Origin of the sequence: Peribacillus sp. NPDC006672, assembly GCF_050274955.1 — a bacterium.
In the GTDB taxonomy this organism is placed as follows: Bacteria; Bacillota; Bacilli; order Bacillales; family DSM-1321; genus Peribacillus.
On record NZ_JBNNOR010000001.1, the window covers coordinates 517,273 to 573,905 of the forward strand.

Consider the following 56,633-nt stretch of genomic DNA (forward strand, 5'->3'; position numbering starts at 1 on the left):
TTAATGAAATGAGAAAGGGCGTTTTTAGTTATGGATACACTATTTTGGATAATAATTATCCTCATGTTCATAATGGGCTTTGTCGGTCTGATTTTTCCGATCATCCCAAGTGTTTTATTCATATTCGGCGGAATATTGTTATATGGACTATTTTATTCCTTTGAACCATTTGGCTGGTTTTTCTGGACTGTCCAAATTTTATTCGTCATCCTTTTATTCGCAGCTGATTATATAGCAAACATGGTTGGGGTTAAAAAATATGGCGGCACGAAAGCGGGGGTTTGGGGCAGTACGATTGGGCTTCTGGTCGGACCATTCGTGATTCCGTTCGTCGGAATTCTAATAGGTCCATTCATCGGGGCATTCCTGGCGGAAATCCTTGTCCATAAAAAAGACCCGATTACTGCTTCTAAAATCGGCCTTGGTTCCGTTGTAGGTTTTATAAGCAGTGTAATCACCAAAGGCATCATTCAACTTCTGATGATAGGATATTTTATATTCGTGGTATTCTCATAGGAAATAAAATCGAAAAATGAAAAACTGAGCATAAGGTTTGAAACGGTTACAAAAATTTGATACTCTATTGCTAGCGAGCTTCAGGTATCTTTCTAGACTTGAAGCCCTCAAAAAAACAGCTTACATAGGGAGGAATTTTATAATGGCTTTTGAACTTCCACAATTACCGTATGCATATGATGCATTAGAACCACACATCGACAAAGAAACAATGAACATTCACCACACTAAACATCACAACACATATGTGACAAACCTGAACAATGCCCTAGAAGGCAACCAAGAACTTTTAAGCAAAAGCGTTGAAGAAATTGTCGCTAACCTTGACGCAGTACCTGAAGCTGTACGCACAGCTGTACGCAACAATGGTGGCGGACATGCTAACCACACATTATTCTGGGAAATCCTTTCACCTAACGGCGGCGGACAACCAACTGGTGAATTAGCAGATGCTATCACTTCTAAATTCGGAAGCTTTGACAGCTTTAAAGAAGAGTTCGCTAAAGCGGCTACTACTCGTTTTGGATCTGGCTGGGCTTGGCTTGCTGTCAACAACGGCGAGTTGGAAGTAACAAGTACACCGAACCAAGACAATCCATTATCAGAAGGTAAAACTCCACTTCTTGGATTGGACGTTTGGGAACATGCTTACTACCTAAACTACCAAAACCGTCGTCCTGAATACATCAATTCTTTCTGGAATGTTGTAAACTGGGATGAAGTTGCAAAACGTTACAGCGCTGCAAAATAATTAGTGAAAAAAAAGACAGGAACTTCCTTTACCGGAAATCCTGTCTTTTTTTTGTTTTTTTATGGCGGGCAGTATCTATAAGGTAAACAGTGTAAGTGCAACTACTTCTCTGTCTTCGTCATCCTGTCTCGCCAGTCGAAGAGTTTTCTTTACACTGTTCTTGATCTAATTTTTGGAAGAGAATGCGGGCAGTACCTATAAGGTAACCAGTGTAAGTGCAACTACTTCTCTGTCTTCGCCATCCTGTCTCGCCAGTCGAAGAGTTTTCTTTACACTGTTCTTGATCTAATTTTTGGAAGAGAATGCGGGCAGTACCTATAAGGTAACCAGTGTAAGTGCAATTACTTCTCTGTCTTCGCCATCCTGTCTCGCCAGTCAAAGAGTTTTCTTTACACCGTTCTTGATCTAATTTGAGGGGGAGAATGCGGGCAGTATCTATAAGGTAAACAGTGTAAGTGCAACTACTTCTCTGTCTTCGTCATCTTGTCTCGCCAGTCGAAGAGTTTTCTTTACACTGTTCTTGATCTAATTTGAGGGGGAGAATGCGGGTAGTACCTATAAGGTAATCAGTGTAAGTGCAACTACTTCTCTGTCTTCGCCATCCTGTCTCGCCAGTCGAAGAGTTTTCTTTACACTGTTCAGAATACAGGAAAGGGAAAATGCGCCAAGGACCTTAGCGGTAAACAGTGTAAGTGCAACTACTTCTCTGTCTTCGTCATCCTGTCTCGCCAGTCGAAGAGTTTTCTTTACTTTTTTTACATAAATACCCTTGTTTTTTCAAACACTAGAGTGGAATTTAAAGGAGAGTTAAAACAATGGGTATTTTAGAGAGATGGTTGGGTGAAGCGGGGGGGAAGAAGGATCTGCACCTCCTTTTGTTTATTGGCGGTCTGTACAGCCTTAGCGTTGCTTTATCCAATACATTCGTTAATGTGTACTTGTGGAAACAATCCGGTCAAATTGTTGATATTGCCGTATATAATCTAACCGTGGTGCTTTTTCAACCGCTTACCTTTGTCTTTGCTGGCAGGCTGGCGAAAAAAGTGGATCGAATCATTGTTTTGCGTCTAGGTGTTATCTTTTTGGCCCTATTTTATTTAACTGTCCTTTTGGTCGGCACACGGGCAACGGATTTCCTTTGGCTGCTCGGTGCACTATTAGGAATAGGTTATGGGTTTTATTGGCTAGCGTATAATGTATTGACGTTTGAGATTACTGAACCGGAAACTAGAGATTTCTTCAATGGTTTTTTAGGGATTTTATCATCCCTTGGGGGGATGGTGGGGCCTATTCTTTCGGGGTTCATCATTTCGAGGCTTGAAAAATTCACGGGATATTCCATTGTATTCGGCTTGTCTTTGTTATTGTTTTCCGTTGCGGTGTTTCTTAGCTTTTCGTTAAAAAGACGTCCAGCCCATGGGAAATATTTTTTTCTTCGGATATTGAAAGAACGTAAAAAAAATCGTAATTGGCTATTGATCACTCGTGCACATTTTTTTCAAGGGATACGAGAGGGTACATTCATGTTCATCATTTCGATCACCGTTTTCATTCAGACGGGTAGTGAACTTGCCTTAGGGAGCTATGGTCTGTTAAATTCAGCCATATCATTCGTTGCGTATTTTTTTGCTTCTCGATATATAAAACAGCCGATGCGAAAGAAAGCGATTCTTATTGGAGGAATCCTGTTGTATGCAGGGGTCTTATTGATTGCAATTGATATCACATTCGGAAAGCTTCTCATCTATGGGGCGATTGTTGCTACCGCTTATCCTATTCTTTTGGTCCCATATATATCATTGACTTATGACATTATAGGCCGCGCTTGGAAAGCAGCAGAAATGAGGATTGAATATATCGTAGTCCGGGAACTGTTCGTACATTTTGGAAGGATTGTATCCATATCAGGATTCATTCTTTCAGTCATGTTTTTCGACCTAGAGCAAGTACTTCCGATTTATCTGTTAATCGTCGGGGCCGGGCATACGGCTATTTATTGGTTTGTACGGAAAATCGATATCATTGACCAAGATTGAAAAGAGGCCATAAAGGCCTCTTTTCAATATCCATGACTTACGGTTTAGGAATTATGAGCCGTAAGTCACATTTTGTCGAAAATTGGTCAGATGTTTAATATTTCTAGAACACTAAGGTAGAAAAAAATATAAATGTTCTATAGAATAGTAAAGGACTATTATGACTATGTAAAAAGGATGTGTGGCTTAGTGTGAATAACAAGAAAAAGAAAAAGACGCATGTGCCTTTCAGATTGAATATTCTTTTCTTTTTAGTGTTTGTTTTGTTTTCCGCTCTCATTTTACGCTTAGGTGTTGTGCAGATTGTGTATGGCGATGATTACCGGCGTGAGATTGAAAGAACAGAGGAAGTGACCGTGAATAATTCGGTGCCCCGTGGGAAAATGTATGACCGAAATTTAAAATTGATGGTAGACAACCAACCACTGGATGCAATTACATATACACGAAAGCAAGGTACGAAACCAGCAGAAATGTTGGAAACGGCTGAGAAACTCGCGAAGTTGATCGAAAAAGATACGAAAAAAGTGACTGAGCGCGATAAAAAGGATTTTTGGATTTTGAATAATCCAAAGCTGGCCGAGAAAAAGATTACTGATAAAGAGAGAAAAAAAGTCGAAGAGGGCGAGCTGGAAGAGAGTGATTTGTATAAGCTTCAGCTCGAAAGGATTACGGAGGAAGAATCAAAACTTTCGAAAAAGGATATGGAAACGCTTGCCATATACAGGGAATTTGCTAGCGGATATGCGCTTACTCCGCAGATTGTGAAAAACAAAAAAGTGACGAAGGAAGAATTCGCCAAAGTGAGCGAAAACCTTGATTCACTCCCTGGGGTCGATATATCAACGGATTGGGATCGTTTTTATACGTATAATAAAACCCTTAAATCGGTATTGGGTAAAGTTTCTTCGTCTGAAGAGGGATTGCCTAGTGAAAGTCTGAACTATTACCTGGCACGTGATTACAGCCGGAATGACCGAGTAGGTAAGAGTTATATTGAGGCACAATATGAGGATATTCTTCAAGGGCAGAAAGCAAAAGTAAGGAATGTGACCGATAAATCAGGAAATGTCGTCGATTCCGAAGTGATTACAGAAGGTTCGCGAGGAAAAGATCTTATATTGACGATTGATATGGATTTACAACTTGCAACAGAGGAAATCATTGAAAAGCAATTGATTGCCAAGAAGAAATTGGGTAACACCAAGTTCTTGGATAGAGCTTTTGTCGTTATGATGGACCCTAATACTGGGGAAGTTTTAACGATGGCTGGTAAGAAATATGAAAAGGATCCGAAAACAGGGAAATCTTCCATAGAGGACTTTGCATTAGGGAATATTACGACTTCCTATACGATGGGTTCTTCCGTAAAAGGTGCAACTGTTTTGACCGGTTATCAACAGGGGGCCATCCAGCCGGGTACTTACTTTTATGATACGAAGCTGAAATTCAAAGGTACCCCCCCTAAAGGCTCATATACTAACTTCGGAAACATAAATGATTTGACTGCCTTAAAAGTATCCTCGAACGTTTATATGTTTAGGACAGCGATTAATATTGCCGGTGCGAAATATGTGCCGAATGGGTCATTGAATATTAGTTCAAGCGCATTTTCAACCATGCGTAATTCATTTGCCCAGTTTGGCTTGGGTGTCCGTACGGGGATTGACCTCCCGAATGAAATGAGTGGATTCAAAGGTTCTGAAACGTCTCCAGGTAAGCTGCTTGACCTCGCAATCGGACAGTATGATACGTACACACCAATGCAGCTTGCTCAGTATGTTTCAGCCATTGCGAATGGTGGAAATCGCATGAAGCCGCATATGGTTAAAGAAGTCCGAGATCCTGTCGATAATAATGAGGAATTGGGGCCTGTTGCTGAAGACATTTCACCGACAGTCATAAATCGTCTGGATATGAAGGAAGAGTGGATAGAGCGTGTGCAGAGCGGTTTCGAGAAAGTAACGATGGAACCAGGCGGAACAGCCTATACGTATTTTGGTAAGAAACCATATACGGTAGCTGGTAAAACCGGAACGGCGCAAGCGTTCTATGATGGTCCGAACCGAACGGATTATAGCAAGCCTCAAGATACGATGAATATCACGTTGGTCGGCTATGCACCCGCTAAAAACCCGGAAGTTGCTTTTGCTGTTGTTGTCCCGTGGGCGTATCAGGGCCATTCGGGTCATAATATGAGTAAAGAAATTGGCCAAGAGATCATGGATACTTATTTCAACCTGAAAAAAGAGCGGGCTAAGAAGGAGAATACTGAAACCTCGACTGATTTGAAAGTGGAGAATGGTAAAGACGTTCAAAAAGACCAGGCTGAAGTTAGAAAAAGTCAGGAAAATGAATAAAAAGGCTAAAAACACGTTTTTGGGTAAAACCGAAAACGTGTTTTTTTTGGTTTTTAGGCAACGATGAGTTCAGTTCTGGCAACTTTACAATTCGTACACAATAATTTACTGAATATTTACATTTGCTTCAAACGGGGTTTACAGTCTAAAAGTATGATGTGTTTGTAGGACAAAATATTCATATAAAATTCTTAGGGGGATTTACAAATGAGACGTTTCAAGGGTATGGCAATGACTGTAATGATGGGTGGAGTAATTGCAGTTGCGGCGGGTTGTGGATCCGATGATACTAAGACAAGCAGCAGTGAAGGAAAAGGGTCAGGCCAACTGCAGGGAGAAGTGATTACGGATGGTTCCTCAACGGTCTTTCCAATCATGGAGGCAGTTGCAGAAGAATATATGGGTACACAACCTGATGTAAAAGTATCAGTTGGATCATCAGGAACAGGCGGAGGATTTAAGAAATTCATCGCTGGTGAAACGGATTTAAGCAATGCATCCCGCCCGGTCAAGGAAGAAGAAAGTACGATGCTTGATGAAAAGGGAGTTAAATATACAGAGTTGAAATTGGCATTTGACGGCATTTCAATCGTCGCCAATAAAGATAATGAATTCATCGATTCACTAACAGTTGAAGAACTTCAAAAACTGTGGGTTGATAATGGAAAGGTGAAGAAATGGTCTGATATACGTCCCGAATGGCCGAATGAAGAAATTAAATTCTACTCTCCGGGAACAGATTCAGGCACATATGATTATTTCAATGAAGTGATCCTTGAAGAAAAACCAATGGTGGAAAATGCTACGCTTTCAGAAGATGATAATGTTCTTGTAAAAGGTGTAGAAGGTGATAAAAATGCAATTGGATTCTTCGGTTTTGCCTACTATGCAGAAAATAAAGATAAGTTAAAGATCGTTTCCATCGACAACGGCAAAGGTGCTGTTGAGCCAACACATGAAACGATTAAAAGTGGGGAGTATGCCCCATTATCACGTCCGCTATACACATATGTAGCTAATAAGTCGGTAGCTGAAAAAGAACAAGTGGCAGATTATACTCAATTCGTCATTGAAAATGCTGGAGAGCTTGCTGAAGAAGTGGGGTATATCAGCCTACCGGAAGAAGAGTATAAGAAAGATCTTGATAAATTGAAAGAACTGGAAAAATAATCGATATTACAGGCTACTGAAATCCCGTCTTGACTCGTTTAAGGCGGGGGTAACAGCTTGTAAATCCAAATATTGCGTATCTGAAATGGAGGATGCAAGTTGGAACTGAGAAAAACAGAAAGCTATTCTGTACAGCAAATGATCCTGGAAAAGAAAAGGAAGAAAAAAGTAAATATAGAAAAAATCATACCTAAGTTATTGTTCTTTACTGCGGCAATTTCTGTTTTTACTACAATCGGGATTATCCTGACGCTTATATTTGAAACATTCATCTTTTTTGACAGAGTTTCCATCGTCGAATTTTTTACAGAGGCTAAATGGCTGCCATTTGCATCTACCCCTTCGTATGGGATTATGCCCCTTGTCGTTGGAACATTGAAGATAACAGTGATAGCGGCGGTGGTTGCAGTTCCAGTAGGGCTTGCAACAGCCATTTTCTTGAGTGAATATGCATCAGAGAATACACGGAGAATCATCAAGCCGATTTTAGAAGTTTTAGCTGGGATTCCTACTATCGTTTACGGCTTCTTTGCCTTAACTTTTGTAACACCGGTTTTGCGGGATCTATTTCCTTCCCTTGACATGTTCAATGCCTTAAGTCCTGGGATTGTTGTAGGTATCATGATCATGCCTATGATAGCCTCTTTGTCGGAAGATGCCCTTGTATCAGTGCCGAAGTCGATTCGCGAAGGTGCATATGCTTTAGGGGCAACGAAACTTGAAACGACAATTAAAGTGGTATTGCCAGCAGCCATTTCAGGAATTGTGGCATCCATCGTTCTTGCTTTATCCAGAGCGATAGGGGAGACCATGATTGTTAGTGTTGCAGGTGGCTCTACTCCAAATATGAGCATGGATGTCACTTCATCGATCCAAACGATGACCGCTTATATCGTACAGGTCAGTTCGGGGGATGCAGGGTATGGGACAACGATTTACTACAGCATATATGCGGTTGGAATGACACTGTTCGTCTTTACGCTTGTCATGAATTTACTGGCGCAGTTCATCTCTCGCAAGTTCAGGGAGGAATATTAAGACATGAAACTGATAAACAAAAGTCATGTTGCAAAAAAAATGCCCGTTAGGCTGGCTGTTAACACGATTTTTAAAGGATTATTCTTCTTGGCAACATTGGTTGGCCTCATTGTATTGGCCATCTTATTTTATCGGATATTCACTCAAGGAATTGGTCATCTGAATGGGGATTTCCTTCAGAATTTCGCTTCCAGGAAACCAGAAGATGCTGGTATAAAAGCAGCTCTAATCGGTTCAATATGGTTGATGGTAGTCGTGGCTCCAGTTTCCCTGCTGCTTGGTGTCGGAACGGCGATTTATTTAGAGGAATATGCCAGAAAGAATTGGATCACCACTTTTATCAAAGTGAATATTTCCAATCTGGCAGGTGTCCCATCAATTGTATTTGGACTGCTGGGCTTAACGGTTTTCGTGCGGGCGCTAGCCTTGGATCGGTCCATATTGGCAGCAGGATTGACTATGAGTCTTCTCGTTCTCCCGGTCATCATAGTAGCTGCCCAAGAGGCCATACGTGCCGTGCCTCGTGATTTAAGGGAAGCTTCTTTTGGAATGGGTGCAACAAAGTGGCAGACCATACTGAAAGTGGTCCTACCGGCTGCGATACCTGGCATTTTAACTGGTGGAATACTTGCTTTGTCGAGGGCAATCGGTGAAACGGCACCATTGGTGGTGGTTGGCATACCAATGTTCATCGCCTTTTTGCCTCAAACGGTCATGGATACATTTACAGTGCTGCCAATGCAAATTTATAATTGGACATCTCGTCCACAGGAGGAATTCCAGCAGGTTGCTGCAGCGGGAATCATCGTTTTGCTCATCCTGTTAATTTTCATGAATTCAATAGCGGTTTTAATTCGAAATAAATTCCAGAAAAGATATTGATGGGAGGAAGGAAGCATGAATATGACCTTAACGAAAGAAACAAAGTCACCGGCAATCGGGTTCGAAAATGTCGAATATGTGGACTTGCCGGAAAAGGTATATGAAACGTCCAATCTCAATTTATGGTACGGAGAAAACCATGCTTTGAAAAATATTAATCTTGATATGCATCAAAATGAAGTAACTGCCATCATCGGGCCTTCAGGATGTGGGAAATCCACCTACATCAAAACATTGAACCGAATGATTGAACTGGTCCCGGATGTTAAAACGACCGGTCAGATTAAATATAGGAACAGGAATATCCTCGATCAGTCCTATAAGGTGGAAGATTTAAGGACACAGGTGGGGATGGTCTTTCAAAAGCCTAATCCCTTTCCAAAATCAATTTATGAAAATGTTGTATACGGGCCAAAGATCCATGGTATCAAAAATAAAAAAATCCTTGATGAAATAGTTGAAAAGAGTTTAAAAGGTGCAGCCATTTGGGATGAAGTGAAAGACCGCCTTCATGAAAATGCATATGGACTTTCAGGTGGACAGCAACAGCGCCTTTGTATCGCCAGATGTTTGGCAATCGAGCCGGATGTCATTTTAATGGATGAACCGACTTCTGCTCTTGATCCGATTTCCACTTTGAAAATAGAAGAATTGGTCCAAGAACTGAAAAAGGAATTCAGCATCATCATCGTTACCCATAACATGCAGCAGGCAGCACGTATCTCTGATAGAACAGCCTTCTTCTTAAATGGGGAAGTCATCGAATATTCTGATACCAACACCATCTTCTCTAATCCGAATGATAAAAGAACAGAAGATTACATTACCGGACGCTTCGGTTAAAGAGAAAGGGAGATGCGATAATGATCGTTCGTGAAAATTTTGAGCTTCAATTGAAAGAATTACAGGAGAAAATCGTGAAGTTGGCTAATTTAGCTTCAGGGGCGATATCAAAATCATTTACCGCACTGGAAAACAAGAATGTTGAAGAGGCTCTTGAAGTTATTGATGATGATACAATAGCTGATTTGCTGGAAGAGGAAATTAATGACTTTGCGATTTTACTGATTGCTAAGCAACAGCCAGTTGCGATTGATTTGCGGCGTATCATCGCTGCCATAAAAATAGCTTCAGATATTGAAAGGATGGCGGACTTTGGCGTTAATATCGCTAAATCGGCCATCCGAATCGGTGACCAGCCATTTATTCTGCCTTTAACACCTTTAAAGCAGATGCATGATATTACCCTAAAGATGATTGAACTTTCGATAGAAGCATTTGAGAAGGAAGATGTTGCTCTTTCAAGGGAAATCATTGAAATGGATGATGAGGTAGATCGTTTTTATGGAGAAATGCTTCGAGGTCTCCTTCGGCTTTCAGATGAAAAAAACCTTCAGCAGATCACACAGCTTTCCTTAATTGCCCGATATTTAGAAAGAACGGCAGATCATACAACGAATATCGCAGAGAATATTTATTTCCTAGTAAGAGGGAGATATATCAGCAGGAATGAATGAACCCATCCCTAATTGAAATAAAGAGAGGCTTTTTCTCGGACATCGTCCATTTAAAAGTCTCTCTTATTCATTAATTTGTCAAAGTTTTGGCCAATTGTCTATATGTCATATTATTCGTAACCACAAACTCGCCGATTTGAACTTTTTTTGCGAAATCATGTTCATTCATATAAGCTTCAAATCCTGCAGCATCATCGATGACCTTTTCCTTGGAAAGCTTATTGGCAATTTCGGTTGTGGTCATATTCGCTTTCACTTCCATTGTATAGGAGACGATGGAGTGATCTTTTTTTGAAGCTCCTTTCTCCTTTATTTCTTTATCCGCATCCTTTGACTGATGGACAGTTCTTTTAGCTTCCTCGATAGGAAGTGATACGACAAATCCCTCATTCTCGAGCATTTCCTTAGCTGCCTCCGTAGTCGGAGTGGTATCTTCCATTAATCCGGTACCATAATAAAAGCCTGTAAAGATTGTTGTTGTAAGGATGATACCGGCGGAAAGGCCTTGCAGTCTTGCTTTATTCATCTTTATTCACCCCGCAATCTTTGTTGCTTGATCACTGAAATGGTTTGTTCCTTTGTTAACGAGGATTGTTTTGCGATTTGGTCCAAAGAAAGACCTTGGCTATATAAGGATAGAACCTGGCTTTTTAGAATTTCATGAATGGGTTCGATATCATTGGAAGTGACAGGTGATTTAGTCTTTAAAGGAGGAATCGGGTCATCCTGGATAATGAATTCCTCTTCAAGAATTTTCACTTTCTTCTTTAATTGGTAGATATCCTGCATATAGGTTATGGTCATCTGTTCTAAATCCTCTTCTAATTTGGCAACTTTATCTTTACTGATAAAGGAAATGATAAGAAGGATGATTGCTAATGAAAAAAGAAGGATGATAAGGGTTTCCATGTTTACACCTCAGAAGATAATTTTCGACATATACTTATATTTTACACATATTTTAAAAAAATTGGAGATTTTCATATTTTTATATCTTCGGATATGGCAGTAAACTACATTAATTGTCTGTTTGGTTTCAAATTATTGTCGAAAAGCCTCATGACTATCGATGAAGAAAAAAATTCAGGCATGAAAACGGGAAAAAAACCTTTGAAAGATAACTTACATAAAATTCGACAAAAAGTGTTTATTGTCCATCAGCCAATTCAGTGCTAACATAAAGATAGAATAAACGGAAAAAACGGAAAAAACGAAATATTATGAATAGTTAAAATCGGTGAACCTATAAGAAAATGGTGTGCAGATTCTAAAGTGGAAAGTTTCACTGTCAGCGCCTAACGATAAGTTATATAAGGATAAAGAAGGGGAAGGGATGATATTATGAATTCGCTATTCGCATATATGCCGCAGGATAACCAGGATCTATATCGTAAGGGATTAAAGTCTGGGTTATGGATGGATGAGAGTTTTGATTGGTATCCTGAGGAAGACATGATGAGTCATCCTAATGGAGAAATCCGGACACTTTCGCAAACTTATACCCAGGGTCAGGTGACCTTTTCGAAGTTCACTATTAGGAATACTTCATTTGAGACTAAGCGTCCTAAAGTGTTTTTTCACTATGAAAACGCTTTCGAAAGACAGGCGGTGGCTTTTTACAGCCCGAATGAACGGGCGATTTTACATGTAGCACCTCAATCGATTGCCTTACTGGGTGGATTGGTGAAAGGGAAAAGCATCTCTCAATATTGCATCCAAGGTAAGGGAAGCCTTTATCAAGAAGGATGCTTCAAATCACTGAAAGAAGGGCTCCTGGCTTATTCACCGCTCGCTAAAGGGGAAGTTACCAGCGTGTTTACATTAGAGACGGAAATCTTACCAAAGGAATGTGTGGAAGCTGTGGCTTGGGTCATTCATGCTGAAACGAAAGAAGAAGCGAAAGTCATAAATAATCAGCTCCTTCTGACGATGCAAAACGTGACCATTTAAAATAAAAAAAAGTTAATGTTGGTTTTCCCAAAAAACATACTAGCAATTCGCATTGAATAATGATATTATAGAAAAGTCCTATGTGAAAAAGTCAATATGTTTGGAGGGAAATACACAATGCGCGTAAATATTACATTAGCTTGCACTGAATGTGGAGACCGTAACTATATTTCTAAAAAAAATAAACGTAACAATCCAGACCGTCTTGAGCTTAAAAAATACTGCTCAAGAGAAAAACGCAGCACGACTCACCGTGAAACAAAGTAAGCAACAGGATTTTTCCTGTTGTTTTTTTTATGCATTTTTTTAATACCTTCTTTCTATCCTTCCTTTAGGTCCGTTGCCATTTAGTGAATATATTCAGAATACTAATGATTAGGCAACTTCCCGCTTCGTATTTTCGTAAATGAACAAATATTATGAGATAATAATAGAAGTAGACTAAAGGAGTCGGAAGAGATGAGAGAAAACAAGAATAAGCTCCGCAAAGAAGTTAGGTCCCGTTTAATGGAGCTGACCAAAGTGGAACATGAAGAACTATCGAACAGAATCGCTGAAAACTTATTTTCACTGGAGGAATGGAAAAAAGCTAAAACCATTGGCATCACCATCTCCATTCCACCTGAAGTTCCGACGGTACGGATCATTGAACAAGCATGGAGTGAAGGAAAAGAAGTGGCAGTGCCAAAGTGTGACCCTGAAAAAAAGACAATGGAATTCAAAAAGATTTCCTCCTTCAATCAGCTGGAGTCTGTTTATTATGGATTGCTTGAACCAGTGGCTGAAACTGCCAAGGCTCACAAAGAGGAATTGGACGTATTGATCGTACCCGGTCTGGCCTTTACCAAAGATGGGTATCGCCTAGGCTTTGGGGGCGGCTATTATGACCGCTTCCTCTCTTATTACCGAGGTGCTACAATGGCCCTTGCATATGAACTTCAATTTTTGGATGATCTCCCGATAGAGGTTCATGATATAGCGGTCAGCAAACTTATTACCCCTTCAAGGGTTTTACGCACGTACGCCCATTAGAAGAAAATTATTAATTATCATTTTTAGCTCATAAAAATCCTGTCCTGTATCAAACTAATGTTAGGAGGGATTGTTATGCTTCGATTAATTATTCAAATCTTCTTGGTTGGTTTAGTGGTTTATGCAGGTTATCAAAACCGGTACCGCCTAATAAATGCTGTGCTGTCTAACGGCATACTGAGAAGATTTCTAGTGACTAAGTCCTTGGATATGCCAATGTTCAGGGATAAAATGATGCAAAGCATGTTCAGTCAGACCAAATGATGATGCCGGCATCTTAAAAAGGAACCTGATCAAGGGTTCCTTTTTTTTATAAGGAGGGGGAGAGTGGAGGGAAACAGTCTCCTTTTTACTTTTTTCATGATTTCGTCTATAGTTTTAATTAAAGAAACAGGAATTTTAGAAGCTTAAGATTCATTGGAAAGTGGGGAAGGCATTGGGATTTAAAGAGGATTATTTGTTTTGGGAAACCATAAGGGAATTGTCGGCCCATTATGATTATCGAATGATCACTGTCACGGAAAACCATCAGGAGATTTGGCTTGAGAGCGATAAGAATAAGGAGTTTCCAGTCATCAGGCTCATTCGACATGACTTGGATTGGGCTAATTGGCTGAAACGTGATATCGACCGAACACTGCAGAATGGGGAAAGGATCAGAAGGAAATTATACAAAAAGCCCATAGACATACTAAGTATCTATGTTAGTAAATTTGCCCCGGTCGATGATCATGACTTTAGTTTACAGGTGGCTTCCTTTAAAAAAACGAATGTTAACACGTTTATTCTAACTTGTGAATCAATTCATGATTCATTGCAAAACCTTGAGCATGTTTTGAAAAAACCACTTTCAATTCAAGTTCTTAACGAAAATGAAATAGATGAGGAAAAGGTTCTTGCAGTAAAGAAAGACGCCATCTCGGAGTCAGTCAAAAAGGCTAAGGCTGAGCAGAAAGTATTTCAAAATGCCAATAAGCCATTCTTTACATATATATTCATAGCGATACAAATAGCTGTGTTCATCTTGATGGAGTTTAATGGAGGCAGCACCAACTCCAAGACTTTGATTGAGTTTGGCGCTAAATATTCTCCTTATATCATACAAGGGGAATGGTGGCGGTTCTTTACACCGATGATCATCCATATTGGGTTTATTCATTTACTGATGAATACATTTTCATTGTATTTGATCGGTGCTGAAGTAGAAAGGATTTACGGTAATGCCAGGTTCCTTTTTATCTATATATTCGCTGGTTTCGCCGGAACTCTAGGCAGCTTCATCATGACCCCGAATCTTTCGGCAGGGGCGAGCGGAGCCATTTTTGGCTGTTTTGGGGCCCTTCTGTACTTTGGCATCGTCTATCCGAAATTATTCATGCGCTCGATGGGCTCAACAGTGATCGCGTTAATTATCATTAACTTGATATATGGGTTCACCGTTTCGGGAATTGACAATGCAGGGCACATCGGAGGGTTGGTTGGCGGGTTCTTGGCTGCTGGAGTGGTCCATCTCCCAAAAACCAGGAATCTCTTTCGGCAGCTGGCTTTTTTTATAGGAACGGCGATACTGACCTATGGCCTGCTTCAATTTGGTTTTACCCATCAGAGCAGTACAGCTATAGATGATAAAACCATGGCCATGCTAGCCCAGAAGTATATTGATGATGAAGAAGAAGATAAAGCGGAAGAGATGTTATTCAATTATGTGGATGAAAACCCAGATGCACCACTATCGCTTTTTATGCTAGGTAATTTATCTTTTGATAAAGACGACTTATACAAAGCAAGGGATTATTATGAAAAAGCGATTAAAAGCAATCCGGATTTGCATGAAGCCCATTACAATCTGGCCTTAGTCTACATGAAGCTCGAATCATTTGATCAAGCTAAGGAGCAAGCTGAAAAGGCTATTGAGCTTGCCCCGGATAAAAAGGCATATAGTAAACTGCTGGCAGAAATTGAAAAGCGATTATAACTTTTGACGTAGCATGATTGGGGTACCGTCTTTCAGTGTAAACAAGACAAGTATTTCACCCTGATTCTTCGCCATAAGCAATTGGGGGATGGTACTACCTTGTGGACTCACAATGGATCCATCCTCCTTTTTAATTCCTAACACATAATTTTTATAAAGCCCCTCCCACAGCTTTCCCACAATTTCTTCCCGTTTGAAATGGGGGAAGGCAGAAAGCCATTGATTTTTTTTTGAGGGCAGGTCTGTCAATGAGATGATATTGTACTGATCCAGATTAACTTGAAATGCTTGACCGGCTTTCTCCAAACCATTTTTAACCGTTTGATCGGTCAAGCCGTCCAGCGTTTTTTTCCATTGAATCTGTTCTTCTGATAGGGGACGATGGAAATATTGAAAAGCTGGTGACGTTACTGTATAAAGTTTATCTTTACTGAGCTGCTGGGCACTGGTGAAAATTGTGTCACTTGGATGAACCTCGGCATAATGAAAAGTTACCGCTTCGTAACGCCCGCTCTCGCTTTCTTTAGATTTCGCTTTTTGAGAGAGTTCTTGTTTATTTTGCCGCCAATTTTTTAAAGCTCCTGACAATTTTCCATTTTTGTATAAGAGCGATACATCCTGACGTAAATAAGCAGGCTGGTCCAACGCAGAATTCACCTTCCAAGTGATGGAATAGGTGGAATCACCGGTACCCTTCGGTGTCAGATGGGTGGAAGCCTGTGTAAAATGGAGCGAGGAATCGATGGGAAAAAAAATAATGGTTTCCTCTGCCTGTCTATTTGAAAAATAAAGGATGACAAAAATGGTGGTTAAGACTAAAAAGACGGTATACTTCAATTGTAGTTTCATTTTTCCCCTCCGTTTTCACTTATGATGAATGATTTTTAAAAATATTAAGCTGTTCCAAATTTTCAAATCAAATCGAGAGAGTCCGCATTAGGCGTTCACATTCCTGATATTTCATCATATGAATAGAGTTGGACATGTATGAGGGGGATGGGTAAAATTATCAAAAGAGGAAATGGGCGCTTGTTACAAAGAGGCTGATTCGATATACTTTCCTATAGAAAAGACTAAAGAGGCGAACTATGAAAACATATTATGATCTTCAACAATACTTGAAAAGATTCGGTACATTTATTTATATTGGTGATCGGCTGGCCGAGCTTGAACTGATGGAAGCTGAAATCAGGGAAATCCACCGTATGCAGATGATGGATACGAAAGATTATCAAATGGCGATCCTTTTAATTAGGCAGCAATTGTCTCTTGAAAGGGAAAAAAAGAAAAAAATTTGATAAAAAAGGTGAGAATGATGGAAAAGTGGCTGATGGGTGTAGATTTAGGCGGTACAACTACCAAACTGGCTCTGATCAATTCATATGGAGAGATCATTCATAAATGGGAAATCAGTACGGACATCTCCGATAAGGGCAAATTCATTACGATTAACATAGCGAAAGCGATTGATGCGAAGCTCGTGGAACTTAATGAACCGAAGGGTAAGATAGTTGGGATAGGAATGGGTGCCCCCGGCCCTGTGAATTTTGTAAATGGTTCCATATATGAAGCCGTCAATCTAGGCTGGAAAGACTATCCTTTAAAAGATTTATTGGAAGTGGAGACATCTCTCCCTGCGGTGATCGATAATGATGCCAATATGGCAGCTTTGGGAGAAATGTGGAAAGGTGCGGGTAATGGCGCCAAAGACCTCGTTTGTGTCACTTTAGGTACGGGTGTAGGAGGCGGGATCATCCATAATGGGCAAATCGTCCATGGTATTAGTGGAGCTGCTGGAGAAGTGGGTCATATAACGGTCGTAACGGACGGCGGGGCACCGTGCAATTGCGGCAAGACAGGTTGTTTGGAAACGGTCGCCTCTGCAACGGGGATCGTCCGTATGGCTTTAGAGGCCTTGAATAATGCCGATGAAAAGTCAATGCTTCAGCAGAAAGTCGACGAGGGAAATGTGGTTACTTCCAAATTGTTATTCCAATGCGCTGCAGCAGGTGATCCTTTGTCCACGGCTGTGGTAGATAAGGTAGGCAATTACTTGGGGTTAGCACTATCACATGTTGGGAATGTGATGAATCCCGATAAAATCGTCATTGGTGGGGGCGTTTCACAAGCGGGGGACATTCTGCTTGATACTGTCCGTTCTGCCTTTGGAAAATATGCATTCAAACGGGTCAGTAGATCAACGAAAATCAGCCTGGCAACACTAGGCAATGATGCAGGGGTAATAGGTGCAGCCTGGCTTATTAAAAGCCAATTGAATACTTGATCCGTTGCTTGGCCCTGTGGCAAACAGGGGTGCAAGAAAAATAGATGGAATTTTCAAAAAAAGACAACTTTAAGGGGCAGGTCCAATCGTTCCTGTTTTTGCATAGTGGGGAGAAGAGAGCCATGACCCATGATTGAAACGCTCTGAATCATAGCGCCAGCGCTTCTTCAATGAGGAGGGACCGGGATTGAAAAGGGTCTTCAAAAATCAAGGATACTCATTGTTTTGGGTCGTATTAATATCACTTTGGCTTAAAACATACATTGCTTATAAAACGAGTTTTGAGATGGATATTGAAAATTGGGTCCAGGAGTTCATATTATTCATCAATCCGGTCAGTTTCCTATTACTTACTCTTGGCGTAAATATATTTTTAAAAGGAAAAGGGCGGACAGCATACTTACTGATTATGAGCTTTTTCATCACCCTTGTCCTGTTTGCGAATCTTGTTTTTTTTCGCTTTTTTAATGACTTTTTAACCATTCCCGTTCTTTTTCAAACGAGCAATATGAGCGCCCTCGGAAGCAGTGTACATGAATTGATCAATCCGGGTGACCTTTTGTATTTTGCCGATATTCTGTTCTTGATGCTTTTGGTGAAATACAAACCGAAAATATTCCACGACCGTTCATACAATCCACAGGATCGTAAATTCTTTATGTTAATGGCTTTGGGAGTGACATTCTTTAATCTAGCCTTAGCGGAAGCGGAGCGTCCTGAACTCCTGACACGAACGTTTGACCGCGAAATCCTCGTTAAGAATATAGGTACGTACCATTATCATCTCTATGATGCAATATTACAGACGAAATCATCAGCTCAACGCGCTCTTGCGGATGGCAGTGAATTGGCGGAAATTGAAAATTATATCCGTGCCAATCAAAAAGCGGTTAATGATGATCTATATGGTTTGGCAAAAGGCAAAAATGTGATTCTTGTATCATTGGAATCCACTCAAAGCTTTGTCATCAATAAATCAGTGAACGGGGAAGAAATCACTCCTTTTCTGAACGAATTCATTAAAGAGAGCTATTATTTCAATAACTTTTATCACCAAACTGGCCAGGGGAAAACCTCTGATTCAGAATTCATAATTGAGAATTCCCTTTATCCTTTAGGTAGAGGTGCAGTATTTTTCACGCATGCCCAAAACGAATACAAAGCCACCCCCGAAATCTTAACGGAAAAAGGTTACTATACGGCTTCCTTGCATGCCAATAGTAAAAGCTTTTGGAATCGTGACATGATGTACGATTCACTTGGGTACCAGCGGTTTTATGATAGTGATGAATACAATGTCTCTGAAAGGAATTCCATCAATTGGGGTTTGAATGATAAATCGTTCTTCCAGCAATCAATCGCTCACTTGAAGGGTATGCCGGAGCCTTTTTATGCCAAACTCATTACGTTGACCAATCATTTCCCATTCACTTTGAATGAAGAAGACCGAACATTGGAACCATACGATTCGAATTCCAAAACCGTGAATCAGTATTTTCCAACCGTACGTTATACGGACGAAGCCTTGGAACGATTTATCGGCGATTTGAAACGTGATGGAATATATGAGAATTCGATTATTGTATTATATGGGGACCATTATGGTATTTCGGAAAATCACAACTCTGCCATGAGCCAGTTCCTCGGTAAGGAAATCACGCCGTTCGAATCCATCCAACTTCAGCGTGTCCCGCTGATCATACATGTCCCCGGACAGAAGGGAGAAACGATTTCCACCGTTTCCGGTCAAATTGATGTAAGGCCGACTCTCCTGCATTTATTGGGGGTTGAAAATGATGATTATATCGAATTCGGCAAAGATTTATTTTCCGAAGAGAAAATAGAATTCACCGTTCTTCGCGATAGCAGTTTCATCACGAAGGATCATCTGTATACGATGGATACCTGCTATGATAAAAAGACCGGAGCGACGACGGACAAGGGTCCATGTGAGAAGTATTTGGAAAAGGCGAAGCAGGAACTCGATTACTCCGATAAAATAATATATGGAGACTTGCTCCGATTTTATGAGCAACATTGAAAATGGAAACCTGGAATCCAGGTTTTTTTGTTTTTGTGAGGAAAATCGGGACCATTAAAGGAGGATCGCCATTCAATTTGAAACACGGGAGACTCCCTGAACATCTTTCGGCCTTTCGTTTCATAAAGATTAAACAATGAAAGGGGCGGAGGCTGAATGAAAGTTGTGAGCAGAAGCGGGGATGATTTGGCATATTATAGTCAATTGTTCCAAGTTCCACGAGGCTTGATTGAGGATGCCAATCCCTCCATTACGGGAGGGATTTTGCCAAATGGCATGGAAGTGCAAATACCGGGGTTCGTTATTCAGGAAGAGTCCCGGCTAGATATCGCTTTTTCCGATATCGCTTTACAATATCAATTGCCAATCGATGCGATATTGTTGTTGAATCAAGGTGAACAAAAACCATTTTCCGTACCCGTCAGAGTCATGCATCCCATGCTTGTCACTGAAAAGCCCTATGATTATCAAACACTTCTTGACGACCTTGATATTCTTTCTTTTCATTACCCCTTCATAAAAGTTGAATCGATTGGGAGGAGTGTATTAGGAAAAGAACTTCTTGAGGTGAGGGTCGGTAAAGGTGATAAGGTTATACATTATAATGGTTCATTTCATGCAAATGAATGGATCACTTCGGCGGTTTTGATGAAATGGCTAAATGATTTGCTGTTGGCAGTAACGAATGATCGTACATTATGCGGAATGGATTGTATGCCTTTCTATCGGGATGTTACTATTTCGATGGTTCCAATGGTGAATCCCGATGGTGTCGAGCTAGTCCTAAAGGGGGAGGAGGCGGCAGAGGGGAAAGTAGATGTATTAAAAATGAATAATGGTAATCCTGCCTTTTATGCTTGGAAAGCCAATATCCGTGGTGTAGACCTGAATAATCAATATCCGGCCAATTGGGAAATTGAAAAGCAAAGAAAGATTCCTAAAGCCCCTGCTCCGAGGGATTATCCAGGAGATATCGCGTTATCTGAACCAGAAGCATTGGCCATGAAGGAGCTGGCAAAAAGGCGGAATTTTGAAAGAGTGCTAGCACTTCACACACAGGGAAAGGAATTCTATTGGGGATATGAAGGACATGAACCTGAACAGGCAGCGAATGTTGCAAGGGAGTTTGAGGAGCGCAGCGGATATCGGGGGGTTCAATACGTTGATAGCCATGCTGGGTATAAAGATTGGTTCATTCAGGAATTCAAACGTGGCGGATTTACAATTGAGCTGGGAAAGGGCATCAATCCACTTCCCTTATCCCATTTGCCTGGTATATATGAAGATACCGTTAAGATTTTGATGGCAGGCTTGTATATGTGATGACATTTTTCTAAGGAATATACTTCCAAAAAAATACAAGGTAATTAATCGCCACTTTTTCTCTTTTTTACTTTATAATGAAAGTCGTAAGGGTTCGATTGTAATCCTTACGCTCTTTCTAATGTCTCGCTCACATATGCCAGGCGTTTATTTTTGAAGTGGGAGGTGTGTGGGGATTAAAGTATCCAAAGCAGCACTTTGTATGCGGCTTTCCATCTGTAAGATGTTGTGTTTCGTCCCATTATTTATCTCCACTATCCTTCTTATCACGGCTTGTGAGCCTTCCAAGGACCTTAGTAAACCCGTAAATGATACGGAAAAAGAACACTCCCAATCTAAACTGGAAACTTCAGTAAGCAAATTAAAGGTCCCAACTGCAGAAACGGAAAAAATCGAAGCCATTTATGGATGGCTGGATTCTAAAACCATTTTATATTCTGTGAAGCGGGATGGTAATGAATTATCCCAGTTGATGGCATGGAATATGGAAACGAATGACACTTCCGTTTTCTATCAGCCGGCTTTTGCGTTTTCTGAAGTATCAATCAGTCCGTCTGGTACGCATATTTTGGTATCGTCCTTCACTTCTTCGGGGAAAGCATCAATCACAATACTTGATAAAACAGGAAATCCGCTTTATTCGGTTTCGATCCCAGCTTATGAATTAGCTTATGAGTGGAATTCATTTCAAGATGGCATGTTGTTTTTATCGAGTTTTTATGAAGATTGGACATACAGCAGCTATGTGTTGAAACCAGATGATCAAACGATGGAACCATTGGACTTTCCGCAGCCCTTTGCACAATGGGCAAGTGAAAAGGAATTGATGTTTCTCGATTGGAATAGGGAAGAACCTGCTTTGACGGCTCCCTTAGAAAGAAAGGCGCTGAATGGTGATGGGGCGGACAGCCTTATGCTCGATGTCATTCACTTTAAAAAAATGAAACAAGCGCTGATGACGATTCAAGTGGAGACAGAAAAACAAGATCGGGGTACATATGCATTTTATGATTCAACAAACAAGCCGATCCACTCTTTTTCCGTGCCACTATTGAAAAGCTTTTCAGATTGGGTGATTCCATCTTATGATATCAATGAAAAAAAACAGGAATTCATAACGTTTATTCCTAATGAATCAAAAGATGCAGACCAATATGAGGGAAGGTTTACCTTAACTAAATTAAATTGGGCAAAAGGCACACAAGAAGAATTGATGAAGGATATGGAAAATGAACCATTAAGCTGTTCGCTTGATGGCAACCTCTGCTTATATGGATATCAATTTGAGAAAATCATTGATATGAAAACCCATCAAATACAAAGATTGTTCAAACAAACATAATGACCTAAAACAAAAGCTCGCCGGATGGCGAGCTTTTTCTTTAATGGGCAACAGGAAAACCGCTGTTGATGACAGTCATGACAGTGAACCAGCCAAACACGACTGCACTGCCGGCTGCAAAAATGAATCCTAAGAAGTTTCTCTTTTTTAATGTGGTAAATACAGCTGCTAGCCCTAGAATAGCCACAAGTCCGAAAACAACCATTAATATCATATCAAAACCCCCTTTTTCCGTAATGAATACCTAATCTCTAATAATATACCCAGAGAATAAAGCAACTACCAAAAATATGTAGAAAAGATTGCATTTGTTAATATCTTAATATTTTTTTAATTATTTGTCGAGGCTTAAAAGGTGATACTTCTATGACTTGAGTAAACTGGATTAACATTAGCGCGTGAATTGGTGTAAGATGTAGATAGAAAATCATATTGGAGTGATGGAAATGAAATGGACACAAATTCCTCTAGGACCGCTGCAAACGAATTGTTATGTAGTTTCCAATGGACAGGATTGCATCATTTTCGATCCGGGTGAAGAGCCTCAGAAAATCATACAGTACATACAGACAAAAAAATTAAAGCCTTTAGCGATTTTATTGACACATGCACATTTTGACCATATCGGTGCTCTCGATGCTATTCGGGACCATTATGAGATCCCAGCATATATTCACGAAAAAGAGGCCAAGTGGCTGCTTGATCCCGCTTTAAATGGTTCCCAAAACTGGTTCCCTGAAAATCCAATGCGAATGAAGCCTGCCGATCATATCCTGGCAAATGAGCAAGAACTTACTATTGGTGGATTCACTTTTGAAGTATTCGAAACCCCCGGACACTCTCCAGGGAGCGTTTCGTATTATGTGAAGGAGGAACGTCTCCTCTTTTCAGGGGACGTCTTGTTCCAGGGCAGCGTTGGCAGAACCGATTTAATAGGCGGAAGCGAGGCAGTGCTGTTGAAAAGCATTGATACGAAGCTGCTGACACTTCCTGATGATGCCATCGTTTTTCCGGGTCATGGGCCTGTCACGACCATTTTAGATGAAAAGAATACCAATCCCTTTTTGAGATAATGACTTTTGCAGGTGCCATATATGGCACCTGTTTTATTTTAAGTTCTTATAATGTAAAAATATTGAAATGGTTCATTTTCGGAACTATACTGAATATAATAAATGTTTTGTCTATTTTCGTGATTTGGGAATGGCGGGTGATAAAAAGGCTCACGGGAATTTACGGGCCTTCCTGGGAGTGGAATATTTCTTACTTTTGAAAAATGAATGGTGTTATGAAAAATTGAACATTTTATGAACTTTAAATATATGGTTTGAATAACCTTTTGTGCATGATTGTCGATAAAGAAACTAATTCATGACAAAACACATAGCTTTATAAAGAAAATGGAAGATTTAAGTTCCAATAATTAGAGACGGAGGCATTGTGTTGAAAGATCACTTGAAGGAATTGATTGCAAACAGCCCCCAAAAGGGAATTTCCTATCATGACTATATGGATGCTGTATTGTATACACCAAATATAGGCTACTATGTGCGCCCAAAAATGAAGATTGGCTCAAAAGGGGATTTTTATACGTCCGGTAATGTTGGGGATGCATTTGGGAGGTCACTGGCCAGATGGTTCGTTTATTTGATAAAAATGTGCGGAGTTTCACCAAGAATCATCGAAGTAGGCGCAGGGGACGGTAAGTTGGCTTATGATATCCTCGTTTTCATTAAAGAAACGGAACCGTTGATATGGGAATCTCTGACTTATATCCTTGTGGATGGCAGTCCGTATCATAGAAAGATTCAGCAAGAACGTGTGGGGATGTTCAAACAGGCAGTTTCTGCTTCCAGTTTAGACAAATGGACGAATGTAAATGGAATCGTCTTTTCAAACGAACTCTTCGATGCTTTGCCTGTACATGTCATTGAAAAGTATGAAGGAGCCCTTGTAGAGATATTCGTCACTGAAAAGGAAGGCGATTTGGTGGAAGTGAGGGAACCATTGATCAACCCTGACATACTCTCTTACCTTACAGAACGGACTATCACATTAATTGAAAAACAACGATACGAAGTTCCGCTAAAAATGGTCCAGGAATATGAGAAGATTGTTTCCCGTATCGAATCGGGTATTCTCCTTACAATTGATTATGGTTATACCGAAAGGGAATGGAAGGAGCCAGCTCATCTTCATGGGAGCTTGAGGGGCTATTATCAGCATGAAATGATGAAAGATGCACTTATGTATCCAGGTGATATGGATTTGACGACACATATCCATTTTGACACATTAATCGAAATTGGAAAAAGAAGGGGGGTTTCCGATCAGGGGCTTTATATTCAAAATGAATTCCTGCTTAAAACTGGGATCCTTGAGGAATTGAAGGATCACAAAGAGACTGATCCATTTTCCGAAACGGCGAAGCGTAACCGTGCAATTCGGGGGCTAATCTTTCCAGGGGGATATAGTGAACATTTCAGAGTGTTGCTTCAATCGAAGAATTTAGCTGAAGAGGCAAGGGTCCTTCCTGAATGAGGACAGGTAAAAACCCATGAATCAAAATTCATGGGTTATGTAATATTGCTTGTTCTTAATGCGCAGTACCCGGAGTCATCATAAATACGCTCCAGTAGGAAAATCCTGCAAAGAAAACGGTAAGATAGGCGCCGAAAACATAAATATACATGCGCTCAGATAATTTCAAATAACTTAAAAGTACAAAAAAGCCGGTTTGTGCAAAGAAAAGTAAAGACGTTTGATGCATATGGCCAAGATAAAAGAAAATTGCCATAATCCCTGTCCAAAATCCACATACTCTGAACATGCGTTCCATCCGAATCCCTCCTTATGTCTAGTCGTGTACATTCTAAATAATTATAAATGAAATTGTAAGGTAATGTAAAGGATGCCTTTTGTTTCTATGTGAGAACCGATGCCTGATAAGAGCATGTTGTGCAATTAGACATCATATTTTCTAATTCCACAATATTGACATTGTCAAACAAGGCTTCGAACATACCTTTTAAAAATGAATTGTGCATGGAACAGATTGTACCTGGCTCTACTTCGGTAACTTCCTTAAATGGGCAATTGAAGATACGAAAGTATATTTTATTTTCTTCTTCGCTAGCTTGTATTTCGGGTGATAACCCAGCAATGCTGGCAGCATTTTTAAGCATGTTGACTCTTTCCGAAAAAGCAAGTCTATCAATCGGCGTTGAGTTCAAGGCTAGTTGCTGATTGATCAATTCCTCTCCGAATACTTTTCCCGTTTCATAAAGAGCTTGTTTTCCTTGTTCCCCTAATTTCATCATCGTCTGGATTGCAATCCTTGAAAGCAGCTGATAGTCCCTATATGGAAAATGAAGCTGAATGACTTTATCAGACAAACGATAAAGTCTGCTAGGGCGGCCGCCTTTCCCCGTCTTACGGGCATCCGAGGTCAACAAATCCACATCCTCCAGTTTTGACAAATGTAGACGGGCAACATTTGGATGGATTTTAAAGGTATCGGCGATTTGCTGTACCGATACATCCCCATGATTGTCCACAATATGTTGGTATATATAATATCTGGTGGGATCTGCTAACACGTTTGTTACTTTTAACGTTTGTTCCATTATTTCCTCCTGCGGTTCCATAGTTTAACTATGTTCATTATAATGCAGACAGAAAAAAATGGAATAATAGATATGATAAAGTCCCTTTAGTTTTAAAAAAAATTCACAATTTAAACGGTTTTAAAAGGTAAAGTGGTGTACAATGATTATACAAATATTATACAGTTATTGTAAGGATTATAAATATATACAAAATGTGAACGGGGTGGATTAGTATGGAACAGTTAACTTTCTTTTCGTACCCAAGTTGTACATCTTGCCGAAAAACAAAAAAATGGTTAAAAGCCAATCATGTTTCCTTCGATGAGCGACATTTATTCAGAGAGACTCCAACAGAAGCGGAGTTAAAAAGAATTCTTGAATTGACAACGGAAGGACTTGATGAAGTCTTAGCAACAAAAAGTGAAGCTTACAAAGGCTTACATATTAATATTGACGAAATGATGATTTCTGATGTCATCCAATTATTAACAAAAGAACCAAGGTTATTAAGAAGGCCCATCCTCATTTACGGGAAAAAACTGGTGATTGGTCATAATGAGGACGCATTAAGAAATTTGGTTTCACAAAGGCTTGATTTGAAAATGAGCATGTAAATCAATTCTCGAAATTTTTTCGGGGATTTTTTTTATTGATAAGCAGGAATTTGTCGTGGATTGTCGAATTTATCCAACAAGAAACATAGGAGGTGATGAATGTTTTGATATCGATTGAAAAGACCGCAGAAAAAATACTTACCAGTGCCATACTGTCATCGGCTTCGGATATCCACATTTTTTTTCGCAGGGAGGGGCCCCTCATCCAATTCAGGATAGACAATAAGCTCGTTCCTCAGGAAACCATATCATTCTTTGAAGCTGAAAGGCTGATAGCCCATTTGAAGTTCCTTGCTGCAATGGATATAGGCGAGAAAAGGAGGCCACAGAGTGGTGCAATCACCATCAATTTGGCTAACCAAGTGGTTGGACTCCGCCTTTCCACTTTACCCACTGCCTATCTCGAAAGCTTGGTCATCCGCTTAATACCCCAACAGAATATCCTTCCTCTAGAACAGTTATCCTTATTTCCAAACACCGTTCAAAAATTGATTGCACTTCTGAAGCATTCCCATGGCATGCTCATATTTACCGGTCCGACCGGCAGTGGAAAAACCACGACACTATATTCCCTGCTTCATCATGCCCATGAGATGATCAATCGAAATATCATATCACTTGAAGATCCCATTGAAAATGTATCCGAAAAGGTACTGCAAGTCCAAATCAATGAAAAGGCAGGCATTACTTATTCTGTCGGACTAAAAGCTGTGCTAAGGCATGATCCAGATGTGATTATGGTTGGGGAGGTCAGGGATGCCGAAACGGCCAAAATTGCAGTTCGTGCCGCATTAACCGGTCATTTGATACTTACAACCATGCATACAAGGGATGCACAGGGCGCTATCTCCAGGTTACTTGAATTTGGTGTCAGCCTGCTTGAAATTGAACAGAGTTTGATTGGCGTGACAGCACAGCGACTGGTTGAATTGAAATGTCTTCCATGTAAAGGCGACTGTGCTATTGCTTGCCAAATGACTGCCAGGAATAAAAGGGCAAGTGTGTATGAATTGCTTTATGGAAAAAGCATGGCCAATGTCCTCCGGATGATGGGGGATGAAAAAGTAAAGGGTACGGTCAGCTACCGCCAATTGAAGGATGAAATAGGGAAAGCGATTGCAATGGGCTATGTGGATTCACGGGAATATGAACGGCTGGTATACGATGAAGCAAAAAAGTAAATGGAAGCTAAAAGAACAGGCGGTCTTTATTTCGAAATTAGGGGACTTATTAAGTCATGGTTATCCCTTGGCGGACGCATTGCATTTTCTCGAATTTCAGGAATCGAAGAAGAAAGCGGAAGATTTCGCTCAGGCCATAAAGGATTTAAGGAATGGATATCCGTTGCACCAGGTGCTAATCCACCTTAATTTTCATCCGCAGCTTGTAAGTTATATATTTTATGGAGAGCAATACGGCGACCTGGATCGGGCGTTGAAAGAGGGAGGGCAATATTGGAAGAAAAGAACGGAGGATATGGATAAAGTAAAAAAGTTAATGGTATATCCCGTATTCTTAGTCTTTTTTGTAAGCATCGTTTTTTATATACTTCAGAGTGTTCTCCTTCCTAAATTTCAGGCGATCTATTTCACGATGGATGTCGATCAGAATGTAATCTTGAAATTACTGTCAGCTTCTACATTCATTCTCCCAGTCCTCCCCTTCATTTTCCTCGGATTGATCCTATTCCTGTATGTGCTCAAACGATTTTGGTTCAATGGATTATGCCCATTAAGGCAGCGGCGGATTTTGATGGGCATTCCGATATTCGGGACCTTCATCAAGTTATACGAAACTTATTTCTTTGCAAGCCAAGTCAGTGGCTTGCTTTCCGGAGGACTATCCATTAACGAAAGCATCAAATTATTCTCTAAAAATCAGCAACAGCCTTTTTACCAAAAACTATGCTCGATCATTAAGGATGATCTGACCGAGGGAAGATCGCTTGAAATGATCTTTCAGGAGCTCCCCTATTTCGATGGAAACTTACCGGTGGTTGCTGCAAATGGTCAAAAATACGGCAGGCTGGATGCGGAGCTGCATCATTACAGTCGTTTTTTACTCGAGAAAATTGAAGAGAGAATGAATGCAATATTGAAAATCATTCAGCCTCTTATGTTTTCCTTGATAGGTCTTATGATCGTTTCCATTTATTTAGCGGTTTTGTTGCCAATGTTCTCTCTGCTCGAAGGTATATAGGATTTAGTATTGCATTCTGGAGGTGAAATTGCTCTGAAATCACCTGGTGTCAGATGGTTTCAGGAGCAGGATGATATGATGAAGAAAATGATGAATGAACGAGGTTTTACACTAATTGAGATGCTTATTGTTTTACTTGTAATATCTATTCTTTTGATTATTACAATCCCAAATATCACAAAGCATCAAGCCACTGTCCACTCTAAAGGGTGTGAAGCATTCGTGAAGATGGCTCAAGCGCAGGTTCAGGCATATGAGATTGATAATGCTAAACTGCCTGTAAGTATCGATGAATTGGAAAGCCAAGGCTATCTCAAACAGACATCTTGTCCTAATGGGAATGATATTAGTTTGGATAACAAAGGAAAGGTAACGGTCGTTGAGTAGGAGAAAAGTGAATATACGGCATTCCAATGGGGGGTATACCCTGTCTGAAACCCTTATTGTCCTCGTTATTTTTATACTCCTGATTTCCATAAGCCCAAATTTATATCCAAGCTTCACTAAAGGGATGGAGATCAGGTTATTCATCTCTCAATTCCATGAAGATCTTTTCTACGCACAACAGTATGCCATCAGTCATGAGAGCTTGATTTACCTCCATGTTGATAATACCAATAAGGTTTATAGCGTTTCGTCTTATAAGGACGGAACTCTTCTAGAGAGAAGCATACCAGAGGATATACAGTTTTTAAGTGGAACATTAGGGTTTAGCTTTCATTTTAATCAGTATGGAAATACTTCAAAAGCTGGAACAATGATGGTTGATACTTCAAAAGGAAAGTACAAATTGGTCCTCAATATCGGTAAAGGGAGGTTCAGGATTGAGAAATTGTAAGGGTTACGTCTACCTTGAGATTATTGCCGCATTTTCCGTTTGTATTTTCATGGTCCTTGCCATTTTACCAATTCTTGAAGAGTTATTGATGGATCGGAAAGATATTGTCGTAAGGACAGAAGCCCACCATTTATTATATGAAAGATTGACGGCGTTCATGGATGGGGAGATACAAGCAGTTGGTCAGGAAATCATTTACAAAAAAAGATCCTATGAATTGGTTTGGAAGGACCATGGGGATTTCCCGGGAATGATTGAAGGGTGTGTACGTTATGAAGATGAATCGGGTAATCTGGAATCCATTTGTGATGCTGCGAAAAAATGATGGCTTTACGATGATCGAAATGCTTTTTTCTTTAATGATTTTAATGACGACGTCCCTTTTTGTTCTACAGCTTTTTTCTATCATTCACACCCAAATGGGGTCCGTTGATAAATTGCATCCTAAAGAGTGGGAGGTCTTTACCATGCAAATGAAGCAGGAGGTCCGGAGTTCCAAAGATCAGGATGTAATGGGAAATAAATTATATTTGCTTTCAGGTGAGCAATTATCAGCGTTTGAACAATATGAAGATAAGGTCCGAAGACAAGTGAATGGAATGGGGCATGAGGTCATCTTGCAGAACATTTCGGAATTCCGGGTTGAGAAGGATGGCGGTGTCATTGTGATAAATATAACGGATAAAGCAGGGACTACTTTCAGTCGAAGATTTCATCCTTTCTTTCATAATGTGAAGAAAGTCGATGAATAATCAAAAAGGAGTCGTTCTCCCGATGGTAATGATTGTAGCAAGTGTTTTCATCATGTTGACGATATTAATGATCGATCAATTTATCCTCGATAAAAGGTTTTATAAAGAAGTGGAAGAATCGCTTGTGGCCGACCATCTTGTACATCTCGCTGTTAAGGATGTGACGGAAGAGTTAGGGGAAGTGATCCCGGAAATCATTCAGGGGGAAATCTCATACCCAAATGGTATGGTGCGGTATACCTTGACGAAGCAAGACGGTCCTTACGTCTATATCGAGTTTTCTTCCACAACTAAAAATGGCCGCGTTGGCAGGGTCATCATTCAATACGATAAAGAAGCGGGGAGAGTGATAGAATGGATAGAAAAGCAGGCTATGTAATACTCAAAGATCAACTCTCTTTTTAAAACGCTGACCCATTTTCAACGATTTTACGTGTTTAAGGAACAAGTGAAGGATTAAAAGAAGCGCTAGCAGGGCATACTTTTCATAGGGTGATTTTATATGTCTACAAACGCTTATATTAAATATCTGACGCAACAGCTTGTCGAGTATTTTAATCTGACCAAAAAAGAACGAAAAGAAAAGCGCCGTCATAGAAAAGAGGATAAAAATCAGGGTATATCCCATTGGTTTGGCATTGTCCCTTTTGCTTTGTCGATGTTCGTAAGGAAAAATATCAAAAAATAAAACAGATGTCCTAAACTTAGGACATCTGTTTTTTAGCATCGTTTTTACTATCCCAACGCCCTATCTGAAAGGTAAAATAAACCTCCGTTGATGATCGATATTCGGATGTTCGGTTCATATTGAGCTTTTAAGGCTTCTTTTTCGGTAAAATAACTTTCACTTTTTTCGTCCATATCCTTGTAAAAATGCTCCAATAAATTTAAGTCATTCTGCCAGCGCAGCATGGCTTCTTCCGCCCAAGAATGGTCATCATCCTCGAAACTCGTTCTAATGTATGTATCGAGTCTTGCCAATCCACTCTTCGGCATGATGAGCGGTGAAAGCGTAAAGGAGTAATCCGGTATTTTGGGGGTGACCTTAATCGGTAAAACCCGATGGTGAAATCCTTCCATGATTTCGCCCGAGATTAAATTCAATCCAATGGACATAAAAGTATCTTTTTTACGATCGCATTGATAGGATACTTTCACATTCAGGGTAAGCCAAGGAAACAATGGATTATTCCTGCCCATTGATTGAGGAGTATCCTCAAAAAGTCTAGTATACCCTGCTAGCTTTTTTGTTGATTGAATAATCTGATGGAGGCGAGGGGAGCCAAAATGAATCATTTCTCCCTTTAGGTCGGGTGGGGCTTGTTCTGGATCGGTAATGAAAGTCATCTGGGCTGGGTTCGGAATGCCACCCGTTTTTTCCAGGTAGTGCCAATAAAAGGGCCGGTTCATTAATTCTTTATCCATTTCTATCGTTAGTTGAACTGTGAGGTGGGTTGGTTTATTATCCAGTATTTCACAATCATTGGCGTTAAAATAAGTTATTAAAAAATCATGAATTTCCTGTTGCTGCATGAACCTCACCTTCCTTCATGGATTGAGCGAATTGGATCAACGATGAAAAATTATCCATCTTGACTTTCATTTCGCCCTCTGTTTTGGACTCGCCGACCACATCAATTAAATATTCTTCAATGTTGTTAATATCCAGTTTGGTTAGAATATCATCTAATTCACCAATTACTTTTTCAAATAAATTAATTTTTTCGTATAGTAACTTTAGAATATGTTCTTCAACAGTATTTTTCGTGGCAAAGTTGTAAATTCTGACATCTTCTTCTTGTCCAAGGCGGTGAATCCGCCCAATTCTTTGCTCAAGCCTCATGGGGTTCCATGGCAGGTCAAAATTAATCAAGTGATGGCAGAACTGAAGGTTTATTCCTTCCCCGCCAGCTTCTGTTGCAATTAATACCTGTATTTTCTTTTGGAATAATTCTCGCATCCAGTCTTTCTTTCCACGTTTAAATCCGCCTCGAAAAGGGACTGAAGAAATTCCATTCTGTTGCAGATACCATTGTAGATAAAGCTGAGTCGCTCGGTATTCGGTAAAGATAATCACTTTGTCATCAATTTTCTTGATCAGTTCCAAAGCTTTTTCAGCCTTGGAGTTCTGAACCGTTTCATTCACCTTTGAAAATAAATCATCAAGCTTTGCCAAAAAGTCAGGGGTAGGCTGGTCGTATTTGGCTTTCATGTTTTTTAAAGTATAAAAGACCGCCTCTCTGCTGCTGCAGGCTTCTCTTTGGAGAGTGAGAGCAGAAAAGGAGCTTCCTTTTGTTCCATCAGAAATAGGTTTGAATTTGGAAACAGCATCGTACAATGCTTGCTCGGTTGGAGAAAATTCAATGGTGATGGTTTCCACATGCCTTTTTGTCCATTCAATACCAGTATCGGCCCTCCGGTTTCGAATCATAACCGTGTTGACCAATTCCTTTAGGTGTTCATCTTCAATTATGTTCCGGCCTTTCCCTTTATATTTTTCCGAAAAGAGTGAGGCATTTCCTAAGTGGCCTGGTTTCAATAACGAAACGAGGTGAAAAATTTCTTCAACTTTATTTTGAATGGGAGTAGCTGTCAGAAGTAAACAAAATTTCTTTTTCAGATTTTGGACGAATTCATAGTTTTTCGTCTTATTATTTTTAAGTTTATGAGCTTCGTCAATGATGATGAAGTCATATTCCTGATTGAAAATGATATCACGATGTGGTGCACGTTTCGCTGTATCAATGGATGAAATGACCACATCACAGGAGTCCCAGACATAACTTTTTCTCTGAACGACTGCCGGAATATGAAACTTCGTATTCAATTCAAAAGCCCATTGTGTTACAAGGGAAGCCGGTACAAGGATCAATACCTTCTTTACAAGGCCTCTGATCATATACTCCTTGAGGATCAAGCCGGCTTCAATTGTTTTTCCGAGCCCTACCTCATCTGCTAAAATAGCCTTTCCATTCATCTTTTCGACCACTTGCTTTGCAGCTTCCAATTGATGGGGAAGCGGGGTTAACTGAGGAAGGTGCTTGGGTGCCTGTAAACCTTCAAAATCAGGGATGATGAGATTTTCCTCCATTTGAACCGCCAACTTATATAGTTCCCAATTTCCCCATGGACCGTCATTATCCATCTTTTGTAAAAACTCGTCATTCCATTCAGAATTGAAGGATATATTGATTTTCATAGAAATAACTCCCTCTTAAATCATAAATTCCTTAATATAAGGTCAAAACCCGAACATTTCATATGTGAAGTAAGAAAAATATTTCTCTTCAAAAGATATTGCAGAGATAAGTTTCTTAGGGTAGGATATAAGTATATTTAGAAAATTCCAATTTCCAAACGCTAAAAAGAATCTTTGTATCGATGGCAGTTCGCGTTTTCTTAGTATGGGCTATAGGCACCTGCTTTATCCAAAATTTACTGAAGGAGATCATTCAAACGGTTTCTGAAGTTTTTGGAGATTTGGCAGAGAAGGCATTCCAAGATGCTCAAAGGTTTTACTAATGGGTGGGGCTTATTCACTTAATTTCATTGGTAGACCATTATATGCGGGTGAAGATAAGGGGAGAGACTACGGATGTAGCGCCGAAGGAGCAAACTTAGCAGTGAATCTCTCAGGCAAAAGAACTCTTATTGGACGCAACTCTGGAGAGCGCCGCCCGTTTGGGACGGCCACCAAAGGGGAAAACCTATTATATAGGTAAACTTTCAGGTTTCAGGACAGAGAAAAAGCTCAAACGGGCTTTCTCTGTCCTTTTTTGTGCTTTTTTCACATCATGAATCAGGATATCTGATGCGTAAGGACAAAAAGCTTTTGATAATGAAGCCAATTTAATTTTAAAAAATCTGAGGGGGGTCATTTTTTGACCAATTTAAAAAGAACACCACTATTTGAGGTTTATCGTGAATGCGGAGGGAAAACGATTGATTTTGGCGGCTGGGAACTTCCTGTCCAATTTTCGGGTATAAAGGACGAACATGAAGCGGTACGTACAAAAGCGGGTTTGTTCGACGTTTCGCATATGGGGGAAGTTGATGTTAAGGGTCCTGGGAGTCTTTCCTTTTTACAGAAGATGCTGACGAATGATATATCAAAGCTGCAAACGGGCGGTGCCCAATATACGACTATGTGTTACGAAAACGGCGGGACGGTTGATGATCTCATCGTTTATAAAAGGGCGGAAGACGACTATCTGCTCGTGGTCAATGCAGCGAATACAGAAAAAGATTTCGATTGGCTGCAAGCTAATCTAACGGAAGATGTCCAAATTACGAATGTATCGAGTGACTATATACAGCTAGCACTTCAAGGACCATCTGCAGAGAAGATATTGCAAAAACTTTCGGAAAATACTACCTTAAGTGAAATTGGATTTTTCAAGTTCAAGGAAAATGTCATGATAAATGGTATCTCCACGTTGGTATCCCGTACTGGATATACTGGTGAAGATGGTTTTGAAATATATAGCGACAGTGAAAACGGCCCTGCCCTTTGGAAGGCGATTTTGGATGCCGGAAAGGAAGAAGGGATACAGCCGATTGGTTTAGGTGCTCGTGATACACTGCGTTTTGAAGCGAAGCTGCCGCTGTATGGGCAGGAGCTTTCAGCGGACATTACTCCAATAGAAGCCGGGATTGGTTTTGCGGTAAAAGTGGATAAGGAAGCCGATTTTTTCGGGAAAGCCGTTCTTGCTGAACAAAAGGAGAAAGGGGCACCCCGCAAGCTCATGGGAATTGAAATGATTGACCGTGGCATTCCTCGTCATGGGTATAAGGTTTACAGCGGGGACAAAGTCATTGGGGAGGTCACGACTGGTACCCAATCACCAACGCTGAAGAAAAACGTAGGATTGGTACTTATCGATAAAGAATATTCGGTGCTGGATGCGGAAGTTGAAGTGGAAATCCGTTCCAAACGTTTGAAAGCCGTTATAATACAAACACCTTTTTATAAAAAACCACGTAAATAGAGGGGAATGGTCATTAGATGAAACATCGTTATTTACCCATGACAGAGCAAGATAAACAAGAAATGCTGGAAGTTATAGGGGTACCTGCTGTTGAAGAACTTTTCAATGATATCCCTGAAAGTGTTCGCTTTCAAGGAGAATACGATATCAAACCTGCTAAATCGGAACCTGCATTAATGAAAGAATTATCAAGGCTTGCTGCCAAGAATGCGGATCTTAAAAACTATGCTTCCTTCCTTGGTGCGGGTGTCTATGACCATTATGCACCGGTCATCGTCGATCACGTTCTTTCCCGTTCTGAATTTTATACGGCTTATACACCTTATCAGCCTGAAATTTCACAGGGTGAGCTGCAGGCCATCTTTGAATATCAAACGATGATTTGTCAATTGACGGGTATGGACGTAGCTAACTCCTCCATGTATGACGGCGGGACTGCGCTAGCTGAGGCGGCCATGCTTGCTTCAGGTCAGACACGGCGCAAGAAGATTCTCATTTCAGGAGCAGTTCACCCTGAATCAAGAGAAGTTGTGAAGACATATGCGAAAGGGCAACGCGTGGAAGTGATTGAAATTCCTTATAAAGACGGTGTGACGGACATGGCTGCTTTAAGGGAATTAATGAATGATGACATTGCAGGAGTGATTGTTCAATATCCGAATTTTTTTGGTCGAATAGAGCCATTGAAAGAAATGGAAGAAATCATTCATGGCGTCAAGTCCATGTTTATCGTTTCCAGTAATCCGCTTGCACTTGGGGCTTTGACACCCCCTGGTTCACTCGGTGCAGATATCGTGACGGGAGATGCTCAGCCATTTGGCATACCAGCGGCATTTGGTGGACCTCATTGCGGATATTTTGCCGTCACGAATAAACTTGTAAGGAAAGTCCCGGGCCGACTCGTCGGTCAAACGGTGGATGAAAATGGAAAAAGAGGGTTTGTGCTAACGCTTCAAGCTCGTGAGCAGCACATTCGCCGTGATAAGGCCACATCCAACATTTGTTCCAATCAAGCGTTGAATGCCTTGGCAGCTTCTGTTGCAATGACAGCGCTTGGGAAAAAGGGTGTCAAAGAAATGGCCGTGCAAAATATTCAAAAAGCGCATTATGCGAAAAAAGCTATAAAGGCAAAAGGGATAGAAGTGATGTTCGACGGTCCTTCATTTAATGAATTTGTCATTAAACTGCCTGCTTCGTTTTCAGAAATCAATAAAAACCTTTTTGAAAAAGGGATGATTGGCGGTTTTGATTTAGGTACGGTTTATCCTGAGCTGAAAGACCATATGTTGGTTGCGGTAACGGAACTTAGAACAATAGAAGAAATCGATGCACTTGCGCAGGAATTGGGGGATCAACATGAATAATCAAGATCAATCACTCATTTTTGAAATCAGCACTTCCGGTCGAATCGGGTACAGTCTGCCAGAAATGGATGTTGCAACTATTCCGCTCGAAGAAATTCTTCCTGCCGACTACATCCGTGAAGAAGAGGCAGAGCTTCCTGAGGTGTCCGAACTAGATATCATGCGTCACTATACAGCACTTTCCAAACGGAATCATGGGGTGGATTCGGGTTTTTATCCGCTGGGTTCATGCACGATGAAATATAATCCGAAAATAAATGAAAATGTGGCACGCTTTAACGGTTTCGCCCATATCCATCCATATCAAGACCCGACTACAGTCCAGGGAGCCTTGGAACTATTATTTGATTTGCAGGAACATTTAACGGAAATCACAGGGATGGATCTAGTAACATTACAACCTGCAGCAGGTGCACACGGTGAATGGACAGGATTGATGATGATTCGCGCTTTTCACGAAGCGAATGGCGATACAGAACGGACGAAAGTGATTGTACCTGATTCTGCACACGGTACGAATCCTGCCTCTGCAACTGTTGCCGGACTTGAAACGATTACAGTGAAGTCCGATGAAAATGGGTTAGTCGACCTAGAGGATTTAAAGCGTGTTGTCGGACCGGATACGGCGGCCTTGATGCTGACGAACCCCAATACATTGGGATTGTTTGAAGAGAACATTTTGGAAATGGCACAACTTGTCCATGATGCCGGTGGGAAGCTTTACTATGACGGAGCCAATCTGAATGCAGTGCTTTCAAAAGCACGCCCGGGTGATATGGGCTTTGATGTGGTTCACTTAAATCTCCATAAAACATTCACAGGTCCGCATGGCGGCGGCGGTCCGGGTTCCGGACCTGTAGGGGTAAAGTCGGATTTGATTCCCTATTTGCCTAAACCGCTTGTGGTCAAACAAGATGATCAATTCGTTCTTGATTATGATCGCCCGCAATCCATTGGCAGGGTAAAACCTTATTATGGGAACTTCGGGATAAATGTGAGAGCTTATACGTACATTCGTTCAATGGGTCCTGATGGTCTTAAAGCCGTCACAGAGAATGCGGTCATCAATGCCAATTATATGATGCGCAGATTGGAACCTTATTTTGACTTACCATATAATCGTCATTGTAAGCATGAATTCGTATTAAGCGGACGCAGGCAAAAGAAATTAGGGGTCAGGACACTAGATATAGCCAAAAGATTGCTGGATTTCGGGTATCATCCGCCAACCATTTACTTCCCGTTGAACGTTGAAGAAGGAATGATGATAGAACCGACTGAAACGGAGTCAAAAGAAACGCTGGATGCGTTCATCGATGCTATGATCCAGATTGCCAAGGAAGCGGAGGAAACTCCGGAAATCGTTCAGGAAGCCCCGCATACAACCGTTATAAAGCGGCTTGATGAAACTCTTGCTGCAAGAAAACCGATTCTGCGTTATCAAGCCTAGCCTGATAGCTTACATGAAAAAATCCCTGCCTGTCGGCGGGGATTTTTTCATGTTTATGTATCCTGTGAAAGAATTTATCAAAGTCCAAGAGCCTTGATGTACATGAAGGGCTTCTTGATCAAAAAGAGCCCATGCGAAGATGGGGCCTTATTTCTTTGCTTTGATTTTACCGGTCCACATTTTGAAACCGCCCTTTAGGTGAAAAAGTTCCCTGTAGCCCTTTTTGTAAAGCATGGCTGCAGCTCTTCCACTGATGATTTCGCTTTGAGCGTACAAGTATACAGGCTTGTCCGGCCTAATTTCGACCAAGCGAGTTTTCATTTGCGTCATAGGGATGTTTCTTGCGCCTAAGATATGACCATTATCGAAATCATTCGGTTCCCGCACATCGATTAGCTGCACTTTTCTGTAGTTAGCGATAAATTCGTCCTGTGTTAATGTTTTAACGATTTTACGCTGGCGGTACCAATTAAAAAGTGAATAAGCAATAACCACTCCTATGATGATGAGCAGTGTATATAATATTTCCAAGCATAAAAACCCCCTTCTACCTAAACGATTACAGACAATCCTTATTATATAATTGCTTTACCCAATAATCAAAAAGAATTTTCATCAAATTCTTTATCGACTTGATAGCACTTTCTTTTTTAGAGTGTTAAAGTCTGTTAAACTACTACATGTGAGTTTTTTAGTGGGGTATAAAGGAATTACTGAAAAACAGTCTATTGAAATGAGGGGTAAGGATGACTAAGGAAAAATGGGGTTTTATAGATTCTGGATATTGTTCACCGGCTTTTAATATGGCGCTGGACGAAGCACTGTTAAACTGGCAAAGCAAAGGGGAAATTCCGCCAATCATACGCTTTTACGGTTGGAATCCAGCGACATTGTCGATTGGTTATTTTCAAAAGGCAGAAGCGGAAATCGATATGGAAGAGGTCAAAAGGCAGGGTCTTGGTTTTGTTCGCAGACCAACAGGAGGACGAGCGGTACTGCACGAGCATGAATTGACTTATAGCGTAATCGTTCCAGAATCTTATCCAGGAATGCCATCTACCGTTACTGAAGCATATCGTGTCATTTCTGAAGGAATATTAATGGGGTTCAGGAATCTTGGATTGGATGCTTATTTTGCTGTGCCTCGGACCGAACAGGAAAAAGCGGCTTTAAAGGCGCCAAAGTCTTCAGTCTGCTTTGATGCTCCAAGCTGGTATGAACTGGTTGTTGAGGGCAGGAAGGTCGCTGGCAGTGCACAAACCAGGCAAAAGGGCGTCATCCTTCAACACGGGGCCATTTTGCTTGAACTAGATGATGAAAAACTCTTTAGCGTATTTAAATTCTCAAATGACAGGGTTAAAGAGAGAATGCAAAAGAATTTAAAAAACAAAGCTGTTGCCATAAATGACATTGCCGGAAGAAAGATTACCATCCCTGAAGCAAAAGATGCTTTCGAAAAAGGTTTTGCCGATGGACTTTCGATTGATTTAGAGCCATACGTCCTCACCGAACAGCAATTGCTGGAAGTGAAGGCCATAGCAGAAAGCAAATATGAGAGCGATGAATGGAATTTCATGAGATAGGAAAAGCAGCAGGATAATTAGAGTGGATAATAAAAAAGTTTTTTCAGATTTGTTTGACCAAATAAGCTATTCCTTGCAGGGATAAGCCCTAAAAGGCATGGGGAAAAAGCAAGGTCCAAATTAATTGAAATCTGATGAAAAATTATTGTAAATCGACATTTTCCTCCCTTTTGCTAACTATATTAATTGATTTATCGTTTGACAAAATTAAATGTTATTCAAAACAAACACAATATATAGTAGTTGAAATATTTAATGCGACACTATATATTGATTTTTGGGTTTCGCTATGATAAATTTAGGGTACTTGTGAAGCGAAACGGACATGTAAGGCTACATATAGATTTTTGCGGCAGCAAGAACGGATCTTGAAACATATAAAGGAGAGGGAATTATGTCGGTTGTAATAAAAGAAGCTTTAAAGGTTGATCTAGAAAGGTTGAATAAGGATATTTCTTTATTTCCCCAGGTTCACCCTGTAACTGCTGATATGAAAATGGCGCATAAGGGCGTGTCCCGTCTAGTCATGCTTGACCGCTATTCTTTTAAGGATACTGAAAAAATCACACTCTCGGCAGGCGATTTCGTAGTGTTGACGATTAAGGAAGATCCGAAATTCCCTGCAAGGGGTCTCGGTTACATCGTTGAAATAGATTGGGAAACGAAAAAAGCCAAAGTATTGGTGGATGAAGAATTCCGTGGCGTATTGGATAATCCGGAAGAAGTGGAGACGGGGATTGTAAACCGTCCGCTGGATATTATCGAGAAGCCGCTTGAAATATACTATGAACAAATTGCGAAACGTAATGCAACGGGCTTGGCTTCAGTGGAAACCACGGAAGAAAAAAGAACGGAATGGTTCAATAAATTCTATGAAGAATTAAAGAACCTTAATTTTGTTCCGGCAGGACGGGTATTATATGGTGCTGGTTCCAATACGGATGTTACTTATTTCAACTGCTATGTGATGCCATTCGTACCGGATTCACGTGAAGGGATTTCAGAACACAGGAAACAAGTGATGGAAATCATGAGCCGCGGAGGCGGAGTGGGTACGAACGGATCGACACTGCGTCCAAGAAACACTCTGGCAAAAGGGGTTAATGGAAAATCCTCGGGTTCAGTGTCGTGGCTTGATGATATCGCGAAATTGACGCATCTTGTTGAACAGGGCGGTAGCAGACGCGGTGCGCAAATGATCATGCTTGCTGATTGGCATCCGGATATTGCAGAGTTCATCATTTCTAAAATGCAAAATCCAAGAATCCTTCGTTACCTAGTGGAAAACACTAAAGATGAGGCGATCAAGAAATATGCGACGGATAAATTGAAATTCACGCCGCACACCGAACAGGAAACGGCTATGTATCAAGGAATCATCAATTATAAGGAAATTCCCGGTCTAGGTGGATTTAGTGAAAAAATCATTAGGGATGCAGAGGAAAAGATCCGTACAGGCGGAACGTACAGTGTCCATAATTCCGATTTTCTGACTGGCGCAAACATCTCGATATGCTTGACAAAGGAATTTATGGAAGCGGCAGAACAAGATGCGGAATACGAATTGCGTTTTCCTGATGTTGAAAGCTATGATGCCGAAGAAATGGCTACTTATAATCAAGAATGGCATAAAGTCGGTGATGTTCGCCAATGGGAGAAAATGGGACACAAAGTCCGTGTTTACCGTAAAATCCGGGCTAAGGAGCTTTGGAACTTAATAAACATTTGTGCAACATATTCTGCAGAACCAGGTATTTTCTTTATCGATAATGCTAATGAAATGACAAACGCCAAAGCATACGGTCAACAGGTCGTAGCTACGAACCCATGCGGCGAACAACCATTGGCCCCATATTCAGTATGTAACCTTGCTGCTGTCAATTTGGCTGAAATGGCTGATAAAGATAGCAAAACCGTTAATTTCGAGAAACTTAAGCAGACCGTCGAAGTCGGTGTACGTATGCAGGACAATGTCATTGATGCAACTCCTTATTTCTTGGATGAAAACAAAAAACAGGCACTGGGCGAGCGACGGGTTGGACTTGGTGTAATGGGTCTGCATGACCTGTTGATCTACTGTGAAACGGAATACGGATCTGAAGAAGGAAATATTCTGGTTGACAAGGTGTTTGAAACGATTGCGACTACAGCCTACAGGGCATCCGTGGAACTTGCTAAAGAAAAAGGCAGTTTCCCGTTCCTGATCGGATCAACGGAGAAAGAAACCGATGAGCTTAGAACGCGTTTCACACAAACTGGATTTATGGAAAAAATGCCGGAAGATATCAGGGAAAGCGTTGCTGCATATGGCATCCGTAACTCTCATTTATTGACAGTGGCTCCTACAGGAAGCACAGGAACGATGGTTGGGGTATCAACAGGTCTTGAACCATATTTCTCCTTCACGTATTTCCGCAGCGGCCGTCTGGGCAAATTCATTGAAGTTAAGGCTGATATTGTACAGGAATACTTGGACCGTCATCCAGAAGCTGATACAGAAGAGCTTCCAAAATGGTTCATTTCCGCTATGGAATTAGCACCTGAAGCCCATGCGGATGTTCAATGCATCATTCAACGCTGGATTGACAGCTCAATCAGTAAAACGGTCAATGCTCCAAAAGGATATACTGTCGAACAAGTTGAAAAAGTATATGAACGTCTATATAAAGGCGGAGCAAAAGGCGGTACAGTATATGTGGATGGCAGCCGTGACAGTCAGGTTCTCACGCTCAAAGCGGAAGAAAACCAAATGGACGAACAGCTCGAAATGGACGAATTGACAGATGTGGAAGTAAAGAAAAAAGTCGTATTGGTCGATACGATAAATGAACTGCGTTCGACGAATGTTACGATTGGGTCGGAAGTGGGCAACACTTGCCCGGTCTGTCGTAAAGGTGAAGTCCAGGAAATGGGCGGATGTAATACTTGCACGAATTGCGGAGCACAACTAAAATGTGGGCTATAAGCTAATAAAAGGGAAGTCGTTAAGTGTGCTGAAAAGCTAATCTTAACGGCTTTTTTCATATATGTAGGATAGTAACAGTCTGTTCAATTACATACCAATAGGGAAGACCGAATCATGAAGAATTCGGTCTTCTTTTTGCGTTCAATCAACCATTTTCATTTTGTTGACCTATTTCCTTTTCGGCCAGATATTGGTTTCCATCCTTTAATACCGAAAATTCATCGACTGAGTCTCCAGGGATATTCCTGGGATTAGGATATTTATTATCTGTTTGGACGGTAATCGTTTGTTTCCCCATCCCGTTTGTCAAGAATTCTCGTTTATTAGCCATTTTGCATCTCCTTCATTTGGATTTCCAATTAAAAACAATCATGAGGATAACAGAAAAAAGAAAAACTATCCTTATTAATTAGATTGTCTAGTTCGATTGAAAGTATGAACAAATCCATAAAAGAATGGAGAACGAAATGAAACCATTTATGCCACAGTTAGTATATATCGAGCCGAGGGCATTGGAATACCCGCTTGGCCGGGAATTGAAAAAGAAATTCGAGGATTTGAACATTGAAATTCGTGAGACCACATCACATAACCAAATTAGGGATCTTCCTGGAGAAAATGATCAGCAAAAATATCGTGTCGCCAAGTCGACGCTTGTGGTGGGCATCAGGAAAACATTGAAATTCGATTCTTCAAAGCCATCTGCTGAATATGCCATCCCTCTTGCTACCGGGTGTATGGGGCATTGTCATTATTGTTATTTACAGACGACACTCGGATCAAAGCCATACATTAGGACATATGTGAATCTCGAGGAGATTTTTGAGGCAGCCGAAAAATATATCAATGAGAGAAAGCCTGAAATTACTCGTTTTGAGGCGGCCTGTACTTCAGATATCGTTGGAATTGATCATTTGACACATTCGTTAAAAAGGGCTATAGAATATTTTGGAAAAAGTGAATATGGGGTTTTAAGGTTCGTAACTAAATTTCATCATGTCGACCACCTGTTGGATGCTGAACATAATGGAAAAACGAGATTTCGGTTCAGTATAAATTCACGTTACGTAATAAAGAACTTCGAGCCCGGAACTTCGAGTTTCGAGGAAAGAATGGAAGCGGCACGTAAAGTGGCAGGTGCCGGATACCCCCTGGGTTTTATCGTAGCTCCAATATATCGTCATGAAGCATGGAAGGAGGGCTACCATGAATTATTCGAACGGTTAAGTGAGGCGTTAAAAGGGGTGGATATCCCGGACTTGACTTTTGAACTAATCCAGCATCGGTTTACTGGACCTGCTAAAAAAGTAATTCAAAAAAACTATCCGAAAACAAAATTGGAACTGGACGAAACGAAGCGCAAATATAAATGGGGCCGATATGGAATTGGCAAATATGTTTACCAAACCGAAGAAGCCGCAGAACTGGAAACGGCCATTCGTGGGTATATAGCGGGATTTTTCCCTAAAGCGGAAATTCAGTATTTTACCTGAGGCAATTTTTCATATAAAACTGTCATAAATCGCTCTAATCCCGCTTAGAAATGTAAAGACCGGATTAGGGGAGGGCAGCTATGATTATTGACGGCGTTTTTTCCGGAGGCGGGATTAAGGCATATGGTTTAGTAGGAGCCTTGCAGGAATTGGAGGAGCGTGGATTTGTATTTCAAAAGACAGCTGGAACAAGTGCAGGTTCCATTATAGCAGCTTTTATAGCAGCTGGTTATACAGGAAAAGAAATGGAAGAGGTTTTTCTTGATATAGAATTAACTAGCTTGCTTGATAAGAGGTGGGGCCTATTACCTATCCCACTTGCCAAGTGGCTACTTGTTTATTGGAAATTAGGTTTATATAAAGGGGAAGCCTTGGAAAAATGGGTGGCCGCTAAACTTGCCGAAAGGAATGTAGTCACCTTTAATGATGTGCCACCGAAATCTCTCCGTATCATAACCTCCGACATTACACATGGGAAATTGGTGGTACTGCCTGATGATTTACCTAACTATGGAATTGATCCGATGACTTTTCCAGTGGCCAAGGCAGTAAGAATGAGTTGTAGCATTCCCTATTTCTTTGAGCCAGTCAAACTTTATGTCGGAAAAAGCAGGGTCCTTTTTGTGGATGGAGGTGTGTTAAGCAATTTTCCAATGTGGTTATTCAATTCAGATCAAGTAAGAAAGGAACGGCCGGTCATAGGCTTGCGACTAAGTGTTGAGGAGATATGGAAACCGCATGAAGTGGATAATGCGCTTGAATTGTTCTCCGCACTATTCAAAACGATGAAAGATGCCCATGATGCACGTTATATTTCCAAGAAACACGTCCAGAATATTGTTTTTATCCCGATGAAGGGAATTTCTGCAATGGATTTCAATCTGAATGATGAAAAAAAGGGAGAATTGATGAATCGGGGCAGACAGTGCACGAAAGAATTCCTTAAGAGATGGACATATTAATAAACATAAAAAAATCGGGCTTTTAAAAAGAAGCCCGATTTTTCTTTTTATTCTTTTTTCCTTCAATGACTGTTAAGTGACTATCCGTTTTCTTTCTCACTTTTATTTTTTTTGATGATTTTGCTGCAGAAAAGCTAGCCACATTATCCTTTTTCGAAGTTCGGTTTTTTAGCCTTTTTTTCGATTGGCGTGCAGCCTTTCGGAATGCTTGCTGCTCTTTTTTAACTGGTTTTCCCTTTGTTAATCCGGTATAAATCATATAAATAATCCCTGCGACAATGGCTATTATGAGAATGTTTCTAAAAAAGCCAATCGGGTCATTAAATAGTCGGCTCATTAGTCCGAGGACTCCGAGGGCAATGATTCCGTATATCATGAAAGATATGAAACGTTTCAACAAAGACACCTCCTTAAGAGCATCATAAGCATTTTTTGCTTATTTTAAACATTCTTCATGTAAAATACTTGAAATTAATGAAGATTATTCACTTAATTTAGTATATGATTTTTCATAATCAAAATGTGTATAGGTGCTTTACACAATAACGTCGGATTCTAAACCTTTTTCGGTCTCTTTTTCCATCCTCAACAATTCATGGAAGGATGCCAATGCGACTTCGACTTGATCGTCGGTAGGGGCTTTGGTTGTCAATAACTGAAGCCAAAGGCCAGGATAGCCAAGGTAACGCAGAATTGGAATATCTCTTACTTTGTTGGTCAACTGCAATACCTCGAAGGCAATGCCAAGCACTACGGGGATAAGCAAAACGCGATCCACGACACGCAGCCATAATGGATCGATCGGAACAAGCATATAGACAAACATGCCAACAATGACTGTAAATAAAATAAAGCTGCTGCCACAGCGATAATGAAGGCGTGAACTTGCCTGCACATTTGCTACGGTCAATTCTTTTCCGCTTTCAAAGCAATTGATCACCTTATGCTCTGCACCGTGATACTGAAAGACCCGCTTGATCATTGGAGTCATGGATACCAAGTAAATGTATACCAGTAATAATATCAACTTGAACAAGCTTTCGATTAAAACCTGTTCCATTCGGCCACTGAAGATGGGTCTTGTCAATGCGGCAAGAAATACTGGAACCAAAGTGAAAAGCAGCTTCCCGAAAAGGAAGGAAAGCACACCGATTACGGCAACTCCAAGCCATACACTTAATTTAGAAGATTCTTTAGTTTCCTTTTTCTTTTCGTCCTGCTTTTCCCCTTCTTCTTCTTCATACTGTTCAGTGGAAAAGTTCAGATGTTTTGAACCGACGGCACTTGACTGAATCAGTGATACGATACCCCGTAGAAACGGTACTTTTTTTAAGCGGTTGACAACAGGTTTCGATTTACGCGGCAGATGATAATAGACAATCGTTGAATCTTTGCGGCGTACCGCAGTGACTGTGTGATGTTTGCCGCCAAACATGACGCCTTCCACAACAGCCTGCCCTCCATAAACGGGTTTTTGGACCTCAGACATTTCTACACCAACCTAATAGTTATTCACGTAGCTCTCTCATGGGTGCTAACATGTTTATTATCAAGTATCACAAGGGAGAAGACAGTCTCCAAAATTTAAGTGACGGCCTTATCCCTGCAATTACTTTATGAATGTTAAATCACAGGAAGGTAGTATCCTGTGTACATTATAAACTTCAACAGAGGATGGGTATTTTCCTCTGAAAAAAGTACATTATTTATGATTTAATCATACAGAAAAAATCACAAAACCTCTAGTGATTCTCCTCCCTAAGAATAAAAAAAAATAGTTCTATTTAACAAAGGGCATACTACGTAGCGGAGGTGCTTGATATGTCTTCTAATATAAATGGACAAATTCAACAGGAAAATCAAAGTGCGATCTACAATGTACTAGCTATCGGTTTTGTTGGGGGGGCTGCAGCAAGCTTTATCGGAATCATAGCCCATTATGTTAATTTTATGGGGTTTAGCCCAAAATTCATACTTACTTCGTGGTCGAATATGGCCTGGATCGATCACTGGCTTGGTACGGTAATGACCATACTTTTGTTCGGAATTCTTTCCGTGGGGATTGCTTTTATTTACTATAGTCTTTTTAAAAGGATGAAGAGTATTTTTTCGGGGATTTTTTTTGGAGTGGTTTGCTGGGTTTTGCTGGTATTTGTTCTGAAACCGATGTTCGCCGATTTGCCAACCATTTCAAAAATGTCGTCAAATACGATTATAACCAGTGTCTGCATTTTTATTTTATACGGTCTTTTTGTAGGGTATTCTATATCATATGATCATCAGGAATATCTACGTCAAAAAAACAAGGCCGAGAAGCAATCGGAAAGCTGATTGCTTTCTTGGTTGTAAAAAAGTAGTAAGACAATTTGTAATTATGATAGAATGTTCATGGAAAGCATTCTTTTAATGATGAGCAGGTGTTTGATGTGACAAAAATCTTATTAATCAATGGTCCGAATTTAAACCGCTTGGGGAAGCGGGAACCTGCGCATTATGGATCCTCGACACTTGCGGATCTGGAAGCTCTATTACTGCAGCAAGCTCAAGGGTTAAATGTGGAACTAATCTCTTTTCAAACTAACCATGAAGGAGCGATTATCGACAAGCTCCATTGGTCAGAGGATTATGGGATCGACGGGATTATCATTAATCCTGGAGCTTTTACTCATTATAGCTATGCGATTCGTGATGCAATAGCCGGAATTGATGTTCCAGTTGTGGAAGTGCATATTTCGAACATACATGCCCGTGAAAGCTTTCGGCATGAATCGGTGACCGCGCCGGTATCGGCGGGACAGATTGTCGGCTTGGGGATACACGGATATGAATTGGCGTTGCAGGCGATCACAAAGATTGCAAAGGGGAGAAATTAAATGAATAGACTAATGCGCTTAAGAGCCTCAATGGAAAAGGTGGGCATTGATGGTTTTTTGATCACCAGTACATATAACCGCCGATTCATGACCAATTTTACGGGAAGTGCAGGCGTCGTCCTGATTTCCCAAAATGAAGCTAAATTCATCACTGATTTCAGATACGTGGAACAAGCAGGAAAGCAGGCTACGGACTATGAAATCGTCCAACACAAGGGCACCATCACCGAAGAGGTCGGTAAGCAGGTAAAAGAGATGAAAATCGGCACACTGGGCTTTGAGCAAGAGCATCTGACTTTTGCCACATATAAGGCATACGAAGCGGCCATTGAAGGACAACTTTTGCCGGTGTCTGGAGTTATTGAGAATTTACGCTTGATAAAGACTTCATCAGAGATTAAGATATTAAAGGAAGCGGCTGCTATTGCTGACGCTGCCTTTACACATATTCTGGATTACATGCGTCCAGGGATTTCAGAACTGGATGTATCCAATGAACTTGAATTCTTTATGAGGAAACAGGGGGCAACTTCCTCTTCCTTTGATATTATCGTTGCATCTGGCGTAAGGTCCGCTCTCCCGCATGGAGTTGCTACGGATAAAATCATTGAAAAAGGCGATTTTGTCACATTGGATTACGGAGCATACTATAACGGGTATGTGTCTGACATAACTCGGACATTAGCAGTTGGCAAGCCGAGTGAAGAACTTATTAACATTTATGACATTGTTTTAGAAGCGCAACTGCGCGGAATGGCTGGGATTAAACCTGGGATGACGGGCAGGGAAGCGGATGCACTAACTCGTAATTTAATTGAAGAAAAGGGATTCGGGCAGTATTTTGGACATTCGACTGGACATGGAATCGGTCTGGAAGTCCATGAAGGTCCTGCATTATCTTTAAGGTCTGATATCATTTTAGAACCAGGTATGGCCGTAACCGTCGAGCCGGGCATTTACTTACCGGGTGTTGGCGGAGTTCGGATTGAAGATGATACAATCGTTACAATTGAAGGTAACGAAGCACTTACTCATTCAACGAAAGAGTTAATCATTCTGTAAACATGTACATGTAGGAGGACAAATTTATGATTTCTGTAAACGATTTTCGCACGGGTGTTACGATTGAAGTAGATAATGGGATTTGGCAGGTTATCGAGTTCCAACATGTTAAACCTGGTAAAGGTGCAGCTTTTGTACGTTCTAAACTTCGTAATCTTCGTACAGGTTCAATCCAAGAGAAAACATTCCGTGCTGGTGAAAAAGTCGCTAAAGCACATATCGAAAACCGCAAGATGCAGTACCTTTATGCAAGTGGTGATAGCCATGTATTCATGGATAACGAAACATATGACCAAATCGAGCTGCCAGCTTCAAGCATTGAGCGTGAATTGAAATTCCTTAAAGAAAATATGGAAGTCCATATCATGACTTTCCAAGCAGAAACACTTGGGGTAGAGCTTCCAAACACTGTAGAACTGGAAGTGGCGGAAACTGAGCCGGGAATAAAAGGCGATACATCTTCAGGCGGAACGAAATCAGCCGTACTTGAGACGGGCCTTTCGGTTCAAGTTCCATTCTTCATCAACCAAGGTGACAAATTATTGATCAATACAAATGAAGGCTCTTACGTATCACGTGCATAAATGAAAGATGGCCGAGATTAATATCTCGGTTTCAGTTGTAGACAAAAAGGTTTCGGAATGGTCTCTCATTCCGAAACCTTTTTTATTTTTTATGGGATTTGACTTCATGATGACGCAGATGATCTGCTTCTTCCATATATTCTTGCCAAATATGGTGTGTCACTACTTTCTAATGGTCTTTACTTTCGGTACACTGTGATAAAAATGAACAAATCGCACAAAAGGATATTTGTACTCACGATAGCCCTCTTTAATCTCTATTTTACAAGCTGGCACCAGTTGATCTAAAGTAATCATTTCAAGCTGGTCTCGCTGAATAGAATCATGTTTTAAAAAGAATCCTTATCACCTCAAGTTTTTTTCATCCTTCTTTTTTAAAAAGACTGTAGGAAGGTGTCTATCTTAATGTTAAACCAAAGTTGATTGGGAACGGAAGGTACGAGACTTCTGCGGGAAAAGCGTGCCCTCGGGTTCCAATCAACGTCCAAATTGTACAAGCCATAAAAAAACTTAGACAAACTCGCTTTCTTCGAATTTGTCTACAGCCTGAGACCGAGATTGATTTCGCGGTCTTTTTTTTGTCTTTTTTAGAGGCCAGAAGATATAAAAGATCTGTTTCTTTATTAGCCTGTCATCATTACGGTCTGGTCGGCATATATTTTATTGAAAGTGGTGTATACAGGAGGATTGTCAAAATGGAAACGATTCTTTCATTTTTACCGAAAAAATTATACGAGCAACTCCGGGGCATGACACCGATGATGATTGAAAAGATGGAAGAGCTGCGGATTCGCGTTGGAAGGCCGCTTGAGGTCATTGTAGGTGGGGAACCTTTCTTCTTTTCCTATGAAGTGACCCATTCGGATGCAGATCAATTATTGAATCAAATCGGTCAATTTTCGTTATATACACTTGAGGAAGAATTAAAGCGGGGATATATAACTATAGCGGGCGGACACCGGGTGGGTCTTGCTGGCAAAGTGATCCTGGAAAATGGGTCGGTCAAAGCGATCAGGGACATTTCCTCATTCAATATTCGGATTGCACGTGAAAAGATAGGTGCTGCTGAACCGCTAACATCTTATTTATATAATGGGGAATGGCAACATACAATGTTGATCGGTGCTCCGCAAACAGGAAAAACAACCGTATTGCGTGATATTGCAAGAATGATATCCAGTGGAAATGAAAAACGGGGAATTCCCCCTCAAAAGGTGGGAATAGTGGACGAGCGCTCAGAAATTGCCGGATGTGTTCATGGGGTGCCGCAGCTCGAATTTGGAACAAGGGTGGATGTGCTCGATGGATGTCCTAAAGCGGAAGGGATGATGATGATGATCCGTTCGATGTCCCCGGATGTATTGATCGTGGATGAAATAGGCCGCGCTGAGGATACACAAGCTGTGCTTGAAGCAGTGAATGCAGGTATTAAACTCATAATAACTACACATGGCCATACATTGGGTGAAATTAAGAAGCGGCCTTTTATCGCTGAAATATTAAAGCAAAACATCTTTGAACGCTTTATAGAATTACAGAGAAGCAAATCCGGAAAAAGGAGCTATAAAGTCCTTGATACGGCGGGGGTTCCTATTTACTTAAGAGAAGGTGTGAAACCGCATGTTTAAGATAATTGGAGCAGCGATAATCATTATTACAACGACATGGGCGGGTTTCGAAGCTGCGAAAAAATTAAGTATGAGGCCTCGTCAACTAAGGCAGCTGAAAGTCGCTATGCAGTCGCTCGAAGCTGAAATCATGTATGGTCATACACCTTTGAAAGAGGCAGCGAGGAAACTGTCTAAGCAGATGGCCAAACCTTTATCCATCTTTTTCGAGACCTTTGCAAATCGACTCGAGTCAGGTGAGACCACCGTCAAAGAAGCATGGGATGATAGTTTGAAGAAAATATGGCAATCCCTTGCTTTAAAACAGGGGGAATTCGAGATACTTTCACAGTTTGGGGAGACGCTTGGAAAAAGCGATAAATATCATCAGCAAAAGCAAATCATGCTAACGATGGCACACTTGGAAAGGGAAGAGAGCGATGCGCTCGACCGACAGGGAAAGTATGAAAAAATGATGAAAAGTCTTGGTTTTTTATCAGGGCTATTATTGATCATTTTGCTGATGTAGGAATATGTGGGGGGAATGAAAATGGGCATTGATGTGGACATCATATTTAAAATAGCCGGTGTGGGGCTAGTTGTGGCATTTCTTCACACGATACTCGATCAGGTTGGGAAGAAGGAATATGCCCAGTGGGTGACACTTTTCGGATTTATCTATATTTTATTCATGGTAGCTTCTGTAGTGGAGGATTTATTTCAAAAAATTAAATCTGTATTCCTATTTCAGTAAGGGAGGGATTCGCGATTGAAATCATAAAAATCGTGGCCATTGCCCTAGTTGCCACCTTTTTGGCCCTGATCGTCAAAGAGCAAAAACCAAATTTCGCATTCCTGCTCGTCATTTTTGTAGGCTGCTCCATTTTTCTTTTTTTAGCGGATAAAATATACGAAATTATTTTAATGTTAGAAAAAATTGCAGTGAATGCGAATGTAAATACCGTATATCTAGAGACCATCTTAAAAATAATCGGAATTGCCTATATTGCCGAATTCGCTACTCAAATTACAAAAGATGCAGGGCAAGGGTCGCTCGCTTCCAAAATAGAATTGAGCGGGAAAATCTTGATTCTTGCTATGGCGATTCCGATTTTGACGGTCATTATCGAAACGATTTTACAGATGCTCCCAAGTTAACGGATTACTCCTACTAGTCAATGAGGTGAATGTATGAAGCAGCGGATGCCTTACTTATCCATTCTATTCGTTTTACTCTTTTTTTTGCATACATCTATTGGACAAGCTGCCGAAAATCCTGAAAATGGTGAAATCGATCAAGAGCCGCTTATGCAGACCGAACTGGTACAAGCCCAAATAGACAGGCTGGGTGTCGATGAGCTCAAACAATATTGGGATGACATCGTTACGGAATATGGTGGGTTCTTACCGGAAAGCCAGAAAGGGAGCTTCATGGATTTTGTAAGCGGCGATAAGAAATTCTCCTTTGACCAATGGATAAAGGGGATTACAAAATTCATTTTTCATGAACTGCTTGTGAATGGTAAGCTGCTGGGCTCACTCATTTTATTAACCGTTTTCAGCATGTTCCTGCAGTCTTTGCAGAACGCGTTCGAACAAAGCTCCGTTAGTAAGATCGCTTATGCAATCGTTTATATGGTGCTGATCATTTTGGCACTTAACAGTTTTCATGTGGCGATAGAATATACAAAAGATACGATAGATTTGATGATTTCCTTTTTAATGGCGCTCATCCCTTTGCTCTTGGCCTTAATTGCCGCTTCAGGCGGACTTGTATCAGCAGCTTTCTTTCACCCGGTCTTAATGTTTTTAATGAATACAAGCGGAATCTTGATCCAGTTTATCGTCCTCCCTCTATTATTCTTTGCAGCGATTTTAAGCATTGTCAGCACGCTGACCGAACATTATAAAGTGACACAGATGGCACAACTTCTCCGTAATTTTGCTATCGGGATACTAGGTGCATTCATGACCATATTCCTTGGTGTCATATCCGTTCAAGGAGCATCCTCCGCTGTAGCAGACGGAGTGACGATCAGGACGGCCAAATTCGTGACAGGTAACTTTATACCGGTAATAGGGCGCATGTTTACTGATGCAACGGATACGGTCATTAGTGCCTCCGTTCTGCTGAAAAATACAGTGGGCTTGTCAGGTGTCATAATTCTCTTGCTCATAACCACATTTCCCGCAATAAAAATCTTGATGATTTCTTTTGTTTATAAATTGGCAGCGAGTCTTTTGCAGCCGCTGGGCGGAGGGCCTGTAATAAAATGTCTTGACGTTATAAGTAAAAGCATGATTTATATTTTTGCAGCACTGGCCATTGTCTCACTCATGTTCTTTTTAAGTATCACAGTAATTATCGCCTCTGGAAACATTACACTGATGGTTCGTTAAGAAAGGAGGAGGGCTTGGTGAGTTTTTTAGCTGGCTGGGTATCTAACATCATCATATTTGTATTGCTGGCTACTGTGATCGATATGCTTCTTCCGAATTCAGCTTTACAGAAGTATGCCAAAATGGTAATCGGACTTTTACTGATTGCGATCATCATCACTCCTATATTGGGATTATTCAATAAGGATTTCGACGAAATCCTCTCTGCGGCTACAAGTGAATTTCAAGATCAGAAAAAAAAAGATTTAGGAAATTTGACAGAAATGAAGAAAAAAGAAATACAAGCTACCCAGGGTGCATATATTTTAAAACAAATGGCTGTTGACTTACAGGCAGAAGTGGAAGAGGAGCTGATGGTGGATTATAACATGAAGATTAGTTCAATTGATGTAGGAGTCAAGAATGAGGAAGAACCGAGCCCTGATGATTTGCAAAACATAACCATATCATTGGAAAAGGCAGAAGGGAAAGCAGACTCGGGGATAGAGGCAGTAGCGAAGGTTGATATCAATGCAGAGAAACCATCCTCTTCGAATGCTGCCAATCTGGATGTTGTAAAAAGGTTTCTGGCAACAAGTTGGTCCGTTGATGAAGAGATCATTGAAATCGCCGGGGAAAGGAAGTGACTGAGTATTGAACAAAGATAAAGGTCCATTATCCTGGCTGCAAAAACTATTAAATAAAGACCCTGACCAAAAAGAGCCTAAGGAAAAAAAACCTTCCCTGTATGTCTATGCTCTAATAGTTGTCCTTTTGGGAGCGGGAATTATGATGGCCGGGAATTTGTTAACCAGCAACCAGACGGGACAAACACCTGAAGTGAAGACTGTTTTCAATAATGATAAACAGGACGATAAAGGGGATGTTGAAACATTCGGCCAGAAGAAATCCGAATTCAAGACAACAAAAGATTATGAAATATATCTTCAGAATGAAATGAAGGAAGCGCTTGAATCCATCGCAGGCGTCAAGGATGTAAAAGTCGTAATCTATGTGGATGCATCCGAGAAAAAAGTATTTGAAAGAAACAAAGTCACCCAAAAACAAGTCACACAAGAAACCGACAAGGAAGGCGGCAAAAGGACGGTTGATGACACATCGGTTGATGATCAGCTTGTGTTGGTCAAAAGCGGTGAAAAAGAAGGACCGATCATTTCGGAAACGAAAAAGCCTAGTGTACGAGGAGTCCTCGTAGTCGCTAAAGGAGCCGAAAACATTCAAATAAAGAAGTGGATCATCGAAGCTGTCACACGTTCACTGGATGTACCGAGTCACAGGGTTTCTGTCATGCCTAAAAAATAAGGGGGAAAATCTACATGTTATTAAAAAAACAAACCGTTTGGTTATTGACTATGCTAAGTCTTGTAGTTGTACTTTCAGTCTATTATTTAACAGCTCCTGAAGAAAATGCCGCCGATATGACGGCAACAGAACAAATGGAAAAGGCAGAAAATAAAACAGAAAGTAAAACAGAAAGTAAAACAGAAAGCAAAGCAGGTACAAAAGGGGAAAATAAAAGTAAAAAAGAAAGTGCCAAAAATACAGAAGGTTCTTCTGTAACCATTGCATCAGGGGATGAGTTTGAATCGTTAAGGATGCAGATTGAAGATGAACGGGCGAAGCTGAATGAAGAATTGACTGCAAAGATGGGCAACACAGAGCTTTCTGCTGAAGAAAGAGACGAGGCCTATGCGAAAATCGAACAATTAAGTGAAACGAAAGTAAAAGAAAATATCATCGAAAACTTAATAGTGGCCATGGATTACAATGCCGCGCTTGTCCGTGTGGATGGAACGGATGTAAAGGTGAGTGTCAAGGCCGATAAACAGACGAAAACAGAGGCCAATAACATTATCCGCCTCGTAAGGAAAGAAGTGAGCGATGCACAAAATGTAGTGGTCGACTTCCAACCGGAAAAGTAATCTCACATACAGATGAAAGAGCTGATACACAACAGTTCATAATCATGAAAATGTGAAAGTCCCCCTTAATAAAAAAAGGGTGACTTTTTTTATTAAGCTTTTTTTCGTGATTATACAAACGGGAAACTTTAGAGGAAAAGTTTTTTTATGTCTATTTATATCAAGAACTCAAATAGAAATGGTGATTATAATTCTCCGTAATATTCTAGAAAAGTAATTATACTGGAATTTATTGCTGGTTTTTCAAGGGTGATTGGCAAAATTCAACTGAAAACGCTGAGGGGATTCAGTTTAAAATTATTCACAATATTATAATAAAGGTGTAATATAGAAGTATGGATATCAAGCTGCAACTAATCTATCATTGAATTTGTATAAGCTAATATTGTATGATGTTAGAAGCTGGTCATAAACTTTTCAATTTTCTAAAGGAAACAATATTTTGAGAAAGTTAAATATCTGTTATAATACAGATGAGGCGTGTATTCAGGTTTATTCGCTTTCGCATGGGGAAGCGACTACTTTGTGCATATATGGACAAGGTAGGATAAGCTAAGGGTAAAAGGTTACATAAAATATTATTGCCTCACAAACTCATATTAAATTAGACAAGGGGTGCCACAAAATGAAAGTGCAAGAAATTCGTGAAATAATTAAGCTAGTCGATCAATCAAATATCAGTGAATTCGTTTTTGAAAATGAAGGAACGAAAATTAAATTGAAAAAAACTGAAACGGGTACAGTATTACAACCAGCAGCTGCTCCAGAAGTTGTTCAAGCCAATGCAGCTGTAGAGGTCAAGCCCGCAGCGGCCCCTGCCCCTGTAGTGCCAAAAGCTGTTGAACCTGCAAAACCGGCTGCTGCCGTCACCGAACAGGAAAATTTACATAAAATCACTTCTCCGATGGTAGGGACATTCTACCAATCTCCTGCACCGGATTCTCCTGCATACGTAAAAGCAGGTGATAAGGTAACAGGGGATTCTATTGTCTGCATCGTGGAAGCTATGAAACTTTTCAATGAAATCGAGGCCGAAGTAACCGGTGAAATCGTTGAAGTCCTTGTAAAAGAAGGTCAACTTGTAGAATATGGCCAACCATTATTTTTAGTAAAACCGGAATGAGGAGCTGTTTCTAAATGATTAAAAAGGTA

The 56,633-nt window shown here is 40.6% G+C and carries 63 protein-coding genes and 2 riboswitches (1 of these 65 running past the window's edge); of the genes, 51 read left to right on the top strand and 12 right to left on the bottom strand.

Features of this window, described 5'->3' with window-relative positions; translation table 11 throughout:
- The first annotated feature begins 30 nt into the window (after window positions 1–30).
- From ACQKKK_RS02590 to phoU, 9 genes are all read left to right on the top strand, one after another.
- A complete protein-coding gene (locus ACQKKK_RS02590; RefSeq protein ID WP_427613834.1) occupies window positions 31–516 on the top strand; it encodes a DUF456 domain-containing protein in 486 nt (161 codons plus the stop codon).
- Between the two features lie 142 nt (window positions 517–658).
- Window positions 659–1,267 carry a superoxide dismutase SodA gene (sodA, locus tag ACQKKK_RS02595; protein WP_034308436.1) on the top strand — a complete coding sequence of 203 codons (609 nt, stop codon included), beginning with the start codon at window positions 659–661 and terminating at the stop codon, window positions 1,265–1,267.
- A gap of 815 nt (window positions 1,268–2,082) precedes the next feature.
- Window positions 2,083–3,303, top strand: a complete 1,221-nt coding sequence (locus ACQKKK_RS02600; RefSeq protein WP_427613836.1) for an MFS transporter — start codon at window positions 2,083–2,085, stop codon at window positions 3,301–3,303.
- A gap of 191 nt (window positions 3,304–3,494) precedes the next feature.
- A complete protein-coding gene (locus tag ACQKKK_RS02605) occupies window positions 3,495–5,663 on the top strand; it encodes a peptidoglycan D,D-transpeptidase FtsI family protein (RefSeq protein ID WP_427613838.1) in 2,169 nt (722 codons plus the stop codon).
- A 207-nt stretch (window positions 5,664–5,870) separates the two neighbouring features.
- Complete coding sequence (locus ACQKKK_RS02610) at window positions 5,871–6,833, top strand: PstS family phosphate ABC transporter substrate-binding protein (protein ID WP_427613840.1); 963 nt, start codon at window positions 5,871–5,873, stop codon at window positions 6,831–6,833.
- 138 nt (window positions 6,834–6,971) lie between these two features.
- On the top strand, window positions 6,972–7,871 hold the full coding sequence (gene pstC / locus ACQKKK_RS02615) for a phosphate ABC transporter permease subunit PstC (RefSeq protein WP_427614055.1): 900 nt from the start codon (window positions 6,972–6,974) through the stop codon (window positions 7,869–7,871).
- A 3-nt stretch (window positions 7,872–7,874) separates the two neighbouring features.
- Complete coding sequence (gene pstA / locus ACQKKK_RS02620) at window positions 7,875–8,753, top strand: phosphate ABC transporter permease PstA (RefSeq protein WP_427613841.1); 879 nt, start codon at window positions 7,875–7,877, stop codon at window positions 8,751–8,753.
- Between the two features lie 15 nt (window positions 8,754–8,768).
- Window positions 8,769–9,596, top strand: a complete 828-nt coding sequence (gene pstB / locus ACQKKK_RS02625; RefSeq protein WP_427613843.1) for a phosphate ABC transporter ATP-binding protein PstB — start codon at window positions 8,769–8,771, stop codon at window positions 9,594–9,596.
- Between the two features lie 20 nt (window positions 9,597–9,616).
- Complete coding sequence (phoU, locus tag ACQKKK_RS02630) at window positions 9,617–10,270, top strand: phosphate signaling complex protein PhoU (RefSeq protein ID WP_427613845.1); 654 nt, start codon at window positions 9,617–9,619, stop codon at window positions 10,268–10,270.
- Between the two features lie 70 nt (window positions 10,271–10,340).
- On the opposite strand, the gene ACQKKK_RS02635 is transcribed toward phoU, so the two are convergent.
- Together ACQKKK_RS02635 and ACQKKK_RS02640 are read right to left on the bottom strand one after the other, a co-directional pair.
- Window positions 10,341–10,796: a hypothetical protein gene (locus ACQKKK_RS02635; RefSeq protein WP_427613847.1), complete on the bottom strand. Its 456-nt coding sequence runs from the start codon at window positions 10,794–10,796 to the stop codon at window positions 10,341–10,343.
- Between the two features lie 2 nt (window positions 10,797–10,798).
- On the bottom strand, window positions 10,799–11,179 hold the full coding sequence (locus tag ACQKKK_RS02640) for a hypothetical protein (RefSeq protein ID WP_427613849.1): 381 nt from the start codon (window positions 11,177–11,179) through the stop codon (window positions 10,799–10,801).
- Window positions 11,180–11,611: 432 nt separating this feature from the next.
- Between ACQKKK_RS02640 and ACQKKK_RS02645 the strand changes: the two genes are divergently transcribed.
- From ACQKKK_RS02645 to ACQKKK_RS02665, 5 genes are all read left to right on the top strand, one after another.
- Window positions 11,612–12,220, top strand: coding sequence for a hypothetical protein (locus ACQKKK_RS02645; RefSeq protein ID WP_427613850.1), 609 nt, complete (start codon window positions 11,612–11,614; stop codon window positions 12,218–12,220).
- Between the two features lie 117 nt (window positions 12,221–12,337).
- Window positions 12,338–12,487 carry a 50S ribosomal protein L33 gene (gene rpmG / locus ACQKKK_RS02650; RefSeq protein WP_028391797.1) on the top strand — a complete coding sequence of 50 codons (150 nt, stop codon included), beginning with the start codon at window positions 12,338–12,340 and terminating at the stop codon, window positions 12,485–12,487.
- Between the two features lie 192 nt (window positions 12,488–12,679).
- Window positions 12,680–13,252, top strand: coding sequence for a 5-formyltetrahydrofolate cyclo-ligase (locus ACQKKK_RS02655; protein WP_427613852.1), 573 nt, complete (start codon window positions 12,680–12,682; stop codon window positions 13,250–13,252).
- Between the two features lie 75 nt (window positions 13,253–13,327).
- A complete protein-coding gene (locus ACQKKK_RS02660; protein ID WP_061464062.1) occupies window positions 13,328–13,516 on the top strand; it encodes a hypothetical protein in 189 nt (62 codons plus the stop codon).
- A gap of 172 nt (window positions 13,517–13,688) precedes the next feature.
- Window positions 13,689–15,227, top strand: a complete 1,539-nt coding sequence (locus tag ACQKKK_RS02665) for a rhomboid family intramembrane serine protease (RefSeq protein WP_427613854.1) — start codon at window positions 13,689–13,691, stop codon at window positions 15,225–15,227.
- Here ACQKKK_RS02665 and ACQKKK_RS02670 read toward each other — a convergent pair.
- Window positions 15,222–16,076 carry a hypothetical protein gene (locus ACQKKK_RS02670; protein WP_427613856.1) on the bottom strand — a complete coding sequence of 285 codons (855 nt, stop codon included), beginning with the start codon at window positions 16,074–16,076 and terminating at the stop codon, window positions 15,222–15,224. The genes ACQKKK_RS02665 and ACQKKK_RS02670 overlap by 6 nt on opposite strands.
- Before the next feature lie 239 nt (window positions 16,077–16,315).
- Between ACQKKK_RS02670 and ACQKKK_RS02675 the strand changes: the two genes are divergently transcribed.
- The 5 genes from ACQKKK_RS02675 (at window position 16,316) to ACQKKK_RS02695 (ending at window position 22,217) form a co-directional block, all read left to right on the top strand.
- Window positions 16,316–16,525 carry a YqgQ family protein gene (locus ACQKKK_RS02675; protein ID WP_427613858.1) on the top strand — a complete coding sequence of 70 codons (210 nt, stop codon included), beginning with the start codon at window positions 16,316–16,318 and terminating at the stop codon, window positions 16,523–16,525.
- A gap of 14 nt (window positions 16,526–16,539) precedes the next feature.
- Complete coding sequence (locus tag ACQKKK_RS02680; protein WP_427613860.1) at window positions 16,540–17,511, top strand: ROK family glucokinase; 972 nt, start codon at window positions 16,540–16,542, stop codon at window positions 17,509–17,511.
- Window positions 17,512–17,698: 187 nt separating this feature from the next.
- Window positions 17,699–19,552, top strand: a complete 1,854-nt coding sequence (locus ACQKKK_RS02685; RefSeq protein ID WP_427613861.1) for an LTA synthase family protein — start codon at window positions 17,699–17,701, stop codon at window positions 19,550–19,552.
- A 156-nt stretch (window positions 19,553–19,708) separates the two neighbouring features.
- A complete protein-coding gene (locus tag ACQKKK_RS02690) occupies window positions 19,709–20,875 on the top strand; it encodes a M14 family metallopeptidase (protein WP_427613863.1) in 1,167 nt (388 codons plus the stop codon).
- A 169-nt stretch (window positions 20,876–21,044) separates the two neighbouring features.
- Window positions 21,045–22,217: a hypothetical protein gene (locus ACQKKK_RS02695; protein WP_427613864.1), complete on the top strand. Its 1,173-nt coding sequence runs from the start codon at window positions 21,045–21,047 to the stop codon at window positions 22,215–22,217.
- A 40-nt stretch (window positions 22,218–22,257) separates the two neighbouring features.
- On the opposite strand, the gene ACQKKK_RS02700 is transcribed toward ACQKKK_RS02695, so the two are convergent.
- Window positions 22,258–22,431, bottom strand: a complete 174-nt coding sequence (locus tag ACQKKK_RS02700) for a DUF2759 domain-containing protein (protein ID WP_081108857.1) — start codon at window positions 22,429–22,431, stop codon at window positions 22,258–22,260.
- 232 nt (window positions 22,432–22,663) lie between these two features.
- On the opposite strand from ACQKKK_RS02700, the gene ACQKKK_RS02705 reads away from it, so the two are divergent.
- Window positions 22,664–23,290 carry an MBL fold metallo-hydrolase gene (locus ACQKKK_RS02705; RefSeq protein WP_427613865.1) on the top strand — a complete coding sequence of 209 codons (627 nt, stop codon included), beginning with the start codon at window positions 22,664–22,666 and terminating at the stop codon, window positions 23,288–23,290.
- 370 nt (window positions 23,291–23,660) lie between these two features.
- On the top strand, window positions 23,661–24,758 hold the full coding sequence (locus tag ACQKKK_RS02710) for a class I SAM-dependent methyltransferase (RefSeq protein WP_427613866.1): 1,098 nt from the start codon (window positions 23,661–23,663) through the stop codon (window positions 24,756–24,758).
- 55 nt (window positions 24,759–24,813) lie between these two features.
- Here the strand turns inward: ACQKKK_RS02710 and ACQKKK_RS02715 are convergent, their stop codons facing one another.
- Entirely contained in the window at window positions 24,814–25,056 is a 243-nt protein-coding gene (locus ACQKKK_RS02715) for a DUF2626 domain-containing protein (protein ID WP_053346950.1), read from the bottom strand.
- A gap of 85 nt (window positions 25,057–25,141) precedes the next feature.
- The gene (locus ACQKKK_RS02720) at window positions 25,142–25,843 is read right to left on the bottom strand and encodes a helix-turn-helix transcriptional regulator (RefSeq protein ID WP_427613867.1); all 702 of its coding nucleotides are present in this window, start codon (window positions 25,841–25,843) and stop codon (window positions 25,142–25,144) included.
- Between the two features lie 215 nt (window positions 25,844–26,058).
- On the opposite strand from ACQKKK_RS02720, the gene ACQKKK_RS02725 reads away from it, so the two are divergent.
- The 9 genes from ACQKKK_RS02725 to ACQKKK_RS02765 all read left to right on the top strand — a co-directional run bounded on the left by ACQKKK_RS02725 (window position 26,059) and on the right by ACQKKK_RS02765 (window position 30,916).
- Window positions 26,059–26,439: a Spx/MgsR family RNA polymerase-binding regulatory protein gene (locus tag ACQKKK_RS02725; RefSeq protein WP_427613868.1), complete on the top strand. Its 381-nt coding sequence runs from the start codon at window positions 26,059–26,061 to the stop codon at window positions 26,437–26,439.
- 104 nt (window positions 26,440–26,543) lie between these two features.
- Window positions 26,544–27,620 carry a competence type IV pilus ATPase ComGA gene (gene comGA, locus ACQKKK_RS02730; protein WP_427614057.1) on the top strand — a complete coding sequence of 359 codons (1,077 nt, stop codon included), beginning with the start codon at window positions 26,544–26,546 and terminating at the stop codon, window positions 27,618–27,620.
- Entirely contained in the window at window positions 27,604–28,638 is a 1,035-nt protein-coding gene (gene comGB, locus ACQKKK_RS02735; protein WP_427613870.1) for a competence type IV pilus assembly protein ComGB, read from the top strand. Before comGA ends, comGB begins: the two co-directional genes overlap by 17 nt.
- A 78-nt stretch (window positions 28,639–28,716) precedes the next feature.
- The gene (gene comGC / locus ACQKKK_RS02740; RefSeq protein ID WP_427614059.1) at window positions 28,717–29,025 is read left to right on the top strand and encodes a competence type IV pilus major pilin ComGC; all 309 of its coding nucleotides are present in this window, start codon (window positions 28,717–28,719) and stop codon (window positions 29,023–29,025) included.
- Between the two features lie 7 nt (window positions 29,026–29,032).
- Window positions 29,033–29,476, top strand: a complete 444-nt coding sequence (gene comGD / locus ACQKKK_RS02745) for a competence type IV pilus minor pilin ComGD (protein WP_427613871.1) — start codon at window positions 29,033–29,035, stop codon at window positions 29,474–29,476.
- The gene (locus ACQKKK_RS02750) at window positions 29,463–29,801 is read left to right on the top strand and encodes a hypothetical protein (RefSeq protein WP_427613873.1); all 339 of its coding nucleotides are present in this window, start codon (window positions 29,463–29,465) and stop codon (window positions 29,799–29,801) included. The genes comGD and ACQKKK_RS02750 overlap by 14 nt, the downstream gene beginning before the upstream one ends.
- Window positions 29,749–30,228 (top strand): competence type IV pilus minor pilin ComGF, encoded by a 480-nt coding sequence (gene comGF, locus ACQKKK_RS02755; protein ID WP_427613875.1) that lies wholly within the window; start codon window positions 29,749–29,751, stop codon window positions 30,226–30,228. The genes ACQKKK_RS02750 and comGF overlap by 53 nt, the downstream gene beginning before the upstream one ends.
- Complete coding sequence (gene comGG, locus ACQKKK_RS02760; protein WP_427613877.1) at window positions 30,221–30,607, top strand: competence type IV pilus minor pilin ComGG; 387 nt, start codon at window positions 30,221–30,223, stop codon at window positions 30,605–30,607. The genes comGF and comGG overlap by 8 nt, the downstream gene beginning before the upstream one ends.
- A 123-nt stretch (window positions 30,608–30,730) precedes the next feature.
- A complete protein-coding gene (locus tag ACQKKK_RS02765) occupies window positions 30,731–30,916 on the top strand; it encodes a YqzE family protein (RefSeq protein WP_427613879.1) in 186 nt (61 codons plus the stop codon).
- 47 nt (window positions 30,917–30,963) lie between these two features.
- Here the strand turns inward: ACQKKK_RS02765 and ACQKKK_RS02770 are convergent, their stop codons facing one another.
- On the bottom strand, window positions 30,964–31,761 hold the full coding sequence (locus ACQKKK_RS02770) for a YqhG family protein (RefSeq protein ID WP_427613881.1): 798 nt from the start codon (window positions 31,759–31,761) through the stop codon (window positions 30,964–30,966).
- Window positions 31,739–33,427: a DEAD/DEAH box helicase gene (locus tag ACQKKK_RS02775; RefSeq protein WP_427613883.1), complete on the bottom strand. Its 1,689-nt coding sequence runs from the start codon at window positions 33,425–33,427 to the stop codon at window positions 31,739–31,741. Before ACQKKK_RS02775 ends, ACQKKK_RS02770 begins: the two co-directional genes overlap by 23 nt.
- A 371-nt stretch (window positions 33,428–33,798) precedes the next feature.
- Window positions 33,799–33,886: riboswitch (glycine riboswitch) on the top strand.
- Between the two features lie 3 nt (window positions 33,887–33,889).
- Window positions 33,890–33,972: riboswitch (glycine riboswitch) on the top strand.
- 137 nt (window positions 33,973–34,109) lie between these two features.
- Here ACQKKK_RS02775 and gcvT point away from each other — a divergent pair.
- The 3 genes from gcvT to gcvPB are packed head-to-tail and all read left to right on the top strand — an operon-like array spanning window position 34,110 to window position 38,030.
- Entirely contained in the window at window positions 34,110–35,216 is a 1,107-nt protein-coding gene (gene gcvT / locus ACQKKK_RS02780) for a glycine cleavage system aminomethyltransferase GcvT (RefSeq protein WP_427613885.1), read from the top strand.
- Window positions 35,217–35,233: 17 nt separating this feature from the next.
- Complete coding sequence (gene gcvPA, locus ACQKKK_RS02785) at window positions 35,234–36,580, top strand: aminomethyl-transferring glycine dehydrogenase subunit GcvPA (RefSeq protein WP_427613887.1); 1,347 nt, start codon at window positions 35,234–35,236, stop codon at window positions 36,578–36,580.
- The gene (gene gcvPB, locus ACQKKK_RS02790; RefSeq protein WP_427613889.1) at window positions 36,573–38,030 is read left to right on the top strand and encodes an aminomethyl-transferring glycine dehydrogenase subunit GcvPB; all 1,458 of its coding nucleotides are present in this window, start codon (window positions 36,573–36,575) and stop codon (window positions 38,028–38,030) included. Before gcvPA ends, gcvPB begins: the two co-directional genes overlap by 8 nt.
- Window positions 38,031–38,177: 147 nt before the next feature.
- Here the strand turns inward: gcvPB and ACQKKK_RS02795 are convergent, their stop codons facing one another.
- Window positions 38,178–38,561: a rhodanese-like domain-containing protein gene (locus ACQKKK_RS02795; RefSeq protein ID WP_427613891.1), complete on the bottom strand. Its 384-nt coding sequence runs from the start codon at window positions 38,559–38,561 to the stop codon at window positions 38,178–38,180.
- A gap of 215 nt (window positions 38,562–38,776) precedes the next feature.
- Here ACQKKK_RS02795 and ACQKKK_RS02800 point away from each other — a divergent pair, with 215 nt between their 5' ends.
- Both ACQKKK_RS02800 and ACQKKK_RS02805 read left to right on the top strand, forming a co-directional pair.
- Window positions 38,777–39,613, top strand: coding sequence for a lipoate--protein ligase family protein (locus ACQKKK_RS02800; protein ID WP_427613892.1), 837 nt, complete (start codon window positions 38,777–38,779; stop codon window positions 39,611–39,613).
- A gap of 394 nt (window positions 39,614–40,007) precedes the next feature.
- Window positions 40,008–42,578, top strand: a complete 2,571-nt coding sequence (locus ACQKKK_RS02805) for a vitamin B12-dependent ribonucleotide reductase (RefSeq protein WP_427613894.1) — start codon at window positions 40,008–40,010, stop codon at window positions 42,576–42,578.
- Window positions 42,579–42,723: 145 nt separating this feature from the next.
- On the opposite strand, the gene ACQKKK_RS02810 is transcribed toward ACQKKK_RS02805, so the two are convergent.
- Entirely contained in the window at window positions 42,724–42,909 is a 186-nt protein-coding gene (locus ACQKKK_RS02810; protein WP_061464013.1) for a hypothetical protein, read from the bottom strand.
- A gap of 136 nt (window positions 42,910–43,045) precedes the next feature.
- Here ACQKKK_RS02810 and splB point away from each other — a divergent pair, with 136 nt between their 5' ends.
- Window positions 43,046–44,071 carry a spore photoproduct lyase gene (splB, locus tag ACQKKK_RS02815; protein WP_427613895.1) on the top strand — a complete coding sequence of 342 codons (1,026 nt, stop codon included), beginning with the start codon at window positions 43,046–43,048 and terminating at the stop codon, window positions 44,069–44,071.
- A gap of 80 nt (window positions 44,072–44,151) precedes the next feature.
- A complete protein-coding gene (locus ACQKKK_RS02820; protein ID WP_427613896.1) occupies window positions 44,152–45,033 on the top strand; it encodes a patatin-like phospholipase family protein in 882 nt (293 codons plus the stop codon).
- Window positions 45,034–45,055: 22 nt separating this feature from the next.
- Here ACQKKK_RS02820 and ACQKKK_RS02825 read toward each other — a convergent pair whose 3' ends face one another.
- Entirely contained in the window at window positions 45,056–45,430 is a 375-nt protein-coding gene (locus tag ACQKKK_RS02825) for an SA1362 family protein (RefSeq protein WP_061464010.1), read from the bottom strand.
- A 138-nt stretch (window positions 45,431–45,568) separates the two neighbouring features.
- Entirely contained in the window at window positions 45,569–46,522 is a 954-nt protein-coding gene (locus ACQKKK_RS02830; protein WP_427613898.1) for a DUF1385 domain-containing protein, read from the bottom strand.
- Window positions 46,523–46,854: 332 nt separating this feature from the next.
- On the opposite strand from ACQKKK_RS02830, the gene ACQKKK_RS02835 reads away from it, so the two are divergent.
- From ACQKKK_RS02835 to accC, 14 genes are all read left to right on the top strand, one after another.
- Window positions 46,855–47,364: a YqhR family membrane protein gene (locus ACQKKK_RS02835; protein WP_427613899.1), complete on the top strand. Its 510-nt coding sequence runs from the start codon at window positions 46,855–46,857 to the stop codon at window positions 47,362–47,364.
- A gap of 95 nt (window positions 47,365–47,459) precedes the next feature.
- Window positions 47,460–47,906, top strand: a complete 447-nt coding sequence (gene aroQ / locus ACQKKK_RS02840) for a type II 3-dehydroquinate dehydratase (protein WP_427613901.1) — start codon at window positions 47,460–47,462, stop codon at window positions 47,904–47,906.
- Window positions 47,907–48,968: a M24 family metallopeptidase gene (locus ACQKKK_RS02845; RefSeq protein ID WP_427613903.1), complete on the top strand. Its 1,062-nt coding sequence runs from the start codon at window positions 47,907–47,909 to the stop codon at window positions 48,966–48,968. It begins immediately after the preceding gene.
- 26 nt (window positions 48,969–48,994) lie between these two features.
- The gene (gene efp / locus ACQKKK_RS02850) at window positions 48,995–49,552 is read left to right on the top strand and encodes an elongation factor P (RefSeq protein WP_034308328.1); all 558 of its coding nucleotides are present in this window, start codon (window positions 48,995–48,997) and stop codon (window positions 49,550–49,552) included.
- Window positions 49,553–50,247: 695 nt separating this feature from the next.
- On the top strand, window positions 50,248–51,180 hold the full coding sequence (gene spoIIIAA, locus ACQKKK_RS02855) for a stage III sporulation protein AA (RefSeq protein WP_427613905.1): 933 nt from the start codon (window positions 50,248–50,250) through the stop codon (window positions 51,178–51,180).
- A complete protein-coding gene (spoIIIAB, locus tag ACQKKK_RS02860; protein WP_427613907.1) occupies window positions 51,173–51,688 on the top strand; it encodes a stage III sporulation protein SpoIIIAB in 516 nt (171 codons plus the stop codon). Before spoIIIAA ends, spoIIIAB begins: the two co-directional genes overlap by 8 nt.
- A 21-nt stretch (window positions 51,689–51,709) precedes the next feature.
- Window positions 51,710–51,913, top strand: a complete 204-nt coding sequence (gene spoIIIAC / locus ACQKKK_RS02865) for a stage III sporulation protein AC (protein ID WP_034308319.1) — start codon at window positions 51,710–51,712, stop codon at window positions 51,911–51,913.
- 23 nt (window positions 51,914–51,936) lie between these two features.
- Window positions 51,937–52,317 (top strand): stage III sporulation protein AD, encoded by a 381-nt coding sequence (gene spoIIIAD, locus ACQKKK_RS02870; protein ID WP_427614061.1) that lies wholly within the window; start codon window positions 51,937–51,939, stop codon window positions 52,315–52,317.
- 33 nt (window positions 52,318–52,350) lie between these two features.
- Complete coding sequence (spoIIIAE, locus tag ACQKKK_RS02875) at window positions 52,351–53,559, top strand: stage III sporulation protein AE (RefSeq protein WP_427613909.1); 1,209 nt, start codon at window positions 52,351–52,353, stop codon at window positions 53,557–53,559.
- Window positions 53,560–53,576: 17 nt separating this feature from the next.
- Window positions 53,577–54,185: a stage III sporulation protein AF gene (gene spoIIIAF, locus ACQKKK_RS02880; protein WP_427613911.1), complete on the top strand. Its 609-nt coding sequence runs from the start codon at window positions 53,577–53,579 to the stop codon at window positions 54,183–54,185.
- A gap of 7 nt (window positions 54,186–54,192) precedes the next feature.
- Window positions 54,193–54,861 (top strand): stage III sporulation protein AG, encoded by a 669-nt coding sequence (spoIIIAG, locus tag ACQKKK_RS02885; protein WP_427613913.1) that lies wholly within the window; start codon window positions 54,193–54,195, stop codon window positions 54,859–54,861.
- Window positions 54,862–54,875: 14 nt separating this feature from the next.
- A complete protein-coding gene (locus ACQKKK_RS02890; RefSeq protein ID WP_427613915.1) occupies window positions 54,876–55,481 on the top strand; it encodes a SpoIIIAH-like family protein in 606 nt (201 codons plus the stop codon).
- A 625-nt stretch (window positions 55,482–56,106) separates the two neighbouring features.
- Entirely contained in the window at window positions 56,107–56,604 is a 498-nt protein-coding gene (gene accB / locus ACQKKK_RS02895; RefSeq protein ID WP_427613917.1) for an acetyl-CoA carboxylase biotin carboxyl carrier protein, read from the top strand.
- Between the two features lie 14 nt (window positions 56,605–56,618).
- Window positions 56,619–56,633 carry the beginning of an acetyl-CoA carboxylase biotin carboxylase subunit gene (gene accC / locus ACQKKK_RS02900; protein ID WP_427613918.1) on the top strand. 1,338 nt of this gene lie beyond the right edge of the window, so only the first 15 of its 1,353 coding nucleotides appear in the window; the start codon lies at window positions 56,619–56,621; its stop codon lies beyond the right edge, outside the window.

Excerpts from the sequence above, each read along its gene's own strand:
- ACQKKK_RS02590 (WP_427613834.1), top strand. The coding sequence starts at position 31 with ATGGATACACTATTTTGGATAATAATTATCCTCATGTTCATAATGGGC.
- sodA (WP_034308436.1), top strand. The coding sequence starts at position 659 with ATGGCTTTTGAACTTCCACAATTACCGTATGCATATGATGCATTAGAA.
- ACQKKK_RS02600 (WP_427613836.1), top strand. The coding sequence starts at position 2,083 with ATGGGTATTTTAGAGAGATGGTTGGGTGAAGCGGGGGGGAAGAAGGAT.
- ACQKKK_RS02610 (WP_427613840.1), top strand. The coding sequence starts at position 5,871 with ATGAGACGTTTCAAGGGTATGGCAATGACTGTAATGATGGGTGGAGTA.
- pstC (WP_427614055.1), top strand. The coding sequence starts at position 6,972 with ATGATCCTGGAAAAGAAAAGGAAGAAAAAAGTAAATATAGAAAAAATC.
- pstA (WP_427613841.1), top strand. The coding sequence starts at position 7,875 with ATGAAACTGATAAACAAAAGTCATGTTGCAAAAAAAATGCCCGTTAGG.
- pstB (WP_427613843.1), top strand. The coding sequence starts at position 8,769 with ATGAATATGACCTTAACGAAAGAAACAAAGTCACCGGCAATCGGGTTC.
- phoU (WP_427613845.1), top strand. The coding sequence starts at position 9,617 with ATGATCGTTCGTGAAAATTTTGAGCTTCAATTGAAAGAATTACAGGAG.
- ACQKKK_RS02635 (WP_427613847.1), bottom strand. The coding sequence starts at position 10,796 with ATGAATAAAGCAAGACTGCAAGGCCTTTCCGCCGGTATCATCCTTACA.
- ACQKKK_RS02640 (WP_427613849.1), bottom strand. The coding sequence starts at position 11,179 with ATGGAAACCCTTATCATCCTTCTTTTTTCATTAGCAATCATCCTTCTT.
- ACQKKK_RS02645 (WP_427613850.1), top strand. The coding sequence starts at position 11,612 with ATGAATTCGCTATTCGCATATATGCCGCAGGATAACCAGGATCTATAT.
- rpmG (WP_028391797.1), top strand. The coding sequence starts at position 12,338 with ATGCGCGTAAATATTACATTAGCTTGCACTGAATGTGGAGACCGTAAC.
- ACQKKK_RS02655 (WP_427613852.1), top strand. The coding sequence starts at position 12,680 with ATGAGAGAAAACAAGAATAAGCTCCGCAAAGAAGTTAGGTCCCGTTTA.
- ACQKKK_RS02660 (WP_061464062.1), top strand. The coding sequence starts at position 13,328 with ATGCTTCGATTAATTATTCAAATCTTCTTGGTTGGTTTAGTGGTTTAT.
- ACQKKK_RS02670 (WP_427613856.1), bottom strand. The coding sequence starts at position 16,076 with ATGAAACTACAATTGAAGTATACCGTCTTTTTAGTCTTAACCACCATT.
- ACQKKK_RS02675 (WP_427613858.1), top strand. The coding sequence starts at position 16,316 with ATGAAAACATATTATGATCTTCAACAATACTTGAAAAGATTCGGTACA.
- ACQKKK_RS02680 (WP_427613860.1), top strand. The coding sequence starts at position 16,540 with ATGATGGAAAAGTGGCTGATGGGTGTAGATTTAGGCGGTACAACTACC.
- ACQKKK_RS02690 (WP_427613863.1), top strand. The coding sequence starts at position 19,709 with ATGAAAGTTGTGAGCAGAAGCGGGGATGATTTGGCATATTATAGTCAA.
- ACQKKK_RS02700 (WP_081108857.1), bottom strand. The coding sequence starts at position 22,431 with ATGATATTAATGGTTGTTTTCGGACTTGTGGCTATTCTAGGGCTAGCA.
- ACQKKK_RS02705 (WP_427613865.1), top strand. The coding sequence starts at position 22,664 with ATGAAATGGACACAAATTCCTCTAGGACCGCTGCAAACGAATTGTTAT.
- ACQKKK_RS02715 (WP_053346950.1), bottom strand. The coding sequence starts at position 25,056 with ATGGAACGCATGTTCAGAGTATGTGGATTTTGGACAGGGATTATGGCA.
- ACQKKK_RS02720 (WP_427613867.1), bottom strand. The coding sequence starts at position 25,843 with ATGGAACAAACGTTAAAAGTAACAAACGTGTTAGCAGATCCCACCAGA.
- ACQKKK_RS02725 (WP_427613868.1), top strand. The coding sequence starts at position 26,059 with ATGGAACAGTTAACTTTCTTTTCGTACCCAAGTTGTACATCTTGCCGA.
- comGB (WP_427613870.1), top strand. The coding sequence starts at position 27,604 with ATGAAGCAAAAAAGTAAATGGAAGCTAAAAGAACAGGCGGTCTTTATT.
- comGC (WP_427614059.1), top strand. The coding sequence starts at position 28,717 with ATGAAGAAAATGATGAATGAACGAGGTTTTACACTAATTGAGATGCTT.
- comGF (WP_427613875.1), top strand. The coding sequence starts at position 29,749 with ATGAAGATGAATCGGGTAATCTGGAATCCATTTGTGATGCTGCGAAAA.
- comGG (WP_427613877.1), top strand. The coding sequence starts at position 30,221 with ATGAATAATCAAAAAGGAGTCGTTCTCCCGATGGTAATGATTGTAGCA.
- ACQKKK_RS02765 (WP_427613879.1), top strand. The coding sequence starts at position 30,731 with ATGTCTACAAACGCTTATATTAAATATCTGACGCAACAGCTTGTCGAG.
- ACQKKK_RS02770 (WP_427613881.1), bottom strand. The coding sequence starts at position 31,761 with ATGCAGCAACAGGAAATTCATGATTTTTTAATAACTTATTTTAACGCC.
- ACQKKK_RS02775 (WP_427613883.1), bottom strand. The coding sequence starts at position 33,427 with ATGAAAATCAATATATCCTTCAATTCTGAATGGAATGACGAGTTTTTA.
- gcvPA (WP_427613887.1), top strand. The coding sequence starts at position 35,234 with ATGAAACATCGTTATTTACCCATGACAGAGCAAGATAAACAAGAAATG.
- gcvPB (WP_427613889.1), top strand. The coding sequence starts at position 36,573 with ATGAATAATCAAGATCAATCACTCATTTTTGAAATCAGCACTTCCGGT.
- ACQKKK_RS02800 (WP_427613892.1), top strand. The coding sequence starts at position 38,777 with ATGACTAAGGAAAAATGGGGTTTTATAGATTCTGGATATTGTTCACCG.
- ACQKKK_RS02805 (WP_427613894.1), top strand. The coding sequence starts at position 40,008 with ATGTCGGTTGTAATAAAAGAAGCTTTAAAGGTTGATCTAGAAAGGTTG.
- ACQKKK_RS02810 (WP_061464013.1), bottom strand. The coding sequence starts at position 42,909 with ATGGCTAATAAACGAGAATTCTTGACAAACGGGATGGGGAAACAAACG.
- splB (WP_427613895.1), top strand. The coding sequence starts at position 43,046 with ATGAAACCATTTATGCCACAGTTAGTATATATCGAGCCGAGGGCATTG.
- ACQKKK_RS02820 (WP_427613896.1), top strand. The coding sequence starts at position 44,152 with ATGATTATTGACGGCGTTTTTTCCGGAGGCGGGATTAAGGCATATGGT.
- ACQKKK_RS02830 (WP_427613898.1), bottom strand. The coding sequence starts at position 46,522 with ATGTCTGAGGTCCAAAAACCCGTTTATGGAGGGCAGGCTGTTGTGGAA.
- ACQKKK_RS02835 (WP_427613899.1), top strand. The coding sequence starts at position 46,855 with ATGTCTTCTAATATAAATGGACAAATTCAACAGGAAAATCAAAGTGCG.
- ACQKKK_RS02845 (WP_427613903.1), top strand. The coding sequence starts at position 47,907 with ATGAATAGACTAATGCGCTTAAGAGCCTCAATGGAAAAGGTGGGCATT.
- efp (WP_034308328.1), top strand. The coding sequence starts at position 48,995 with ATGATTTCTGTAAACGATTTTCGCACGGGTGTTACGATTGAAGTAGAT.
- spoIIIAA (WP_427613905.1), top strand. The coding sequence starts at position 50,248 with ATGGAAACGATTCTTTCATTTTTACCGAAAAAATTATACGAGCAACTC.
- spoIIIAB (WP_427613907.1), top strand. The coding sequence starts at position 51,173 with ATGTTTAAGATAATTGGAGCAGCGATAATCATTATTACAACGACATGG.
- spoIIIAC (WP_034308319.1), top strand. The coding sequence starts at position 51,710 with ATGGGCATTGATGTGGACATCATATTTAAAATAGCCGGTGTGGGGCTA.
- spoIIIAE (WP_427613909.1), top strand. The coding sequence starts at position 52,351 with ATGAAGCAGCGGATGCCTTACTTATCCATTCTATTCGTTTTACTCTTT.
- ACQKKK_RS02890 (WP_427613915.1), top strand. The coding sequence starts at position 54,876 with ATGTTATTAAAAAAACAAACCGTTTGGTTATTGACTATGCTAAGTCTT.
- accB (WP_427613917.1), top strand. The coding sequence starts at position 56,107 with ATGAAAGTGCAAGAAATTCGTGAAATAATTAAGCTAGTCGATCAATCA.